Raw genomic sequence first — 55999 nt, 5'->3', positions numbered from 1 at the left:
AGAACGTCGCCGAGTCGCTCCAGCGAGGCATGCGCGTCATCGTGCAGGGCCGGCTGAAGCAGCGGTCCTACGAGGACCGTGAGGGCGTCAAGCGCACGGTCTACGAGCTGGACGTCGAGGAAGTCGGCCCCAGCCTGCGCAACGCCACGGCCAAGGTCACCAAGACCGCCGGTGGCGCTCGCGGTGGCCAGGGTGGTTACGGCGGCGGTGGCGGCCAGCAGGGCGGCGGCTGGGGCGGTGGCCCCGGTGGCGGCCAGCAGGGCGGCGGTGCTCCGGCCGACGACCCGTGGGCGACCGGCGCTCCCGCCGGTGGCAACCAGGGCGGCGGCCAGGCCGGCGGTGGCTGGGGCGGAGGCTCCGGCGGCGGTGGCGGCTACTCGGACGAGCCCCCCTTCTAGGTCCTCGGACCGAGGGTGGGTCGTACCCAAACTTCTTGATCACACAGGAGAAACACCATGGCGAAGCCGCCTGTGCGCAAGCCGAAGAAGAAGGTCTGCGCTTTCTGCAAGGACAAGGTCACGTACGTGGACTACAAGGACACGAACATGCTGCGGAAGTTCATTTCCGACCGCGGCAAGATCCGTGCCCGCCGCGTGACCGGCAACTGCACGCAGCACCAGCGTGACGTCGCCACGGCCGTCAAGAACAGCCGTGAGATGGCGCTGCTGCCCTACACGTCCACCGCGCGCTAAGGGAAGGGTGACCGACTCATGAAGATCATCCTCACCCACGAGGTCTCCGGCCTCGGTGCCGCGGGCGACGTCGTCGACGTCAAGGACGGTTACGCTCGCAACTACCTGATCCCGCGGAAGTTCGCTATCCGCTGGACCAAGGGTGGCGAGAAGGACGTCGAGCAGATCCGTCGCGCTCGCAAGATCCACGAGATCCAGACCATCGAGCAGGCCAACCAGGTGAAGGCCCAGCTCGAGGGCGTCAAGGTCCGTCTGGCCGTCCGCTCCGGCGACTCCGGCCGTCTCTTCGGTTCCGTCACCCCGGCCGACATCGCGTCCGCGATCAAGGCTTCCGGTGGCCCCGAGGTCGACAAGCGCCGCATCGAGCTGACTGCTCCGATCAAGACCCTGGGCGCCCACGAGACGTCCGTGCGTCTGCACCCCGAGGTGGCCGCCAAGGTCAACATCGAGGTCATCGCAGCGTGACGCTGCGCTCGGCTTGAGCAGCTGAGAGAGGGGCCGTCCCTTGCGGGGCGGCCCCTCTTCGCATGGAGTGCCGGACAACGCGGCGCGCAGGTGCTGCATGTTTCACGTGAAACCGCGACCGTGTGACTCTGCCCGTCCGCTCAGCGGGTGGCGCCGGTGACGATCCAGCGACCCGAGCGTGTACGCAGCCACAGGGTCAGCATGCGGATGGCCATCATCAGCGTCATCGCGGCCCACAGCGCGCTGAGACCGCCGCCGAGGGTGGGCACGAGCAGGGCGACCGGAGCGAACACCGCGAGGGTGACGACCATGGCCCCAGCCAGGTACGGCCCGTCGCCGGCGCCCATCAGGACTCCGTCCAGCACGAAGACGATCCCGCAGATGGGTTGCGAGAGAGCCACCATCAGCAGCGCGGGCAGCGCAGCGTCCTTGACCACGGAGTCTCCGGTGAACAGCGGCAGGAACAGCGGACGGGCGGCCACCACGAGAAGACCGAGGGCCACGCCGGTCGCGATGCCCCACTGGACCATGCGACGGCAGGCCTCACGCGCTCCTTGGACGTCGTTCGCCCCGAGATACCGGCCGATGATGGCCTGTCCCGCGATCGCTATCGCGTCGAGAGCGAAAGCCAGCAGACTCCACAGGGACAGGACGATCTGGTGGGCGGCGATTTCGGCGTCGCCCAGATGTGCCGCGACCGCCGTTGCGATCATCAGGATCGCCCGCAGCGACAGGGTGCGGACCAGGAGCGGAACGCCGGCCTGGGCCGAGGCCCGGATTCCGGCGGCGTCCGGGCGAAGCGAAGCCCCGTGCCGACGGGCCCCGCGGACGACCACGGCCAGATAGACGGCCGCCATGCCGCACTGGGTGATGACCGTACCCCAGGCCGAACCGGCGATGCCGAGCCCGGCGCCGTAGACGAGTCCTGCATTGAGGGCGCCGTTGGCGATGAAGCCCGCGACGGCGACACAGAGCGGGGTTCGGGTGTCCTGCAGACCGCGGAGCACGCCCGTCGCAGCGAGGACGATGAGCATGGCGGGGATGCCGAGCGAGGAGATGCGCAGATACGTCGTGGCATAAGGGGCGGCGGTCGTGGAGGCACCGAAGAGGTCCACGATGCCGGGGGCCAGCGGAAGGACGACGGCGATGACGGCGATGCCGAGCAGCAGCGCCAGCCAGATGCCGTCCATGCCCTGGCGGATCGCGGCCTGGAGATCGCCTGCGCCTACGCGCCGGGCCACGGCGGCGGTGGTGGCATAGGCGAGAAAGACGAAGACGCTCACCGCGGTGGTGAGCAGGGCCGAGGCAACACCGAGACCGGCGAGCTGCACGGTCCCGAGATGGCCGACGATGGCACTGTCCGCCATGACGAAGAGAGGCTCGGCGACGAGCGCGCCGAAGGCCGGGACGGCCAGCGCGACGATCTCTCGGTCGTGCCGCCGTCGGGTGGCCTGGGGTATCGCGGGAGCCTGTGTCATGAGCACTAATCTAACCGTCCACAGGTAAGTGATGCAATCACTGAGTGACCCTTACCTCTCCGCTCTGGGCGCGTCCTTTCGCGCACCGTTCGAAGCGAACGTGGCCCGACTGGGGAAGTTTTTCTTCTGCACAGCCGGTGGACGGTAAAGACGCAGGTCAACGCGATCTTGTGAGCGGGAGAGAGGGCTTGTTCACAGGGCTGTCCACCGGGTCGTGCACAGGTTTCGGTGAGTTCTCCACAGCATCCGGGCGCTCGTCCACATGGCCTGTGGATAACCAGATTGGCTGACGGTGCCGACGGGCCTACCGTTGTCCGGCGCCCGCTCCTTCCCTCGGCCCGGAAAGCGCCCTTTCCGCGGTCCGGGAAGCATCGCAAATCCGACGCGTCGGAACCGGAGCCGGGCCTCTCATTTGTCAGTGTCGTGCCGTACAAAAGAGGGCACGGCGAGGTCCGCCGTGCGGACGGGAGGAGGTGGCTCGGTGAGTATTTCCGAGCCCTTGGACGATCCGTGGGCCGATGCCGGACCCAGTGATCGTCTGCCGGCCTCCCGCCGGCGCGGTGACGGCGGCCGGGGTCGTGACGAACAGCACGACCGGGGCCGGGAGAACACCGCCTGGGATGGCGGGGGTTCCTCCTTCGAGCGGGTGCCGCCGCAGGACCTGGACGCCGAACAGTCCGTGCTGGGCGGCATGCTGCTGTCCAAGGACGCCATCGCCGACGTCGTCGAGATCCTCAAAGGCCACGACTTCTACAAGCCCGCACACGAGACGATCTACCAGGCGATCCTCGACGTCTACGCCAAGGGCGAGCCGGCCGACCCGATCACCATCGCCGCCGAACTCACCAAGCGCGGCGAGATCAACAAGGTCGGCGGGGCCGCGTATCTGCACAGCCTCGTCCAGACCGTGCCGACGGCGGCCAACGCCGAGTACTACGCCGAGATCGTCCATGAGCGGGCGGTGCTGCGCCGCCTGGTCGAAGCGGGCACGCGCATCACGCAGATGGGATACGCGGCCGACGGCGACGTGGACGAGATCGTCAACCGCGCCCAGGCCGAGATCTACGCCGTCACCGAGCAGCGCACCAGCGAGGACTATCTGCCGCTCGGCGACATCATGGAAGGCGCCCTCGACGAGATCGAGGCGATCGGCTCGCGCAGCGGCGAGATGACCGGTGTGCCGACCGGCTTCACCGACTTCGACTCGCTGACGAACGGTCTGCACCCGGGCCAGATGATCGTCATCGCCGCCCGACCCGCCATGGGTAAGTCGACGCTGGCGCTGGACTTCGCGCGGGCCGCCTCGATCAAGAACAACTTGCCGAGCGTCATCTTCTCCCTCGAGATGGGCCGCAACGAGATCGCGATGCGCCTGCTGTCCGCCGAGGCCCGGGTCGCGCTGCACCACATGCGGTCCGGCACGATGACCGACGAGGACTGGACCAGGCTCGCCCGCCGTATGCCGGACGTCTCGGCCGCACCGCTCTACATCGACGACTCCCCCAATCTGTCGATGATGGAGATCCGTGCCAAGTGCCGGCGCCTGAAGCAGCGCAACGACCTGAAGCTGGTCGTCATCGACTACCTCCAGCTGATGCAGTCCGGCGGCTCCAAGCGCGCCGAGAGCCGTCAGCAAGAGGTCTCGGACATGTCCCGTAACCTCAAGCTGCTCGCCAAGGAGCTGGAGATCCCGGTCATCGCGCTCTCCCAGCTCAACCGTGGCCCCGAACAGCGCACGGACAAGAAGCCGATGGTCTCGGACCTGCGTGAGTCCGGCTCCATCGAGCAGGACGCCGACATGGTCATCCTGCTGCACCGCGAGGACGCGTACGAGAAGGAGTCCCCGCGCGCGGGCGAGGCCGACCTGATCGTGGCCAAGCACCGTAACGGCCCCACGGCCACCATCACGGTCGCCTTCCAGGGCCACTACTCCCGCTTCGTGGACATGGCCCAGACCTGATCAGGAAGCCGGCCCGCGGGACTGCCTCGGCTCGGGCAAATGAACTCGACGTCCGCCGCCCGAGCAGATGAACTGAGCGCATGACGTCATCTCAGGAAGAGCTGCTCCCCGCAACGCGCCGCGCCCTGCTGCACCGGATCGCCGTCGCCCAGGCCGAAGGGCGAGCGCCGTCGCTGGTCGCGGCCGTGGTGCGGGGCGGACAGGCCGTGTGGCACGGGGCGCGGACCTCGGTGGACGGGCACGGGCCGGACGAGAACGTGCAGTACAGGATCGGGTCCATCACCAAGACCTTCACCGCCGTCCTGGTGATGCGGCTGCGCGAAGAGGGTTTGCTCGACCTCGGTGACCCACTGGAGAAGCATCTGCCCGGCACCGGCGCCGGCGAGGCGACGATCGCCGAACTGCTCGCGCACACCGCGGGGTTGGCGGCCGAGTCGCCCGGGCCCTGGTGGGAGCGGACCCCGGGCACCCTGCGCCCGGAGCTCAGCGATGTGCTCGGCGAGCAGCCCCTTCTGCACCCCGTCGGCCGACGGCACCACTACTCCAACCCCGGCTACACGGTGCTCGGCGCGCTGGTGGAGGAGCTGCGAGGCGCTCCCTGGGAGGAGGTGCTGCGCAGTGAGATCCTCGAGCCGCTCGGACTGCAGCGTACGAGCACCCAGCCGCAGGCTCCGCATGCCGGGGGGTGGGCCGTGCATCCGTGGGCGGATGCGATGCTGCCGGAGCCGCTGGAGGACCTGGGCAGGATGGCACCGGCCGGCCAACTGTGGTCGACCACGGGGGACCTGGCGCGGTTCGCCGCGTTTCTGGCCGTGGGTGACGACCGGGTGCTGAACGCGGAGTCGGTGCGGGAGATGCGCACGCCTGCGGCACCCGCCGAGGCGGCGGACGTGCTGGACGGGGCCACCTACGGACTCGGTCTGCAGATCCAGCGCCGTGACGGCCGGCTCCTGGTCGGCCACTCCGGTTCGCTGCCGGGCTTCCTGGCGAACCTCACCGTCAGCGTCGAGGACGACGTGGCCGCGGTGGTGCTGGCCAACTGCACCAGTGGACCGCAGCTGGGGGCGGTGGGCGCCGACCTGGTGCGGATCGTCGCCGAGGCGGAGCCGCGGATCCCGGAGCCCTGGAGGCCTCTGCGCGAGGTCGACCCGGCGGTCCTGGAGCTGGCGGGACAGTGGTACTGGGGGACCAATGCCTTCGGTCTTCGGGTGACCGCCGACGGCCTTCTCGCGCTCAGTCCACTGACCGGCGGCGGCCGGCGCTCCCGCTTCCGTTCCAACGGTGACGGGAGCTGGACGGGGCTGGAGGGATACTTCGCCGGAGAGCCGCTGCGGCCGGTACGGCGCACGGACGGGGCCGTGAGCCATCTCGACCTTGGCTCATTCGTGTTCACGCGGCTGCCGTACGACCCCGAGGCACCAGTCCCCGGCGGTGTCGACCCTGAGGGATGGCGGGGGATCGGCTAGGTCACCACGGCACAGGGGGGTGTGTTTCACGTGAAACGCACCCCCCTGTGGTGTTCCTGGTCCCGCGGTGCTGTCAGAGCCGCAGCTTGAAGCCTTCGTGTGTGGCGCTGAAGCCGAGCCGTTCGTAGAAGCGGTGGGCGTCGGTGCGTGTCTTGTCGGACGTCAGCTGAACCATCCGGCACTCCAGCCGACGGGCGGTGTCGATGGCCCACTCGATCAGCAGGCTGCCCAGCCCGCTGCCCCGCTCATCCGCGTGGATGCGGACGGCCTCGATGAGCGCGCGGGTCGCTCCCTTGTGGGAGAGCCCCGGAATGATCGTGAGCTGGAGGGTCCCGATCACGCGGCCTTCGCGGACGGCGACGACGAGGTGCTGGTTCGGGTCGGCCTCCAGGCGTCCCAGCGCGGCCCGGTACGGGGTCATGTCGCCGGGGGACTCGCGCTGGGCGCCGAGCGGATCGTCGGCGAGCATCGCGACGATCTCCGCAAGGTCGTTCGCGGTCGCAGGCCGTATTTCAAGATCTCCCATGCGCGCACCCTATGCCGGTACGTTGAGCGACTCCACGACCCGTACCAGCGGGGCCAGTTCGGGGTTCCTGGAGGCCTCGTCCAGAGCCTCGCGCAGGGCGGCGTCATTGGTGGGGCGCGCCTCCTCCAGTAGTCGCAGGCCCGCCTCGGTGACATTGGTGTAGATGCCGCGCCGGTCGGTGGGGCACAGGTAGCGCTCCAGCAGGCCGCGGTCCTCCAGCCGGGTCACCAGGCGTGTGGTGGCGCTCTGGCTGAGGACGACCGCGTCGGCGACCTGCTTCATCTGCAGATGCCCCCCTTCGCCGTCGTGCTGGCGGCTGAGCACATCGAGCAGCGAGTACTCGCGCACGCTCAGGTCGTGCTTCGCCTGCAGGGCGCGCTCGATGTGCGCCTCGATCCTGCCGTGCAGGGCAGAGAGGGCGCACCAGCCCTGCGCGAGAGCGGTGAGTGCGGGGTCCGTCGCTGTCATTGGCGTTCTCCTCCGTCCCGGAGCGGCTGCATCAAGAGTAGAGCAAGCCCGCAATAGTGCGCGGTTGCACTTAGCCCGCGTCTGCAACTATTGTGAACGCACGCAAAGCGCCCCTGCAATCGTCTGGAAGGTGTACCCCTCCATGCCTCTCGCGCTCCTGGCCCTCGCGATCGGGGCCTTCGGAATCGGAACGACCGAGTTCGTGATCATGGGCTTGCTGCCCGAGGTCGCGGGCGACTTCGGGGTCTCCATCCCCACGGCGGGCCTGCTCGTGACGGGCTATGCGCTCGGCGTGGTCATCGGCGCCCCGCTGATGACCGTGCTCGGCACCAAGGTCTCGCGCAAGCGCATGCTGATGCTCCTGATGGGCCTCTTCATCGCCGGAAACCTGCTCTCCGCGGTTGCCCCCGCCTTCTCGATCATGCTGATCGGGCGCGTGGTCGCCTCGCTCGCGCACGGCGCCTTCTTCGGCATCGGCTCCGTCGTGGCGGCCGAGCTGGTGGCGCCCCACAAGAAGGCCGGGGCCATCGCCATGATGTTCACCGGCCTGACCGTCGCCAATGTCATCGGCGTCCCGTTGGGCACGCTCATCGGACAGCACGTCGGCTGGCGCGTCACCTTCGGCATCGTCGCCGCCCTCGGGGTCGTCGGCCTTGCCGGCATCGCCAAGCTGGTACCCGAGCTGCCGAGGCCCGAGGGTGTGCATCTGCGGCACGAGCTGGCCGCTTTCAAGAACGCCCAGGTCCTGCTCGCCATGGCGATGACCGTCCTCGGCTTCGGCGGCGTCTTCGCGGCCATCACCTACATCGCGCCGATGATGACCCGCATCGCGGGTTTCGCCGACGGCTCGGTGACCTGGCTGCTGGTCCTGTTCGGCCTCGGCATGGTCGGCGGCAACCTCATCGGCGGCAAGTTCGCCGACCGCGCCCTGATGCCGATGTTGTACGTCTCCCTGGGCGCCCTGGCCCTCGTCCTGGCGCTCTTCACACTCACCGCGCACAACAAGATCGCGGCGGCCGTGACCATCGCCCTGATCGGCGCCCTGGGCTTCGCGACCGTACCGCCGCTGCAGAAGCGCGTGCTCGACCAGGCACACGGCGCCCCGACGCTGGCGTCGGCCGTGAACATCGGCGCCTTCAACCTGGGCAATGCGCTGTCCGCCTGGCTCGGCGGCATCGTGATCGCGGCCGGCTTCGGCTATACGGCCCCCAACTGGGTCGGTGCCGCCCTCGCCGCGTCAGCCCTGGTCCTCGCCGTTCTGTCGGCGGCGTTGGAGCGCCGCGACGGCGCCCGCAGCACCGTGGTGACCGCCGGAACGCCCGTCGGCCGGCAGACACCGGTCCATCACTGAGTCCCTCGCACCACAGGGGACCTCACCCCGCATCCCCAAGGCCTCCGTGCCGGGGTTCTCATTCCCGGCACGGCAAGCACCCCCTCTCAGCAACACCCGAGGAGAGAAGCTCCATGAGCACCACCGCCGTCGCCCCGCTGTCCATCGAGGATGCCGAACTGCTCGTCGCCACGGCCCGCCGCACGGCTCATGACGCCGGGGTCACCGTCAGCGTCACCGTCCTGGACGCCGGCGGCCACCTGCTCGCCTTCCGCCGGGACGACCGGGCCGTGCTGATCTCCGGCGAGACCAGCACCCGCAAGGCATACACGGCACTCCAGCTCAACACCCCCACCGCCGACCTGGTCGACGCCGTACAGCCGGGCGGCCTCTTCCACACGCTGCCCACCGCCCTCGACCGGCCCCTGCTGTTCATCGCGGGCGGAGTGCCCGTCCACCGGGACGGACGCCTGATCGGCGCGATCGGTGTGGGCGGGGGCGCGCCGGAGCAGGACCACGGTTTCGCCACTGCGGCCGTGCGGGCACTCGTCTGAACCACGCCCCGCGGACAACGCCGGTCCCGCCGCACGACGCGGCGGGACCGCGTTCGTCGCGACGGCTCAGCCCGCGGCGACGGTCAGCGGTGCGAACCGGCGGGTCCAGTCCCCCGGGAGTTCCGTGATGCCGTACGTCATCACGGTATTGAAGGCCACGGAGGCCAGCCCCCGTGCCTTGGCCCATGTCAGCAGTCCCTCATGGCGCACATCGATGTCGGTGCGCAGTGGACGGTCCGTATGGGCCGCCAGCGAGCTGATCAGAGCCTTGGCCGTTTCCGTGTCCCGGGCCACCAGGGGACCGACGACATGGGTGTCCATGTTGGGCCACGCGGCCGCGTAGCCGATGATCCGGCTGTCGTCCGCGGCCACCCGCAACTGGTCGGCGAAGGCTGGCAGGCGGGTGATCAGGGGAGTGCGGTCGGCGCCGAACACCTCCTCGTCGAGACGCAGGATCGCGGTCAGGTCCTCCGCGGTGGCGGCACGGGTGAACACGCCCGGTTCCGGCCCGTCGGCAGTGAAAGGGCCACTGAGCATCTCCGCCCGGCCCGTCACCTTGAAGCCCAGCTCCTCGTACAGGGGACGGCCGTTGGGTGTGGCGTGCAGGGTGAGCGGAGTGGTCCCCATGGCCGACACGACATGACGCATCAAGCGGCGCCCGACACCTTGGCGGGCATGGCGTTGAGCCACCAGGACCATGCCGATGGCCCCAAGATCCGGACGTCCCCATGGCCCGTACTCGGTGACGACGCATGCGGCGACGAGACCACCCTGAGGGTCGTCGATGCCGAAGCCCTTTCCGGCGGTGAGGAGGAATCCCCACTTGTGTTCCTCGCGTGGCCACCCCCGGTCCTCGGACAAGTCGGAGCACGCGGTGAGGTCACGAAGCGTCAGACGGCGGATGGGCAGAGCGGCGAGGGAAGGAGTCGACACGCAGGTCAGGCTGTCCGATCGGGACCCTTGACGTCCACCCGTTTCCATGCGGACACTCGTGCTTTTGGCCATGTCGTGGCCCTATGTACAGCCTAGGGACAGCCGGGAGTGTTTCACGTGAAACATCGGCAGGCGATTAGTCTCGGGGGCCATGGCGAGACTTCACCTCTTCGATCTCGACGGCACATTGCTGCACGGTGGTACGGCTCCGGTGGAGATTTCCCGCCAGTTGGGGCTGGAAGCGGAGACCGTGGCGTTGGACCGGGCGATCGCGGACGGACGGATCGGTCCGCCCGAGTACGCGGCGCAGGTGTACGACCTGTGGTCCGACCTGACCGAGGCGCATGTCAGCGCCGCATTCGAGGCGGCTCCCTGGCTGGCTCGTATCCGGGAGGTGTGGGCAGCGATCAGGGACGCCGGCGAATACTGCGCGGTGGTGTCGCTCTCACCATCCTTCTTCGTGGAACGCCTTCTTGGCTGGGGCGCTCACGCGGCGCATGGGTCCCGCTTCCCGGCCGTTCCGTTCACCGAGCCCGTGGATCCGTCCGGCGTGCTCAGTGCCGCCGCCAAGGTGACCGTCGCAGACCGGCTCTGCGAGGAATTCGGAGTGGCACGGGCGGACTGTGTGGCGTACGGCGACTCACTGTCGGACATGGACCTGTTTGCTGTCGTACCGGTTTCCGTGGCGGTCAATGCCGACGCCCACCTGGCAGGACTCGCGACGCACACCTACACGGGGCGGGATCTGTGGGATGCCTATGGATTGGTTCGTCCTGACCGATAGTTGTCAGGCTTCAAGGTTCGTACCCTTGCTCGATTCATGAGGAATGAATGGGGGAGTTGTGTGCACGGCGACGGGCGGTAGGGTCGACTCCGGTTCACGTCCGGGATGGATTCCACATGTCCCGTGCGGGCCGAGAGCAGGGCCGGCAGCCTGACGGGACGGACGGCAGGTCGCCCAGCGGGGGGAAGCATGCACCTTCTTCGGGAGAAGGTGCGCAGACCGACCGCAAGACGTTCGAGGCGAGGGCACACCATGGATGCTCCGACCACCATGTCGGGGGAGAACGGCATGTCGGGCGGGGGCGGCTGGTTCACGGCGCACACGGCACCGTCGGCTCCGGCGCCGGACGGCCTGGAGCGCGTGCCGGCTCAGCGGCCGGCGTCGGCCGCCCAGGAGCGGTCCGCGGACGCCATGCTCATACGTCGCACGATGGCCGAGATAGGCCCGATCGCCGACACGGTCACCTCTTACTTCTACGCGCTGCTCTTCGTCCGCCACCCCGAGCTGCGGGCGCTGTTCCCGGCCGCGATGGACATCCAGCGGGAGCGCCTGCTGAAGGCACTGCTCACCGCGGCCGAGCACGTGGACAACACCGCGGTGCTCGTCGACTACCTGCAGAACCTGGGCCGTGGACATCGCAAGTACGGCACACGCGCCGAGCATTACCCGGCCGTCGGGGAATGCCTGATCGGCGCGCTGAGCAAGTACGCCGCCACCGTCTGGAGCCCGGAGGCCGAGGCGGCCTGGGTCCGGGCGTACACGACGATGTCCCAGGTCATGATCGATGCCGCGGCGACGGACGAACTGCGGGCTCCGGCCTGGTGGCACGCCGAGATCGTCACCCACGACCTCAGAACCCCCGACGTCGCGATCCTCACCGTCCGGCCCGACCAGCCCTATCCCTTCCTCGCAGGCCAGTACACGAGCGTGGAGACACCGTGGTGGCCACGGGTGTGGCGGCACTACTCGTTCGCTTCCGCGCCGCGTTCGGACGGTCTGCTGACGTTCCATGTGAAAGCCGTACCGGTCGGCTGGGTCTCGCGTGCGCTGGTGCACCGTGCCCGGCCTGGAGACGTCATACGCCTCGGGCCACCGACCGGCTCCATGACCGTCGACCATACGACCGACAGCGGACTGCTCTGTCTGGGCGGCGGCACCGGCATAGCGCCCATCAGGGCCCTGGTCGAGGACGTCGCCCAGCGTGGAGAGCGTCGGCCCGTCGAGGTGTTCTACGGTGCCCGTACCGACCACGACCTCTACGACATCGACACCATGCTCCGGCTCCAGCGGAGCCACCCCTGGCTGTCGGTCCGGGCGGTCATCGACCAGCGGACCCACATCCAGTTCCCCGATGCCCTGCGCGACTACGGCCCCTGGAACGAGTACGACGCCTATCTCTCGGGCCCGCCCGGAATGATCCGCAGTGGCATCGACACGCTCCGGGACGTCGGTGTCCCGTCGAGCCGCATACGGCATGACTCGGTGGAGGAACTGCTCGTCGCCGGGAACTGAGCGCGCTAACCGAGGTCGGGAGCGTGCATGGCGCGCACCCCCTCGATGTTGCCGTCCAGATAGTGGCGCAGCGACAACGGGACCAGGTGGACGGAGGCGATGCCGACGCGGGTGAAGGGGACGCGGACGATCTCGTACTCACCGGCCGGCTCGTCCACTTCGGGGCCGTGCCGGAGGGCGGGGTCCATGGACTCCAGCCGGCAGACGAAAAAGTGCTGCACCTTCACGCCGGTCGCGCCGCCGTCCTCACCGATGTGCTCGACGGTGTCCACGAAGCACGGCACCACATCGGTGATCTTGGCACCGAGTTCCTCGGACACCTCCCGGTGCAGGGCGTCCACGACGGTCGGGTCCCCGGGCTCGACCCCGCCACCGGGAGTGACCCAGTAGGGATCGACACCAGGCTTGGTGCGCTTGATCAGGATCAGGTCGTCACCATCGAGAAGAACGGCACGGGCGGTGCGCTTGACCACGGGTCGGACGGTCATGGGAGAGATGTGGCCCGGCTGGTTCCACGTGAAACATCGCAAAGAGTCACCGTGTGATCGCCGCGCGTGGGCAGTGTGCTGGAGGGGCTCAGCACCAGGCTGTGGCCGCGCGCTGAAGCCACTCATGGGCCCGCGCGACATGGGGCATGGCGAGAGTGCCGGTGCGAACCACCAGGAAGTAGGTGCGCAGCGGTGGCACGGCCGGATCATGCAGCGCCGCGATGGTGCCGTCGGCGAGGGCAGCGGCACACAGGTAGCGGGGCAGCACCGCGAGTCCGGCACCTGCGATCGTGCAGGCGAGCACCGCGCGTAGATCCGGAACGATGACCGTGCCCGAGGTGGCTGGACGTGAATCGAAGACGGAGGCCCAGTAGCGCGAGACGAAGGGCAGCGACTCGTGGACCTCGACGACGGGCAGATCCTCCAGCGCGGGCGCCCCCTTCAGGCGCAGTGCCTCCGCACCGATCCGCTCCACCCAGCGAGGAGCGGCGACCAGCACATGTTCCTCGTCGCAGAGCGGAGTCGCGGTCAGCAGCGCGCCGCGCGGCCGGGCCGTGCTGATGGCCAGATCATGATGCCCGGAAGCCAGCCCCTCCAGCGTCTCCTCCGCCGTCCCGAAGGATGCGCGGAGCGCGAATCCCTGGCCGTCGTCGCCGGTCAGCTCCGTCAGGGCGGGCAGGGCGCGTTCGGCGGTGAACTCGGGCGGGCCGGCGAGGTGCAGGGTTCTGAGCGAGGATTCGTCGTCCAGGCCGCTCTCGGCTATCTCCACCAGGGCGTCGAGGTGGGGAGCGGCCTTGTGCGCGAGTTCGTCGCCGATGGTCGTCGGGGTCACCCCGCGCGCCTGGCGGAGGAAGAGAGGCTTGCCCAGCTGTCGTTCCAGCGTGCGGATCTGCGAGGTGACGGCAGGCTGGGAGAGGCCGAGCAGAGCGGCGGCGCGGGTGAAGGAACCGGCCCGGTGCACCGTGACGAAAGTGCGCAGCAAAGCCAGGTCCATGGCGTCCGCTCCCCTATCCCTGCCTTCCTCCGGCCCCCAGGCAGGCCCCAACTATAAATAAGTCGATAGGTCTCTGTCGCTAGCGTGATTGGACACTGACAGGGAGTCAACTAGCCTTGTTCGCGCGGTTCTTCGCGCAGGAACCGAAGACGGTCCGAGCCACGAGGGGGGAGGCTCGGACCGTCGTGCGCCGTCGGCCGGACGACGACGGGCTCACCCGGCGGACTCGTCCAGGGCCCGCAGCACATCGGCGATCAGGTCCTTGGGGTCCTCGGCGCCGACGGACATGCGGATGAAGCCCTCCGGTACCGCGTCCCCGCCCCAGCGGCGGCGCCGCTCGGCCGTGGAACGCACCCCGCCGAAGCTCGTGGCGTCCTCCACCAGACGCAGGGCCTCGAGGAAACGCTCGGCACGCGCGCGTGTGGGCAGCGTGAACGAGACCACGCAGCCGTAGCGGCGCATCTGTTGCGAGGCGGTCTTGTGCGAGGGGTCGTCGGGCAGTCCGGGATAGCGCAGGCCGGACACCTCGGGCCGCTGTTTCAGCGCCTCGGCGACCGCGAGGGCGGTGGCGTTCTGCCGGTCGACGCGCAACTGGAGCGTGGCGATGGACCGGTGCGCGAGCCAGGCCTCCATGGGCCCGGAGATCGCCCCGACGATCTTGCGCCAGCGCCGTACGGCGGCCATCGCCTCGGCGTCGCGGCCGGCCACATAGCCCAGCAGCACGTCCCCGTGGCCGGTGAGCTGCTTGGTGCCGCTGGCCACGGAGAAGTCGGCGCCCAGCTCCAGCGGGCGCTGCCCGAGCGGAGTGGCGAGGGTGTTGTCCACGGCCACCAGGGCGCCCTGTGCGTGGGCCGCCACCACCAGCCGCCGGATGTCGCACACGTCGAGCCCCGGGTTCGACGGAGACTCGATCCACAGCAGCCGGGCGCCGTCGAGAACCTCCAGCTGGGCGTCGCCGCCGGTGGGGGCAGTGCGCACCTCGACGCCGTACGCCTCCAGCTGGGCGCGGACCAGCGGCAACACCTGATAGCCGTCGGAGGGCAGCACGACCGCGTCACCGGCGCGCAGCTGGGAGAACAGCACGGAGGAGATCGCCGCCATGCCGGAGGCGAAGACCAGCGTCTCGACGTCCTCCCGCCCGGGCGCCTCCAGCTCGCCGATGGCATGCTCCAGCAGCGTCCAGGTCGGGTTCTCGTCACGGCCGTAGAGGTACGGGCCCGTCGCCTCGCCGGGCAGATGGAAGTGCGCCGCGAACACCGGTCCGGGCAGGGTCGGCTCGTGCTTGACCGGTTCGGGCAGTCCGGCGCGTACCGCGCGCGTGCCGTCGCCGGTACGCCCCTGGTCCTTGGGGATGTCGCTCATGCGGCCCGTCCTTCCAACTGCTCGCGTACGGCGGCGAGCAGACCGACGCTCGCCGCCTCCACCATCTCAAGGCACTCCTCGAAGCCGTGCCGGTGCCCGTAGTACGGATCCGGCACGTCGAGCTCGTCACCGGCGGCGGGATCGTAGGAGCGCAGCAGGCGGACCTTGCGCGCGTCCTCCGAGGTGGGCGCGAGGCGGCGCAGGGCCTTGAGATGACCGGCGTCGAGGGCGATCACCAGGTCGAGGCGGGAGAACCACGACGGCTGGAACTGGCGTGCGACGTGATCGCTGTCGTAGGCGTGCTCCTGGAGGACCGCGACGGTCCGCGGGTCGGCGGGCTCGCCCTCGTGCCAGCCGCCGGTGCCGGCGCTGTCGACCTCCACCTGGTCATCGAGCCCGGCCTCCGCCACACGCGCGCGGAAGACGGACTCGGCCATCGGGGAGCGGCAGATGTTGCCGGTGCAGACGAAGCAGACGCGGTAGGTCATGGTGGGCTCAGTCCTCGTCGGGCAGGACGACGTGCAGCGCCCAGGAGACGACGGAGATGATCAGACCGCCGATGACGGCCGTCCAGAAGCCCTGCACATGGAAGCTCAGGTCGAGCTTGCCGCAGACCCAGGAGGTCAGCAGCAGCATCAGCGCGTTCACGACCAGGGTGATCAGGCCCAGGGTCAGGATGAACAGCGGGAAGGTGAGCACCTTCACGATCGGCTTGACCAGCCAGTTCACCAGGCCGAAGATCAGCGCGACGACGATAAGCGTGCCGGCCTTCTTGGCCGTGCTGTCACCCGTCAGAGTGATCTTGTCCAACAGCCACACGGCGACCGCCAGGGCGCCCGCGTTGGCGATCGTCTTGACTACGAAATTCTTCATGTGTCTGATCGTGGCAGACCGGATCGGTACCGAAACAGTGAGGCGAGGGCGACAGCGGCGATGAAGGCATTCCGGCTGGACGATCTGGAGGCGGAGCGCGCCGCCAACGAGGGGGCCTACCTTCAGTTCCTGCGGGAGCGGAACATGTCCGTCGGCCTGTACGCCCTCAACGCGGGCGAGCACGACCCGCAGAAGCCGCACAACCAGGACGAGGTGTACTTCGTCGTCAGCGGCCGCGCGTCCATCACGGTGGGACTGGAGACGACCGAGGTGGCACGGGGCAGTGTGGTCTACGTGCCGGCCGGGGTCGCCCACAAGTTCCACCACATCAGCGAGGACCTGAGGGTTCTCGTCGTCTTCTCTCCACCCGAGGCGTGAGCCCGGACCCTGAGGTTCCCTAGGGGACGGGTCAGGGGAGGACAAGGGGCGCGAGGCCCCCGCGGGACCTCTCGCGGCCCTAGCATCGAGGGCAGAACATCAACGCCGTACGTGAAAAGGCGTACGAGCACTCTGACGTACGAGAACGCAAAGGACGAGGACGATGCGAGAGATCTTCGCGGGACTTCCGTGGTGGGTGAAGTGGGTCGCGGTGCCGGTCATCGCCCTGGTCGTGTTCGGCGGCCTGATAGCGACCGTGGTCGGGATCGTGATCGGCCTGCTGTTCAAGGCGCTGGTCTTCGTCGCTCTGGTCGGCGGACTCATCTACGTCGTGCGCAAGTTCATGTCGAACTCCTCGTCACGCAGCGACTGGTGACGACCCCGGGAACGGGTGACCGACAACAGCATCACCGGTTCCCGGCAAAGCTCATCACCGGTTTCCCTCGCGCGAGGGAAGTTTCCCCGTGAGACCGACTGCGTGCGGCGGCGGACGATTAGAGTCCGGAAATCCCGCGGGGTCCGGCTCCGCGGGCGGCGCAGATCCCCCTCCGTGCTCTACCCCCGCACGGGCTGCCCCCTCGCGCTCCGGGAGTGACCCTTGGCCACGGTTGACACCGCACCAGCAGAGCCGCACGCACCCCCCAGTCCACCGCGTTCCTGCGCACCCCCCGCCCAGCGGCCGCCCTCCGTCGCGGTTCCTGAACAACCGCAGCCCACCGGCGCCTCCGGACCAGCGCACCCGATCGACAGCCCCGGGGCACCCCACCCCACGGACGCCCCCGGGCCGCCGCATCTCGTCGACGCTCCCGGCCCGCCGCACTCCGTCGACGCCGGCCCGCCGGCCGCCGCGACGCTCATCGGATCCGTCCAGCGCGCCATGCGCCTGCTGGAGACCGTCGCCGCGCATGTGTACGGCGCCCCCGCCAAACGGCTCGCCCGCGAGACCGGTCTCGCCCTCCCGACGACGTACCACCTGCTGCGCACCCTGGTGCACGAGGGCTATCTGCGGCGCGAGAAGGGGCTGTTCTTCCTCGGTGAAGCGGCCGAGCGGCTGGGCAGCAGCGGAGCACAGCAGAAACGTCGCAGCGCGGTGGAGGACACGCTGGCGCACTGGCGCGATTCCATCGGTGTGCCGGTGTACTACGCGATGTACCGGGACGGCGAGATCGACGTCATGTGCGTCTCCGACTCCCCCGAGGCGCCGGCGGTCGAGGAGTGGGCCGACTTCCGCGAGACCGGCCACGCGCACGCCATCGGGCAGTGTCTGCTCTCCCAGCTGGACGAGGACGCCCGCCGCGACCATCTCGCGCGCTACCCCGTGCAGTCCATCACCCCGTACACGGTGCGTGACAACGACGCCCTGTTGCGGCGGCTGGCCCGGATGCCGCGCATGGAGCCGGTGGTGGAGCGCCAGGAGTACGCGCTCGGGACGGTGTGCGCGGCGGTCCCGATCACGGTCGGCACCACCGTGGCCACGATGGCCATGTCGCTGCCCGCCCACCAGGCCGACCGGCTGCTGCCCGCGGCACGACGGCTGCAGACGGAGATCGGACGGCATCTGGGAACACTCACCTTCTCTATCAGTATCTGAAAACTTACTCCTTGTGATCTCCCGTGTACGTTCAGCAAGATTTGACCAGGCTAGAGAGATCAATCCCGGCCAGTCGATGTCCATACGACGGGGTAGACGATGCGCGAGTCCGTACAGGCAGAAGTCATGATGAGCTTTCTCGTGTCGGAGGAGCTCTCCTTCCGCATCCCGGTGGAGTTGCGCTACGAGACCAGTGATCCCTATGCCGTCCGGCTCACCTTCCATCTGCCCGGTGACGCCCCGGTGACCTGGGCGTTCGGGCGTGAGCTGCTGATCGACGGTGTCGGCCGGCCGTGCGGGGAAGGGGATGTGCACATCGCTCCCGCCGACTGTGAGGTGCTGGGCGAGGTTCTGATCAGGCTTCAGGTCGGCGGTGACCAGGCCCTGTTCCGCTCCTCCGCGCCGCCGCTCGTGGCCTTCCTGGACCGCACGGACAAACTCGTGCCGCTCGGCCAGGAGGGCGCGCTGGCCGACTTCGACGCCCATCTGGAAGAGGCCCTGGACCGCATCCTGGCCGAAGAGCAGAGCGCCGGCTGAAGCGTTACGGCACGGGGCGCCGTGCGCTCCACCACGCTGCGTGGGATCGTGCAGGAACGCTTCTGCGCGGAGAGTCGAGACGTGGTCCGACTTACCGTGTTCCGGTTGGGCTCACCGCGCCTCGGTCGGGCTCACCGCGCCTCGGCGCCCCCAGGCGGGCTCGCTGCATCCGCGGGTCGGTTTCAGGCGGGCTCGCTTGATTGAGTCGGCTTCAGGTGGGCCTACTGCCGTTCGCGTCGCCGGGCAGGCTCTTACCGCTTTCTGCGGCGCCCCCGGCCGCCGCGTGCGGGGACCGGGGGCGCCCCGGCCGGTTCCGGGGTGCCCTGGCCGGAGCGGTCGGCCGAGACCACCAGGGCAGCGAGCGCGGTGGTGACCGGGACCGAGGCGACCAGACCGATCGAGCCCACCAGCGTGCGCACGATCTCCTCGGCCACCAGTTCGCTGTTGGCCACGGTCCCGACGCTGCTCTGCGCGATCGAGAACAGCAGCAGCAACGGCAGCGCGGCACCGGCGTAGGCGAGGACAAGAGTGTTGACCACGGAGGCGATGTGGTCGCGGCCGATCCGGATGCCCGCCCGGTACAGCCCGCGCCAGCCCATCGTCGGGTTGGCTTCGTGGAGTTCCCAGACGGCTGATGTCTGCGTCACGGTGACGTCGTCCAGGACACCGAGCGAGCCGATGATGACGCCGGCGAGCAGCAGACCGCTCATGTCGATCTTCGGGTACAGGCCGTGGATCAGGCCGGTGCTGTCGTCCGTGTTGCCGGTGAGGGCGGCCCAGCCGATGAACTGTGAGCCGAGGAAGCCGATCAGCAGCAGCGAGACCAGGGTGCCGAGCACCGCCACCGAGGTGCGGGCCGACAGACCGTGGCACATGTACAGGGCGAGCAGCATGATGGCGCTAGATCCGACCACCGCCACGAGCAGTGGATTCGAACCCTGGAGGATCGCGGGCAGGATGAACAGGGTCAGCACCAGGAAGCTGACGGCCAGTGCGACGAGCGCCATCAGGCCGCGCAGTCTGCCGACCCCCACGACGGCGAGCGCGAAGATCCCCGCGAGCAGCGTCATGGGGAACGTCCGGTTCACGTCGGTCACCGAGTACTGAAGGTCCTTCGGCGCCGAGGGCTCGTAGGCGGCCACCACCTTCTCTCCCTGGTGCAGTTGCCGGCTCTGGTCCGGCTGCACGATCTCGGTGAACGTACGGCCCATGTCCTTCCCGGTGTCGACCCGGACGGTCGCCTTCTTGCAGCTTCCCTTCGCCGACTGATCCGCCGAGGTCCCCGTGGTGGTGGCGTCACCGGTCGTGGTGCCACCGGAGGCGTTCACCGACGCGCAGCTCACCTCGACGACCCTGGTGACCGTGGCCTGCTGGGTCTCCCGGTCGAAGCCGACGCCACTGCGTTTGTGGGGCGGGGCTCCTCCGGGCCAGAGCACCACCAGACCGACGACGACCGCCACGGTGAACGGGACCAGGATCGCGGCGATGACCTTGCGCAGGTGCTTGGAGACGGGGGCGGCGGGCCCGTGGCTGTGGCTGTGACCGTGCCCGTGGCCACGGTCTTGCCCATGACGGTGCCTGTGGAGGGGATCCTGTGCCTGCCCGTGGCCGTGACCGCGGTGGTCGTCCCGGCTGCCGTTCCACTCGGGGGCGTGGTCGGCGCCTTGCCCCGTGCTGGGTCGGCGGTGCGGCTCCGTCGGCCGATACGGGTACTGCTCCATCCTGGTCACCGGCAGATCATTGCAACATCGGCAGGGGCCCACTGTTCACCGCGCCACATATGACGCTAGCGTGGAGGCACCTTTGCACACGCGGGAGCTCGGAGCACCGGGCTGAGAGGGCGCTGACCTCCGTACACGCGATGTTTCACGTGGAACAGCCGATGTTCCGCGGAAAACGTCGGCAGACGGAAGCCGCTGCGTCGACCGCCGAACCTGTTACCGGGTAATGCCGGCGTAGGGAGTAGGTCTCATGACCAACAAGGACGCACGCACGCCTGCCTCCGTTCAGGACGAGAAGTCCCAGGAGGCCGGGAAGTCCATCGGCTGGCACAAGGCGTACGTCGAGGGCTCGCGCCCCGACCTGCGCGTGCCGGTCCGCCAGGTGCACCTCACCAACGGGCAGTCGGTCACGCTGTACGACACGTCGGGCCCGTACACCGATCCACTCGTCGACACCGATGTCCGCAGGGGCCTGCCGCCGTTGCGGGAGAACTGGATCATCACCCGCGGTGACACCGAGGAGTACGCGGGTCGTCCCGTCCGTCCCGAGGACGACGGGATCAAGCACACCTCGCCGCGCGGCGGCCTGCGTAACCTGGACGCGGTCTTCCCCGGTCGGCCGCGCCAGCCGCGCCGGGGCCGGTCCGGCGAGGCGGTGACGCAGCTCGCGTACGCCCGCCGGGGCGAGATCACCCCGGAGATGGAGTACGTGGCCATCCGGGAGAACGTGTCTCCCGAGGTGGTCCGCGAGGAGATCGCGGCGGGCCGGGCGGTGCTGCCGGCCAACGTCAACCACCCGGAGATCGAGCCGATGATCATCGGCAAGCGGTTCCTGGTGAAGGTCAACGCCAACATCGGCAACTCCGCGGTGACGTCCTCCATCGAGGAGGAGGTCGAGAAGATGACCTGGGCGACCCGCTGGGGCGCCGACACGGTCATGGACCTGTCCACCGGCCGCAACATCCACACGACCCGTGAGTGGGTGCTGCGCAACTCCCCCGTCCCCATCGGCACGGTGCCGCTCTACCAGGCTCTGGAGAAGGTCGACGGCAAGGCCGAGGAACTGACCTGGGAGATCTACAAGGACACGGTCATCGAGCAGGCCGAGCAGGGCGTGGACTACATGACCGTCCACGCGGGAGTGCGGCTGCCGTACGTGCCGCTCACCGCCAACCGCAAGACGGGAATCGTCTCGCGCGGCGGCTCGATCATGGCCGCGTGGTGCCTGGCACACCACAAGGAGTCGTTCCTGTACGAGAACTTCGAGGAGCTGTGCGAGATCCTCGCCGCCTACGACGTCACGTACTCGCTGGGCGACGGCCTCAGGCCGGGCTCGATCGCGGACGCCAACGACGAGGCACAGTTCGCCGAACTGCGCACGCTCGGGGAACTCAACCAGATCGCCAAGCGTTTCCATGTTCAGACGATGATCGAGGGCCCGGGACACGTCCCGATGCACAAGATCAAGGAGAACATCGACCTTCAGCAGGAGATCTGCGATGAAGCTCCGTTCTATACGCTCGGCCCACTGACCACGGACGTCGCACCGGCCTACGACCACATCACCTCCGGTATCGGCGCCGCGATGATCGCCTGGTGGGGCACGGCGATGCTCTGCTACGTCACACCCAAGGAGCACCTGGGTCTGCCCAACCGTGACGACGTCAAGACCGGCGTCATCACCTACAAGATCGCCGCGCACGCGGCCGACCTCGCCAAGGGGCACCCCGGCGCCCAGGAATGGGACGACGCGCTCTCCGACGCCCGCTTCGAGTTCCGGTGGGAGGACCAGTTCAACCTCGCCCTGGATCCGGACACGGCACGGGAGTTCCACGACGAGACCCTCCCGGCGGAGCCGGCCAAGACGGCCCACTTCTGCTCGATGTGCGGGCCGAAGTTCTGCTCCATGAAGATCTCCCAGGACATCCGCCGCCAACACGGCAGCAACCAGGAGGAGATCGAGGAGGGCATGGCCCAGAAGTCGAAGGAGTTCGCGGAGGCGGGGAACCGGGTGTACCTGCCGATCGCGGACTGACAGCCCGGCGCAAGCGGTCCGCGTTTCCGAGCTGCCGCAAGGCATCACGTGAAGCGCGGACTTTGCCGGCGTCGGCCAGGGCACCGGACGATCTCGCCGCTGGTGCGCTCGGCCTCGACGACACCGGTGTGCCCCGGCGGCTTCGGCCGGCGGGTGGATGCGCTGGACCCCTGCGTGCGCCAGGTCGAGGTTCGTGGGCCGTCTCGGTGGTGAGGCGAGCGGGGGGTTGATGCCGACGGCATGAAGATCTCGCAGGAGACCCGCCGCGAGTACGGCGGCAGCCGGGCCGAGGTCGCGGAGGACAGGGCCCGGAAGGTCCCAAGGAGCGCTCACAGGTGCCAGGCCTCGGCTGCCGCGGCCCCGCGTCGTTGTCAGTCGCGGGCGTTACGGTTCGTTGCAGCGCAGCAACTGGTGAGGTTCGTAGGGGGATTGTGATGGTGGGCGACGGACGCGCCGTACTGGTGTCGTACGCGAAGGGGTCGGGGTCTGTCCTCGTGCAGCGCCGTGGAAGCACTCTGGCGGCCACGCGGAGACACTCGCCGGGTGGCAGGAGGCTGGGACGACGCCGAGCGGGCACTGCGGATCGATGGTGTGCACAGGGCCACGGCGCTGAGCCGGATCAGCGACTGGGCGACGGGTATGGGCGACGCACCGGAGTTCGCCGCGGAGGAACTGCTGGACGGCCCGCTCGAGGTGTTTTGCCATGCCGCCGGTGCCGGTCTGGGCGTCGCGGTCTTCGGCCGCTGGTAGGGAAACGGCATGACGCCGACCGTGCCGTCCGGGTCGGTCGACAGCCGGCTGAGGTCGGCTGACCTGGACGGCGGCACACCGATGGGCCGCCCGGTCGGCCCACGTCGGCCGGGGCGCGAGCCGTGTCCGGGCTGCCGCGGGGCTACTCGGGCTGGTGCTCCGGGCCGCCGAAGTCCGGGCTCGTGTAGTCGGGGCTGGTGAAGCTCGGCCGGCCGGACTGGGTGCCGTCGTCGGGACTGCTGAAACCGGGCCGGTCGTACCCCAGGCGGGGCATGCGACCGCGCGGGGAGGATGGGGCCGTGCGGTGCAGGGAGGCCGGTCCGGGCTCCGCGAGGGCCTCCGTGAGGAACGGCAGGATGCCGCGCTCCAGCAGGGCGTCCCGCCAGGCCTCTCTGGCGCTGTCCAGTTCCCGGTGCGCCGCGTTCAGCGCCTGGGCCTGTGGCGAACTGCCGTTGCGCAGGGCGGTGAGGAGCAGTCCGACGGCGGCGACGAGGATCGTGGCCGCGGTCACCGCGCCGAACACCCACCCGGCGGTGAGCATGGTCTGGGCGAAGGCCTGGCCGGGGCTCAGTGTCTTCAGGATGTAGCCGACGAGCAGGAAGATCGCCGCGGCGGTTCCGGAGAGGACGGGAGCCAGTACGGCGATGACCGCGACGGCGCCCGCGCCGGTGCTCTCGGCCGCCTCGCCGAAGGTGGTGACGAGCCCGTCGGTGGCCGAACTCCGGTCCTCGGGAGCGGAGTCACCGGAGGCCGAAGGGGTCATCGCGGGCTGACGCAGATCCTGGCGGACCTTCACATAGTGCTGGTATTCGGCCGCGGCGGCGGCCGTTATCAGTGCGGTGGCGTTGAGCGCCATGGTGCGCAGTTGTTCGGGATTGAGCCGCTGTCCGACAGCGGCCAGTTCCGGCCGCTGTGGTGCGGAGCGCAGCGCCTCATCGAGGAGCCGCTCGAATTCCTGGCGGTCCTCGCTCTGCAGGTGCTGCGGAACGCTGTTCATGTGCATCCCCCGATGCTCCGTAGGGCTTGGGGCTCGCACGCCGGCGAGCCGTCGGGCAGAAACGGAGGGGAGCCTGCTACGGATAAGCCGATGGTAGAGCCGTGACGGCACACGGTGACAGGGGGTTGCCGGAAATTGCCCTCAGGCCTGCGTGCACGCGTCAGGGGGCGCCTGCCCGCGGAACCGTCAGGTAGTCAGGGGGAGTTGGCGGACCAGCAGCTTTCCGGCCATGGTCACTCCGCCGTCCATCGCGATGGCGAGCCCGTCGGCGTAGACGTGGGGTCCCTCCACGGCCGGGCCGGTGCCCTCTTCGCCGTCCTCGGAGCCGACCTCGCCGAGGAGGTAGGGAATCGGGCTGTGCCCGTGAACGATGCGGGTGCCGCCGTACGTATCGAGGAGGGAGCGTACGGCGTCGGCGCCGCCCTCGTCGCGGAAGGAGAAGCGCTTGGTGAACTTGCGGAACAGGTCCCAGCACTCGTCCGCGTCGTTGCGGGTCAGGGTCTCGCGGACGGTGTCGTTGACCGCCTCGATCGAATCGCCGTAGTCGAGGTAGGCGGTGGTGTCCGAGTGCACGAGCAGATAGCCGTCGACCTCCTCGACGGCGTCGAGGCGGGCCATCCACTGCAGATGGTGGTCCTGGAGGCGGTCCATGTCGGTCTTCTGTCCGCCGTTGAGCAGCCAGGCCGCCTGGAAGGTGGCGGTGCCCGCGCCGGAGTTGACGGGGGTGTCGCCGAACCGTTTGGCGCCGAGCAGCAGCAGCTCATGGTTGCCCATGAGGGCCTTGCAGTAGCCGCCGGCCGCCGCGGCCTCGGCGGACAGCCGCATCACGAGATCGATGACGCCGATGCCGTCGGGCCCGCGGTCGGTGAAGTCGCCGAGGAACCACAGCCGGGTGGTGCCGGCGCACCACTGGCCGGAGGCGTCGATCAGCCCCTGCTCCTGAAGTGCGGCCACCAGTTCGTCGAGGTACCCGTGGACGTCTCCGACGACGAACAGCGGTCCGGGCCCGGTCGCGGGCTGTGCGCCCGGGGCCGCGGGTGCCGTCTCGACGGGGACCTGGAGCGTCTTCGTCGGGTTGACGACGGGAAGGTCGCGCTGGGTGGGCGTGTAGTCGTCGGGGTACGACTCGTCGGCGGGCGGCGCGGTGTCGCCCGGGTGGGTGGTGCGGCCGTACGGACCGGTCTCGTGGACGTACGCAGGTACCCGGAAGTCGCGCAGCGTCGCCGTCCGCTCCACTTCGGGTCCCTGACCGGCCCCCTGAGTCATCAGACCCCTCCACCATCGCGCCGCATCTGCACCGCTTCGGACTGCCTGGTCGCAGCGGTCCGCGGTGTCGTGGGCCCATCATAGGAATGCGCGTCGCGCCGTGTGATGACCCAGGGGTGGTGAATCGGAACAGGACTCCAGTTCACCGCGGCTTTCGCACCGTTTGGGCCGGTGTTCGGCCGGATCCGCCCCGACCGAACACCCGGCCCGCCGGTCGTCGGCCCGCCGAGCCCCCTCCCTCGGCCGGAGCGCGCACGGGGTGAGCGCCCCGCTTTCCGGCCCTATCGCTCGTCCGGCGTCCGCGGCGGGCTGACCGTCGTCCGCGGCGGGCGGCGCTGCGACGAGGTGCGCACGATCAGCTCGGTCGGTATCACCTGCTCGACCGGCTGGTCCGACTCGACGCCCTCGATGGCGTCGATGAGGAGCTGGACGACCGCGGTGCCGATGCGGCGGGGCTTGAGGGAGAGTGTGGTGATGGGCGGCTCGGTGCTGGCGTACACCATGGACTCGCTGCAGCACACGAGCAGCAGGTCGTCGGGGACGCGGAGCCCGTAGCGCCGGGCGGCGGCGAGCAGGTCGGTGCCGTTGGGGTCGAACAGGCCGTAGACCGCGTCGGGCCGGTCGGGGCGGGCGAGCAGCCGGTCGGCGGCGACGGCGCCCGCGCACGGGTCGTGCGCCGGGTAGGCCTCGTAGACCGGGTCCTGGCCGACCCGCTCGCACCAGCGCAGGTAGGCGGTGGTGGACAGATGGGTGTACGTGTCCGTCGTCGTGCCCGTGAGCAGGCCGATGCGGCGGGCGCCGGCGGCGGCGAGGTGGTCGAGGATGCCGAGGACCGCGGCCTCGTGGTCATTGTCCACCCAGGCGGTGACCGGCAGCGAGCCCGCCGGGCGGCCGTCGGACACGACCGGCAGTCCCTGCCGGACGAGTTCCGTCACCACCGGGTCCTGGTCGGACGGGTCGATGACAACGGTGCCGTCGAGCGCGACGTTGGACCACACGTCGTGGCGGGAGGTCGCGGGCAGGATCACGAGGGCGTAGCCGCGGGCGAGCGCTGCCGAGGTGGCGGCCCGTGCCATCTCGGCGAAGTACGCGAACTCCGTGAAGGTGAAAGGTTCATCCCCGTACGTCGTCACGGTCAGGCCGATCAGACCCGACTTGCCGGTACGGAGGGTGCGGGCGGCGGCGGAGGGACGGTATCCCAGCCGGTCGGCGACCTCGCGGACATGGCGCCGGGTGGCGTCCGGGAGCCGGCCCTTCCCGTTGAGGGCGTCGGAGACGGTCGTGATGGAGACTCCGGCGGCGGCGGCCACGTCTCTGATGCCCGCCCGGCCCGGCCGACTGCCTCGACGTGAGGTTTCCGCGCGGCTCACCTGGTGCTTCCCTGCTGCTGTCATGGCGAGCCGATAGTAGGGCTCATGCGGTGGGGTAGTGCGGACGCATATGCACGCGTTGACAGGCACGTTTCTGCATGGTCGTTGGGGATCAACTACCTTAGAAAGACAGTCAGTTGAACGATCCTGCAGCAGGACGTGGCGTGGTGGCGCGTATGAACCTGCCAACTGCTCGATGTCTCGAAGAGGTCTCAACTCACCTGCACGGGTGATGCGCGCCACGGCGCGAGCTACCGGCGCGTAGATATATGTACGGCGCGCCCCCTGAAACGCACGCCTTCGTACGTGATGCCCCGGGATGGCGTCGGGCCGGATGCGGTTCACGTTTTGCCGGGCCGCCACCTGTACGCACCCGGGCCGAATCCTCATAAGGTGAGGAGTATTGGAAGCCGGCGGTGTCGACGGACCGCCGGTGGTCGCGAGGAGGACTGCGGTGAGCGAGACGAGCCCCAAGCTGCGCGCCGAGCTGGAGGGTATCCCCACCTACAAGCCGGGCAAGCCCGCCGCGGCCGGCGGGCCGGTCGCCTACAAGCTGTCCTCCAACGAGAATCCGTACCCGCCGCTGCCCGGCGTGATGGAGAGCGTGACGGCGGCCGCCCGCGACTTCAACCGCTACCCGGACATGGCGTGCACCGGGCTGATGACCGAGCTGTCGGAACGCTTCGGCGTCCCGGTCTCCCACCTGGCCACCGGCACCGGCTCGGTCGGTGTCGCCCAGCAGCTCATCCAGGCCACCAGCGGTCCCGGCGACGAGGTGATCTACGCCTGGCGTTCCTTCGAGGCGTACCCGATCATCACGCAGATCAGCGGCGCCCGGTCGGTGCAGGTGCCGCTCACGTCCGGCGATGTGCACGACCTGGACGCGATGGCGGAGGCGATCACCGACCGGACGCGTCTGATCTTCGTCTGCAACCCCAACAACCCGACCGGCACGGTGGTGCGGCGGGCCGAGCTGGAGCGGTTCCTCGACCGGGTGCCCGGCGATGTCCTGGTGGTGCTGGACGAGGCCTATCGCGAGTTCATCCGCGACCCCGAGGTGCCCGACGGCGTCGAGTTGTACCGGAACCGGCCCAACGTCTGCGTTCTGCGCACCTTCTCCAAGGCCTACGGGCTCGCCGGGCTGCGTGTCGGTTTCGCGATCGCCCATGAGCCGGTCGCGGCGGCACTGCGCAAGACGGCGGTGCCCTTCGGTGTCAGCCAGCTCGCGCAGGAGGCGGCGATCGCCTCGCTGCGGGCCGAGGACGAGCTGCTCGGCCGGGTCGGCTCGCTGGTGTGCGAGCGCACGCGCGTGGTCGACGCACTGCGCGGCCAGGGCTGGACCGTGCCGGAGACGCAGGCGAATTTCGTGTGGCTGCGGCTGGGGGAGCGTACGGTCGCATTCGCTCAGGCCTGTGAACAGCACGGTGTGGTGGTCCGGCCGTTCCCGGGCGAGGGTGTGCGGGTTACGGTCGGAGAGACCGAGGCGAACGACATCTTCCTGAAGGTGACGGAGGCGTTCCGCAAGGAGCTGTAGCCCGGCGCAGGCTCTACTCGTCGATCAGTTCCACACGGATGGGGTCGCCGTCTCGTACGGTCGCCAGCGCTCGGGCGTCCCCGTCCAGGCTTCCGAGGATGTTGCAGGGGCTCGCGAGGCGGCACTCGTCGCCTCGCGAGATCGGGGTCGGGCCGTAGGGGAGGGCGAGCGCGTCGCCGTCCGTCCAGAAGGCCACCGTGCCCGGCTCCACGACCTGCCGGGCGTCCGTTTCACGTGAAACAGCGACACCTGTGTCGAAATACACCTCCTCGCCCCATGTGTGGGCGCTGGAGGTGAATGGCAGCGCCTTGGCGAGGGCCTGTGCCGTCGGTGTGTCGGCGTCGAGGGTCGCGGTGATGTTGCCCGTGGGCCAGGAGATACGTATCTGCATGGCGCGCAATTCAACAAGATGTTGAAGTCGCTGCCAAGGTCTTGACGCGGTGGCGATAGGGCCACCCCGCCCTACTAGGCCGAAAATCAGTGCGTCATAATGGCTTGTGAATGTGAACGCGTTCACAAGCGCGTCCCCGTTCGCCCTGTATGTGCGCGATAAACAGGGCAAACCGCCGCTGTACCACGCCGTAGTAAGGAGAGTGACGACGTGGACCTGGCTCTGGCGCCGGAGACACTGGCGCGCTGGCAGTTCGGCATCACCACCGTCTACCACTTCCTGTTCGTCCCGCTGACCATCTCCCTGGCCGCCCTCACGGCCGGGCTGCAGACGGCCTGGGTGCGCACGGAGAAGGAGAAGTACCTCAGAGCGACGAAGTTCTGGGGCAAGCTCTTCCTGATCAACATCGCCATGGGCGTGGTCACGGGCATCGTGCAGGAGTTCCAGTTCGGCATGAACTGGTCCGACTACTCGCGCTTCGTCGGTGACATCTTCGGTGCGCCGCTCGCCTTCGAGGCGCTGATCGCGTTCTTCTTCGAGTCCACCTTCATCGGCCTGTGGATCTTCGGCTGGGACAAGCTGCCCAAGAAGATCCACCTGGCCTGCATCTGGATGGTCTCGATCGGCACGATCCTGTCGGCGTACTTCATCCTCGCGGCCAACTCCTGGATGCAGCACCCGGTCGGCTACAAGATCGACAAGGCGAAGGGCCGGGCCGAACTGACCGACTTCTGGGCCGTGCTCACCCAGAACACCGCCCTGAGCCAGGCCTTCCACACCCTGTCCGCGGCCTTCCTGACCGGCGGCGCCTTCATGGTGGGCATCGCCGCCTATCACCTGGCCCGCAAGAAGCACATCCGCGAGATGAAGACCTCGCTGCGGCTCGGCCTGGTCACCGTGGTCATCGCCGGTCTGCTCACCGCGGTCAGCGGGGACACCCTCGGCAAGGTCATGTTCAAGCAGCAGCCGATGAAGATGGCGGCGGCCGAGGCGCTGTGGGACGGCCAGAAGCCGGCGCCCTTCTCGATCTTCGCCTACGGCGATGTCGAGAAGGGCCACAACACCGTGGCCATAGAGATCCCCGGCCTGCTGTCCTTCCTCGCCGACGACGACTTCACCTCGTACGTCCCTGGTATCAACGACGTCAACAAGGCCGAGCAGCAGAAGTTCGGTCCGGGCGACTACCGGCCCAACATCCCCGTCGCCTTCTGGGGCTTCCGCTGGATGATCGGGTTCGGCATGGCCTCGTTCGCCATCGGCCTGGCCGGACTGTGGCTGACCCGCAAGAAGTTCATGCTTCCGCAGCATCTGCGCGTCGGCGAGGACGAGGTGCCGCACCTGGTGCTCTTCAAGAACAAGGCACTCAGCCCCAAGCTCACGCCCTGGTTCTGGCGCGTCGCCATCTGGACCCTGGCTTTCCCGCTGATCGCCAACTCCTGGGGCTGGATCTTCACCGAGATGGGCCGCCAGCCGTGGGCCGTCTACGGCGTCCTGCAGACCCGGCACGCGGTCTCCCCCGGTGTCTCCCAGGGAGAGGTCCTCACCTCGATGATCGTCTTCGCCTCGCTGTACGCGATCCTCGCCGTGGTCGAGGTCAAGCTGCTCGCGAAGTACGTCAAGGCCGGCCCGCCCGAGCTGACCGAGGCCGACCTCAACCCGCCCACGAAGATCGGCGGCGACACGCGTGACGCCGACAAGCCGATGGCCTTCTCGTACTAGGCCGGGGGGAACAGTCATGGAACTTCACGACGTCTGGTTCGTCCTGATCGCGGTCCTGTGGACCGGCTACTTCTTCCTGGAGGGGTTCGACTTCGGGGTCGGCATCCTCACCAAGCTGCTGGCCCGCAACCGGCCGGAGCGACGGGTGCTGATCAACACCATCGGACCCGTCTGGGACGGCAACGAGGTGTGGCTGCTCACGGCCGGTGGCGCGACCTTCGCCGCGTTCCCGGAGTGGTACGCCACCCTCTTCTCCGGCTTCTACCTGCCGCTGCTGGTCATCCTGGTCTGCCTGATCGTCCGGGGAGTCGCCTTCGAGTACCGGGCCAAGCGGCCCGAGGAGAACTGGCAGCGCAACTGGGAGACGGCGATCTTCTGGACCTCGCTGATCCCGGCGTTCCTGTGGGGCGTGGCCTTCGGGAACATCGTGCGGGGCGTGAAGATCGACCAGCACTTCGAGTACGTCGGCACCGTCTGGGACCTGCTCAACCCCTATGCCCTCCTCGGCGGTGTGGTGACGCTCACGCTGTTCACCTTCCACGGAGCCGTGTTCACCGCGCTCAAGACCATGGGGGACATCCGGGTACGGGCACGGAAACTGGCTCTGTGGGTCGGTCTCGCCACGGCCGTCGTGGCGCTCGGCTTCCTGCTGTGGACGCAGGCCGACAGCGGTGACGACAAGAGCCTGGTGGCACTCGTCGTGGCGGTCGCCGCGCTGGCCACCGCGCTGGTGGCCAACCAGTTCGGGCGTGAGGGATGGGCGTTCGCGCTGTCCGGCGTCACCATCGTGGCCGCCGTGGCGATGCTCTTCCTCTCGCTCTTCCCGAACGTCATGCCGTCCACGCTCAACGGGGACTGGAGCCTGACAGTCACCAACGCCTCGTCGAGCCCCTACACCCTGAAGATCATGACCTGGCTGGCGGCCATCGCCACGCCGCTCGTCCTGCTCTACCAGGGCTGGACCTACTGGGTCTTCCGCAAGCGGATCGGCACGCAGCACATCGCTCCGGATGCTGCGGCCGGCGCCGCGCACTGAGTCCGTCGGGGTGTGTTGCACGTGAAACACACCCCCTGGGCCGAAGGGCACGTTTCACGTGAAACCAATCGATCCGCGTCTGCTGCGCTACGCCCGCGCCACGCGTCTGTTCCTCGCGGCGGTCGTCGGCCTGGGGGCCGTCGGTGCGGGGCTGGTCATCGCCCAGGCGATGCTCATCGCCGAGGTCGTCGTCGGTGCGTTCCAGCACGGGCAGTCCGTCACTGAACTGCGCACTCCCCTGCTGCTGTTGGCCGCCGTGGCCGTTGGCCGATCGGTTGTCGCGTGGCTCACCGAACTCGCCGCCCATCGAGCGAGCGCGGCGGTGAAGTCGGAACTGCGAGGGCGGCTCCTCGACCGGGCGGCGGCGCTCGGTCCCGGGTGGCTGGCCGGGCAGCGCACCGGTTCGCTGGTGACGCTGGCCACGCGCGGGGTCGACGCCCTGGATGACTATTTCTCGCGGTATCTGCCGCAACTGGGGCTCGCGGTGGTCGTTCCGGTGGCGGTGCTGGCGCGGATCGTCACCGAGGACTGGGTGTCGGCTGCGATCATCGTCGGCACCCTGCCTCTCATCCCGCTCTTCATGATGCTGATCGGCTGGGCCACCCAGTCCCGGATGGATCGTCAGTGGCGGTTGCTGTCCCAGTTGTCGGGGCACTTCCTGGACGTGGTCGCCGGACTGCCCACGCTGAAGGTGTTCGGCCGGGCCAAGGCGCAGGCCGAGTCCATCCGCCGGATCACCGGAGAGTACCGGCAGGCCACCCTGCGGACCCTGCGGATCGCCTTCGTCTCCTCCTTCGCGCTGGAGTTGCTCGCCACACTGTCGGTCGCTCTGGTCGCGGTGACGATCGGCATGCGACTCGTGCACGGTGACATGGATCTGTACATCGGCCTGGTGATCCTCGTGCTGGCGCCCGAGGCGTACCTCCCGTTGCGGCAGGTCGGTGCGCAGTACCACGCGGCGGCGGAGGGGCTGGCTGCCGCGGAGGAGATCTTCAGCGTGCTGCAGACGCCGGTTCCGGCGTCGGGTACGGGTGCGGTGCCGTCGGGCGCCGTGGCCTTCGAGGGGGTCACTGTTCGCTACCCCGGTCGCTCGGTGGACGCCGTGACGGATGTGTCGTTCAGCGTCGAGCCCGGAGAGACGGTCGCGCTGGTGGGGCCCAGCGGGGTGGGCAAGTCGACGCTGCTCAACGTGTTGCTCGGGTTCGTCCTGCCCAGCGAGGGGCGGGTGCGGATCGGGGGAGCGGATCTTGTGGAACTCGATCTGGAGGAGTGGCGGTCGCGGATCGCATGGGTGCCGCAGCGGCCGCATCTGTATGCCGACACCATCGCGGAGAACGTGCGGCTGGCGCGGCCCGACGCGGACGAACGTGCCGTACGGCGGGCGCTGCGGGACGCGGGTGCGCTGGAGTTCGTGGACGCGTTGCCCGAGGGGACGGAGACCGTGCTCGGGGAGGACGGGGCGGGGCTGTCGGCGGGGCAGCGGCAGCGGTTGGCTCTTGCCCGCGCCTTTCTCGCCGACCGGCCCGTGCTGTTGTTGGACGAGCCGACGGCCTCGCTGGACGGGGGGACGGAGGCGGAGGTCGTGGCGGCGGTGCGGCGGTTGGCTGCCGGGCGGACGGTGTTGCTTGTCGTGCATCGGCCGGCGTTGCTGGAGGTTGCCGACAGGGTGGTGCGGCTGGAGAACGGGGCGTTGTCGAGCGCGGTGTCGTCGAGCGCCGAGTTGTCGAGCGCCCGGAGCTGCGGCCGGCCTGCTACGGGGCTCCGACCCCTGGACCCCCGTCCTCGCCCACCCGCCACTCGACTCGGTGGGCTCGATGGCGGCCCCCCGGCGTCCGGGCTCGGTGGGCTGGATGGTGACCCTTCGCTGCAGAGCGGTCCGGCGGGGCCTCTACGCGGGCAGTTGGAAAGTGGCTCGGTCGCGGGAGCTTCGGTGCGGTCGCGGCGGGTGCTTGCGCGGGTTCGTGCGCTGGCCGGGCCGCGGCGGGGGCGGTTGGTGCTGGCGTTGGTGCTGGGCAGCCTGGCGCTCGGTAGTGCCGTCGGGCTGATGGCGACCTCGGGATGGCTCATCTCGCGGGCATCGCAGCAGCCTCCGGTGCTGTATCTGATGGTGGCGGTGACGGCAACGCGGGCCTTCGGGATCGGGCGGGCGGTGTTCCGGTACGCCGAGCGGCTGGTGTCGCACGACGCCGTGCTGCGGATGCTCGCCGATACGCGGGTCGCCGTGTACCGGCGGCTGGAGAGGCTTGCCCCCGCAGGGCTGCGGACCGCCCGGCGCGGCGATCTACTGACCCGGCTGGTCGCGGACGTGGATGAGCTCCAGGACTACTGGCTGCGCTGGCTGCTGCCCGCGTCGGTCGCCGTCGCCGTCTCCGCCGCCTCCGTCGGCTTCACGGCCTGGCTGCTCCCCGAGGCCGGAGCTGCCCTCGCGGCGGGTCTCGTGGCGGCCGGCATCGGTGTCCCGCTCGTCACGGCGAGGGTGGCGCGGCGGACCGAGCGACGGCTGGCCCCGGCCCGGGGCGCCCTCGCCACCCGCGTGACTGATCTGCTCACCGGCACTGCCGAGCTGACCGTCGCCGGCGCGCTGCCCGCCCGTACGGCCGCGGCCCGGCGAGCCGACGGCACCCTCACCCGGATCGCCTCGCGCGCCGCCGCCGTGACCGCGCTCGGCGACGGGCTGACCGCGCTGATCTCCGGCCTGACCGTCACCGCGGCCGCACTCTTCGGCGCCCAGGCGGTGGCCGCGGGCCGGCTCGGCGGTGTGGCGATGGCCGTGGTCGTGCTCACTCCCCTGGCCGCCTTCGAAGCCGTGCTGGGGCTGCCGCTCGCCGTGCGCCACCGGCAGCGGGTACGTCACAGCGCAGAGCGCGTGCATGAGGTGCTGGACGCTCCGGAGCCCGTGCGCGAGCCCGAGCGGCCCCGGCAGTCGCCCGCCTCGCCGTTCCCGGTGGTGGTCAAGGGGCTGGCCGCGCGGTACGAGGGGCAGCGGCGGGACGCCCTGGCCGGCTTCGATCTCACCCTGGAGGAGGGGCGGCGGGTCGCGGTGATCGGCGCGTCCGGTGCCGGCAAGACGACCCTCGCCCAGGTGCTGCTGCGCTTCCTCGACCCGCGGGAGGGCTCGTACACGCTCGCCGGTGTGGACGCGTACGCGCTGGCCGGTGACGGCGTACGGCGGCTCGTCGGGCTGTGTGCGCAGGACGCGCATCTCTTCGACAGCTCGGTGCGCGAGAACCTGCTGCTGGCCAGGAAGGGCGCCACCGAGGCCGAGTTGCGCCGGGCGCTGGACCGGGCCCGGCTGCTGGACTGGGTGGACGGGCTGCCCGACGGCCTGGACACGCTGGTCGGCGAGCACGGGACCCGGCTGTCCGGCGGTCAGCGACAGCGGCTGGCGCTGGCTCGCGCCCTGCTGGCCGACTTCCCCGTCCTGGTCCTCGACGAGCCCGCCGAGCATCTGGACCTGCCGACCGCCGACGCGCTGACCGACGATCTGCTGGCGGCCACCCAGGGCCGTACGACACTGATGATCACGCACCGGCTGGCCGGGCTGGAGGCCGTGGACGAGGTGATCGTGCTCGACGCGGGCCGGGTGGTGCAGCGGGGAACCTATGCGGACCTTCTCGCGGTGGACGGGCCGCTGCGGGCGCTCGCGCGACGGGAGGCGGAGGCGGAGTCGCTGGTCGGAGCGCGGTGACCGGCACTTCGCTCTACGGCTCCTGCCAGTCCCCGGGGTGTTTCGGTAGCGGTCCAGTCCCCGGGTGTTTCAGTAGCGGCCGGCGAGCAGTTGTTCGATCACGACCGCGACGCCGTCCTCGTTGTTGGCGACCGTACGGCCCGACGCGGCGGCGATGACGTCCGGGTGGGCGTTGCCCATCGCGTACGACTGGCCGGCCCAGGTCAGCATCTCGACGTCGTTGGGCATGTCGCCGAACGCGACTACCTCCTCGTGCGAGATGCCGCGCTCGGCGCAGCACAGGGCGAGCGTGCTGGCCTTGGAGACGTCGGGGCCGCTCAGTTCCAGCAGGGCGCTGGGGCTGGAGCGGGTGACGTTGGCGCGGTCGCCGATCGCGAGGCGGGCGAGGGTGAGGAAGGCGTCCGGGTCGAGATCGGGGTGGTAGGCCAGGATCTTGAGCACGGGCTGGTCGGCGTCCGGGCCGTCGGGGGCGAGAAGGCGCTCGGCGGGCAGCAGGTTGTCCGGTATCTCCATGTGCAGCTTGGGATAGTCCGGCTCCTGGTGGAAGCCGTACGTTTGCTCCACCGCGAACACCGTGCCGGGCGCCGCCGCGCGCAGCAGCCGTACCGCGTCCAGGGCATTCTCGCGCGCCAGGTCGCGCACCTTCACGAAGCGGTGGGCGCCGGGGCCGCCGTGCAGGTCGACCACGGCAGCGCCGTTGCCGCAGATCGCCAGGCCGTGGCCGTGGACGTGCTCGCTGACGACGTCCATCCAGCGGGCCGGGCGGCCGGTGACGAAGAAGACCTCGATGCCCGCCTCCTCGGCGGCGGTCAGCGCGGCCACGGTCCGCGGGGAGACCGACTTGTCGTCGCGCAGCAGAGTGCCGTCGAGGTCGGTGGCGATCAGCCGCGGCCGTAGGGCGGCGGCGGACGGAGTCCCGGGTTGTCTGGTCGCTGAGGTCACCGGGTCATTCTCGCGCATATGCCCGCACGGTCGTGCGGAACTCCGCACAGATGAGACACAGATGACGCCCGGCCCCGGCCGCCGCACCGGTCAGTCCAGCTGGGCGGCGGCCTCCATGGCGATCTGCTCGAAGACCTTCTCGTCGGCGGCGAAGTCGGAGTCCGGGATGGGCCAGTGGATCACGATCTCGGTGAAGCCCCGTTGCCGGTGCCGGCCGGCGAAGTCCACGAACGCGTCCAGGGGCTGAAGCGGCCGGGGACGGTCCGGAGTGAAGCCCGTGAGCAGGACCTTGTCCAGGCCGGTCACGTCGCGCCCGGCGTCCGCGCAGGCCTCGGACAGCTTGGCGACCTGGCCGCGCAGGGCCTCGACCAGCTCGGGTGGAGTCCGGTGCGGATGGGGTCCATCCTGGCCGTGTACTGGTTGGCGTCCCTGTCCGGTGCCTTCTTGAGCAAGCGGGCCGCGCTGCCCCGAGTGTTGGAACGCACGCTGGCCGTCGCGCTCTTCGGCACCTGCCTGGGGGTGCTCGCAGCCGCGGCGACGCCCGTTGTGGGCCTGTGGGTCAGCTCAGTGGTCGGGGGCGCGGCCTACGGCTATACCCAGCCACACACCAACGCCCTGCTCATGCGGCGGTGCCCGCCCAGGCTGCGCGCGTTCGCCTTCGGCCTGAAGCAAGCCGCGGTGCCAGCCGCCACCCTGCTGGCAAGTGGAGCGATGCCGCTGCTGGCCGGACCGGTCGGCTGGCGAATGGTGTTCATCGCTGCCGCAGTGCCGTGCAGCATGGGCGGCGTTCTGCTCGCGCGGAAAGGGCTCACAGACGGACCCTCTGTGGTCACCGACCAGAGCCGCGACGTGCCCCTGCGTGCGGACGCCTGTCTGGTAGCTCTGAGCTCCGCCGGATTCTTCGGTGCGATGGTGGGGCAACGGGCTGGGCGGCTTCCTGGTGCTTGCGCTGACAACAGGGGGAGCGTCGCTGTCGGTCGCCAGCGCCGTGGCGACCGCGGGGGCCGCGCTCAACATCATGATCCGTCTCGCCGCGGGCTGGCTTGTCGGCCGGATGCCCTGTGCGGCATGGAGGGCGCTGACGGGTTTGTTCATCGCCGGTGCGGCGGGTACTGCGCTTCTGACCCAACCGGACCTCACGGTGATCACGGTGGGTGCTCTGCTCGCCTATGGCGGCGGCTGGGGCTGGGCGGGCCTACTGCACTACGTCATCGGACTGCCCTACACCGGCTGGGAGCAACGGGCCACGGCATACAGCGAGATGGGGGTCTCTTTGGGAGCCGCGTCCGGGCCACTGGCATGTGGCCTGCTGTTCACCGCCGTGAGCCCCATCGCCTCTTGGTGGGTTCTGACAGCTGCCGGAACAGCCGCTGCTGCCTGCGTACTCTTCGCTCGGAAGGTCATCCCGCCACACCAGCACGGCGCAGCTGCCCACTTGTCGGTGGCGCCGAGGGACACGGTCAAGATGGTCGGTCAGCGCTGACCGGAGCCGACCACGAGACTCGCCACAACCTGCTTCGCACCGGCGACCGCCCGGCGGAACCCCGCAGGGTCTTGATGGGCGCGTGCCAGGACATAGCCGCCCTGGACCGTCGCCATGATCAGTGATGCCATCACGTCCGGGTCGGTTTCGGGCCGAAACTCGCCTGCGCGCACCCCCTCGGCAAGGACCGCGGACAGGCGGTCACCGAGCCAAGTGAAGAAGTCCGCCGTAGTCACACGAAGGCCATCGTCGGCGACGATCTCGTGGTCCTGGGCCAATCGCCCCATGCGACAGCCGGCGAGCGGGTCGCGTTCCAGATCAAGAAAGGCATTGATGCGAGCGACGGCCGACTCCGCCGCGGCCAGTGCATCCTCCGTACGGGAGCGAAGTTGATCGCTCATGTGTGCCATGGCCGCGGCTGCCAGCTCCGCCTTGCCGGAGAAGTGGTGATACATGCTCCCCTGGCCCGCGTGCGCGCGCTCCAAGATCATGGCTGGGCTGGTGCCCGTGTACCCCCGCTCCCACAGCAGCTCGGCAGCAGCGCGGGTCAATGCCTCGCGCCGGAGCTGCGTCACCGGTCGGGCTGACAACCGTCTTGCCGACGCGCTCCAATCCGAGGCGGTCTCCTCCCTGAACGCCCCCGGAGCCTGCCGCCACTGCGGCTCCGTTGGTGATCAGCCCGGCGCGGGAGGGCGTGTGTCGGTTCCATCGAGCGTTGCTGGAGCAGTCTCGCAAGACAGGGGAAGCGAGATCCGATCCACAGCGGGATGGAGCACACGATCTGCGGCCCTCCCGGACTCATCGCGCAGCCACGTAGGCTTCTGAGTCATGAGTCTGCGTCTGAGCACCGTGATCCTCCCCTACCGCCGCTGGCATGAGGGGAGCCGCGAGGCATGGCAGCGCGCTGAACAACTCGGGTTTCACACCGCGTACACCTACGACCATCTGTCCTGGCGCGTTCCGTTCCGTGACGGGCCGTGGTTCGGTGCCGTGCCAACGCTGACTGCCGCTGCCAGTGTCACTGACCGTATGCGATTGGGCACACTCGTCACGTCGCCCAATTTCCGACACCCGGTGACGCTCGCCAAGGAGCTGATCTCCCTGGACGACATCTCCGGGGGCCGGATCACCCTCGGCATCGGCGCTGGCGGTACGGGCTTCGACGCCACCGCGCTCGGCCAGGCGCCGTGGACCCCACGGGAGCGGGCCAGCCGGCTCGCCGAGTTCGTGCCGCTGCTCGACCGGCTACTGACCGAGGAATCGGTGTCGTTCGAGGGCGACTTCTACTCGGCGCACGAGGCGCGAAATATCCCCGGCTGCGTGCAGCGCCCCCGGCTGCCCTTCGCGGTGGCGGCCACCGGTCCACGCGGGCTACGGCTCGCCGCCCGGCACGGACAGGCGTGGGTGACCACCGGCGACCCCAAGCTGTACGAGAACGGCACCTCCGAACAGTCAATTCAAGCCATTCGCGGACAGGCCGAGAAGCTGGCCGACGCCTGCGCCGAGATCGGGCGCGACGTGGCCGCCATGGACAAGATCCTGCTCACCGGTTTCACCCCGGACCGCGGCCGGCCACTGGAGTCGCTCGACGCGTTCGTGGACTTCGCGGGCCGGCACCGGGAACTGGGCTTCACCGAGATCGTGATCCACTGGCCCATCCCCGACACGTACTTCGCCGCCGACGAGAAGGTCTTCGAGCAGATCGCCATGGAAGCCTCGGCCCAGCTGTGCTGAGTCGGCACCTCCTGAGCACTACTCATCGACGGAGGCGACGTCGGCAGGTCGCCGGCGAACCGCCCCGCTGGACGGCAGGGCCCCTTCGCGCGATTGCGTCTGAGCCGCAGGCATCGTTCGGGCTGTTCCCGCCGACAAGTGGGCCGGTCTGTTTTCCCTGGTCAGGATGCGATGGGCGAATAAGGCTTGACTGAGGTCACCAGCGTGCCGAGGCGCAGCCGCTCGGTGGCGGCAGCGACGGCGGTCAGCGTCGCAACCGCGCCGAACCACGGGCCGTCACGGAAGCTGCGCCAGGACAGGTGGTCGTAGGTGTACGCGGTGTGGAAGCCCAGCTGCTCGGCCCGCACCCAGGCCGAACGGCCGCCCTCGCTCCAGCGGCGGTACGGCAGGATCACCGTGCTCAGTCGCAGACTCATGCGTCCGAGAGTGAGCGGCCCCATCGACAACCGGCCAAAACGGTCACCGTACGCGGCTGCTCAGCCACGGAGTGAGCAGGGCCATGGGTACGTACTCCTTGTACGTGCGGTCGCCGGGCAGCGGGACGACCAGGCGGTAGCCGGGCGGGAAGCGGCGCGCCTTGACGTGGGCGAGGCCCTCGAAGACGGAGCGGAGGAAGGCGGGCACGTCGTCGCGCGGGATGTCGGGGCACTCGATGCCCTCGACGGTGATCAGCGCGTCGTCCTCCGGGTAGAGACGGACGCTCACCCGGGGTGCGCCGCCGAACTCGACGTACGCCTCGTGCGGCAGGGAGCCGTCGGGATCGGTGGTCACGCCGATGCCCGCGGTGCTGCGGCGGGAGGTCTGGTCGGCGCCGATGTCGTGGGTCACCTCGATATCGCGCGCGAAGCGGGCGGCGAGGGCGCGCAGCGCGGTGACGGCGGCCTCGGTGGTCGGCAGGTGTTCGGGACGGTGGGGCGAGTGGTCCATACCGGTGATCATGACGGCGGGCCGGTGCCCGTGTCAGCCGGGGTCGGGCGAGCGTGGGCCGGCGTCTTCAGTGCGGCCCCGGGAGTCGCAGGTAGCGCGGGGGTACGGCCTTCGTCAGCCAGACCCCGTTCGCGCTGACGTGGAAGACGTGGCCGTCGCGGTGCATGGCTCCGGCGTCGACGGTGAGCACCACGGGGCGGCCGCGCCGGGCGCCGACCCGGGTGGCGGTCTCGCGGTCGGCGGAGAGGTGGACGTCGTGCCGGTCCATGGGTCTGAGGCCCTCTGCCCGGATCGCGTCCAGGTGGCGGGCGACGGTCCCGTGGTAGAGGTACGGCGGCGGGGTGGCCGGGGGCAGGCCGAGGTCGATCTCGACGCTGTGGCCCTGGCTGGCGCGGATCCGGCTTCCATCGATCGCGAAGCGCTGTTTGTCGTTGGCGGCCACCACGTGGTCCAGTTCCTCGCGCGTGAGCCGGAAGCCGTGGGCGGCGGCCGCGGCGATCAGCGTGTCGATCTCCACCCAGCCGCCCGGTTCCAGTGTGAGCCCGATGCGCTCCGGCTGGTGGCGCAGATGTTTCGAGAGGTACTTCGACACCTTCACGGTGCGTCTTTCGTCCATGGGCCCAGGATGAGGGAGAGGCGTGGATCACGCAGGTTTTTTTGTTCGCAGGTTTGATCCACAACCAACTGGTGTTATCCACAGGCCAATTGACGAATCTGTGGACAAATGGCGGGCAGATTAGGGTGATTCGCGAAGTTCCTTAGATTGACCAGTACATGAGGCCAGAAGGTCCAAGGCATGTGTCTCCAGCTCGCGTTCAGTTGTCGACACGATGGACTTGTGAGCGCGGTCCCGGGCAACTAGCTCTCCGTGCAAGCCGGGTCGCCAACGTTCGTATGTAAAACCGCCAGTTCGCCAGGAATGTCACAACTTCGGCTCCACTCGGGCCAGTCGGCGCAGCGCCCCGGGCAGCACACGCGACAGCAGGTGCGCGCCCCGCGCTTCCGGTGTCACCGGTACCACTGCTCTGTTGCGGGCCACGGCGTCCAGGATGGCCTCGGCGACCTTCTCCGGTGGGTAGTTGCGCAGGCCGTACAGACGAGCCGATTTCTTCTGGCGGCGGCGCTCCTCCGCCTCGTCCGCACCGGCGAAGCGGGCCGTGGAGGTGATGTTGGTGTTGACGATGCCGGGGCAGATCGCGCTCACCCCGATGCCCCGGCCCGCGAGTTCGGCGCGCAGGCACTCGGAGAGCATCAGCACCGCGGCCTTGGAGGTGCTGTAGGCGGGCAGGGCCCGGGAAGGCTGGAACGCCGCCGCGGAGGCGATGTTGACGATGTGACCGCCCTGGCCGCGCTCGGCCATCCGCGCGCCGAAGAGCCGGCAACCATGGATGACGCCCCAGAGATTGACGTCCAGCACCTTGCGCCAGTCCTCGGAGGTGGTGGCGAAGAAGGAGCCCGACAGTCCGATGCCCGCGTTGTTGACCAGCACGTCCAGCACGCCGTAGGCGCGGTGCACCTTCTCCGCGAGCTTCTCCATCGCCTGCTCGTCGGAGACGTCGGCCGTCTCGGCCCAGGCCTCGGGCGCGCCGATCAGCCGGGACAGTTCGGCGGTGCGGGCGGCGGCCTCGGCGTCGCGGTCGACGGCCACCACGCGCGCGCCGGCCTCCGCGAACGCGAACGCCGTGGCTCGGCCGATGCCGCTGCCGGCGCCGGTGATCAGGACCAACTGGCCGCCGAAACGGTCGGCGTGCCGACCGGAGGCCGTGGGCTCGGGGTGGCCGCCGTCCACGGACATGATGAATTCCTCGATCCAGGAAGCAAGTTGGTCAGGACGGGTGCGTGGCACCCAGTGCTTGGCCGGGAGCGTGCGCCGGGTCAGCTGGGGCACCCACCGCTCCAGGTCGTCGTACAGACGCTCCGAGAGAAACGCGTCCCCCTGGGGCGTGATGAGCTGCACGGGCGCGTGCGCGTACGCGTCGGGGCGCGGGTGGAGCAGCCGGGCGCGGACGTTGTCCCGGTACAGCCAGGCGCCGTGCGCCGCGTCGGAGGGGAGGGAGGAGGTCGGGTAGTCGCCGCCGGGGACCTTTTCCACGCGCTGGAGGATCTTCGGCCAGCGCCTGCCGAGCGGGCCGCGCCAGGCCAGTTCCGGCAGGGCCGGGGTGTGCAGCAGGTACACGTACCAGGACTTGGCTCCCTGGCCGAGGAGTTGGCCCACCCGGCGGGGCGTCGGACGCTTCACGCGCGCGTTGATCCAGTGTCCGAAGTGGTCAAGGGACGGGCCGGAGATCGAGGTGAAGGAGGCGATACGGCCCTCCGTGCGGCCGACCGTGACGAACTCCCAGGACTGTACCGAGCCCCAGTCGTGGCCGACCAGGTGCACCGGACGGTCCGGGCTCACGGCGTCCACGACGGCCAGGAAGTCGTCGGTGAGCTTGGGCAGCGTGAAGCCGCCGCGCAGCGGCTTGGGTGCCGTCGAGCGGCCGTGGCCCCGGACGTCGTACAGGACCACGTGGAAGTGGTCGGCGAGGCGGGCGGCGACCTCGGACCAGACCTCCTTGCTGTCCGGGTAGCCGTGCACCAGCACCACCGTGGGCTGCTCCGGATCGCCCAGCTCGGCCACGCACAGCTCGACCCCGCCGGTCGCCACCCGGCGCTCCCGCGCACCCTTCAGCGTCACGTCCGCCGTCACTCCTCCCGGCCTGCCCGCCGTCACTTGTCCTCCGCCCAGCGCCGCACGTGCGGCAGATCGTCGTCCAGCCAGAACGCGCTCTGTTCGGGGTCCTTCGAGTCGGTGACCACGAGGATCTCCTCGAACTTCGCGCCCGTACCCCGGAAGCCGAGGTGGGGTTCGACCGCCCACAGGCCCGGCTGCGGCGGATGGTCGGAGAAGCGGTACGGCGACCACAGGGGCGACCAGCCCTCGCGGTGGCCGTGCAGCGCGTCGGCGGCCAGTCCCTTCAGGGACTGTGTGCCGAACCCGAACAGGTGGGGGGAGAAGCGGCGCTGCTTCACGCGGTCCACCTTGTGGGCGATCACACCGAAGGGATACGCGCGGTGCCGGTTGGCGTAGCCCTGGCGGACCATGAGCCGGTCCACGTCCTCGTAGATCTCGCGCAGCGGGCGCCGCTCGCGCACCTCGCGCAGGATCAGCTCGCGGTGCGCCTCCAGGTCGGCCATCAGCCGGTCCTGCACCGGGTTGACGCCGAGCGAGCCCGAGTAGCCGATGTCCGCCGTGCAGCCCCCGTAGACCGGCGCCATGTCCAGGATGAACGGCATCCCCGGCTCCAGGGCGCGGTCGGTGGGGAAGAACTGCAGGGGTATGCGGAAGTTCACGAACGCCGTGCGGTCGCCGAACCAGGCGAAGGGCAGGTGGAACCAGTCCCGCACCCCGCGCTCGCGCAGCCACTCCCGCTGCATCCGCGCCGCCTCGCGCTCGGTCACGCCCGGCTCCAGCCGCGCCGCGACCGCCTCCGCGCACTCGTAGGCGAGGCGCTGCACCCGCCTGAACCCCCGTAGTTCCACGGAGAGTTCGCTGCTCACTGCCGTCGTCATGCCGCCCCGTCCCGTCGCGCCGTCGACCCGTCCCGTCGATGCGCCGACCCGTCTGTGGACTGCCTACTCGTCCGTAACTTGACCCTGTGAATGTGGCAGTTGTTAGAGGCGGCGTCAATAGGAGGGGTGGCGGCTGTGGAAAACCCGGGGTAACCCTTAGGCGTGGCATCCCCTAGGGTCCCGTAATACTTGGGTCTGACGCGAAGACGGCTCTGAGGTCTGACGACCGGCGTGGCCCGAGTCACTACGGTCGTAGGCGTGACTGTGATCGCGACCGAAAGCCTGAGCAAGCGGTTCCCCCGGGTGACCGCGCTCGACCGGCTGTCCGTGGACATCGGGCCCGGTGTGACCGGACTCGTCGGAGCCAACGGCGCCGGCAAGTCCACCCTGATCAAGATCCTGCTGGGTCTGTCCCCCGCCACGGAGGGCCGCGCCGAGGTGCTCGGCCTCGACGTCGCCACCAAGGGCGGCGCCATCCGCGAGCGCGTCGGCTACATGCCGGAGCACGACTGCCTGCCACCCGACGTCTCGGCCACCGAGTTCGTCGTCCACATGGCGCGCATGTCCGGCCTGCCGCCCACCGCCGCGCGCGAGCGCACCGCGGACACCCTGCGCCACGTCGGTTTGTACGAGGAGCGCTACCGCCCCATCGGCGGCTACTCCACCGGCATGAAACAGCGGGTCAAGCTCGCCCAGGCGCTGGTGCACGACCCGAAGCTGGTGTTCCTGGACGAGCCGACCAACGGCCTCGATCCGGTCGGCCGGGACGAGATGCTCGGCCTGATCCGGCGCATCCACACCGAGTTCGGCATCTCGGTCCTGGTCACCTCCCACCTCCTCGGCGAACTGGAGCGGACCTGCGACCACGTCGTCGTCATCGACGGCGGCAAGCTCCTGCGCTCCAGCTCCACCAACGACTTCACCCAGACCACGACCACCCTCGCGATCGAGGTCACCGACAGCGACACCCACCCCGACGGCACCCGCGCGGTCCGCGACGCGCTCCACGCGCGCGGGGTGGAGACCGACAACGAGGGCGCCGGACTGCCCGGCGCCGGACACATCCTGCTGCTGACCGCCCAGGGCGAGGAGACGTACGACCTGGTCCGGGATGTCGTCGCCGACCTCGGCCTCGGCCTGGTGCGCATGGAGCAGCGCCGGCACCACATCTCCGAGGTGTTCACCAGCAGCGCCGAGCACAGCGGCGAAGAGCAGCGGAAGGAGGCCGTCCGCCATGGCGGTTGAGCACCCCTTGCAGCCCCTGACCCCGGCCGCGGGCGACCAGACCCGCATCCACGACATCGGCTACCGCGGCTACGACGGCCCGCGCCTCGGCCGCGCCTACGCCCGCCGCTCGCTGTACTCGCAGTCGCTGCGCGGCTCCTACGGCCTCGGCCGCTCGGTCAAGTCCAAGGTGCTGCCGATGCTGCTGTTCGCGGTGATGTGCGTGCCCGCCGCCATCATGGTGGCCGTCACGGTCTTCACCAAGGCGCACGACCTGCCGGTGACCTACACCCGCTACGCGATCATGCTGCAGGCCGTGATCAGCCTGTACGTCGCCGCGCAGGCACCCCAGGCCGTCTCTCGCGACCTGCGCTTCAAGACCGTACCGCTGTACTTCTCGCGGCCCATCGAGACTGCCGACTACGTACGCGCCAAGTTCGCCGCGCTCGCCTCGGCGATCTTCGTCCTGACCGCCGCCCCCCTGCTCGTGATGTACGTGGGTGCGCTGCTGTCCAAGCTGGGCTTCGCCCACCAGACGAAGGCATTCGCCGAGGGACTGGTCTCCGTGGCCCTGCTCTCCCTGCTCTTCGCCGGCATCGGCCTGGTCATCGCCGCCGTCACCCCGCGCCGCGGCTTCGGCATCGCCGCCGTGATCGCCGTGATGGTCATCTCCTACGGAGCGGTCAGCACGCTCCAGGCCATCGCCAATGTGCAGAACCACACCTCCGCCATCCCCTGGATCGGCCTGTTCTCGCCCATCACGCTCATCGACGGCGTCCAGTCCGCCTTCCTGGGCGCGACCGCCCGCAACCCCGGCGCGGTCGACCCCTCGGCCGGGCAGGGCGTGGTGTACGTCCTGGTCGTGCTCGCCCTGATCGCCGGCAGCTACGGCCTGCTGATCCGCCGCTACAAGAAGGTGGGGCTGTGACGACCCTCAGCATCGACCACGTCTCCCGCTGGTTCGGCAACGTGGTCGCCGTCAACGACATCACCATGACCATCGGCCCCGGGGTCACCGGCCTGCTCGGCCCCAACGGCGCCGGGAAGTCCACCCTGATCAACATGATGGGCGGCTTCCTCGCCCCCTCCACCGGCACGGTCACCCTCGACGGGCAGCCGGTGTGGCGCAACGAGCAGATCTACCGGCACATCGGCATCGTCCCCGAGCGCGAGGCGATGTACGACTTCCTCACCGGCCGCGAATTCGTCGTCGCCAACGCCGAGTTGCACGGTCTCGGCGCCAGGGCGGCCCAGAAGGCGCTCGCCACGGTCGAGATGGAGTACGCGCAGGACCGGAAGATCTCCACGTACTCCAAGGGCATGCGGCAGCGCGTGAAGATGGCGAGCGCGCTGGTCCACGACCCGTCGCTGCTCCTGCTGGACGAGCCGTTCAACGGCATGGACCCGCGCCAGCGCATGCAACTGATGGACCTGCTGCGGAAGATGGGCGACGAGGGCCGCACGGTGCTGTTCTCCTCGCACATCCTCGAAGAGGTCGAACAGCTCGCCCGGCACATCGAGGTCGTCGTCGCCGGACGGCACGCGGCCAGCGGCGACTTCCGCAAGATCCGCCGACTGATGACCGACCGCCCGCACCGCTACCTGGTCCGCTCCAGCGACGACCGCGCCCTCGCGGCCGCGTTGATCGCCGACCCCTCCACGGCCGGCATCGAGGTCGACCTGGCCGAGGGCGCGCTGCGCATCCAGGCCGTCGACTTCGGCCGCTTCACCGCCCTGCTGCCGAGGGTCGCCCGCGACCACGGCATCCGGCTGCTCACGGTCTCGCCGTCCGACGAGTCCCTGGAGTCCGTCTTCTCGTATCTGGTCGCGGCGTAGGAGGCCGAAGATGTACGACCCCACTGTCGCCCGGCTCACCTACCGCGCCCTGCTCGGCCGCCGCAGGGCCCTCATCCTCGGCGCGCTGCCACTGCTGCTGATCGTGATCTCCGTGGCCGTACGCGGCCTGACCGGAGCCGACGACCAGACCGCCTCCGACGTGCTCGGCGGCTTCGCGATCGCCACGATGGTGCCGCTCATCGGCGTCATCGCGGGCACCGGCGCGATCGGACCGGAGATCGACGACGGATCCGTGGTCTATCTGCTGTCCAAGCCGCTGAAGCGGCCCGCGATCATCTTCACCAAGCTGATCGTCGCCATCGCCGTGACCATGGTCTTCTCGGCGGTGCCCACCCTGATCGCGGGTCTGATCCTCAACGGCAACGGCCAGCAGGTCGCCGTCGCCTACACGGTCGCCGCGCTGGTCTCCTCCATCGCCTACTCGGCGCTGTTCCTGCTGCTCGGCACGGTCTCCCGGCACGCGGTGGTCTTCGGACTCGTCTACGCACTGGTCTGGGAGGCGCTGTTCGGCTCGCTGGTGCCCGGCGCGCGCACGCTCAGCGTCCAGCAGTGGTCGCTGGCCGTCGCCCACAAGGTCGCCGGCGGTGACCTGGTGACCTCGGACGTGGGCCTGCCGACGGCCACGGTGCTGCTGGTCGTGGTGACCGTGCTGGCCACCTGGTACGCCGGGCAGAAACTGCGGACGCTGAAGCTGGCGGGCGAGGAGTAGGCCGTCGGCGGCTTGCGGCTTTGACAGGGACTTCACCCGGGTCCGGGCAGACTGGGCAAAGCGGATGTATGGCTAGGAGGCCGGTCATGGCACAGGAGATGCCGCGAAACGACGGGCGTGGGCGGTCCGAGGAGTCCGGGAGCGACGTCTGGGACGGGCTGGACCTGGACGAGGACTTCATACAGGGCGCCCGGACCTCCGAGCCGTCGGCCCGGGCCCGGATGCTCGCCGCCCGCTGGCGGGCCGGGGAGCCCGAGCCGCAGCCGTGGCGCTCCGACGAGCCGCCGGCGGGCTGGTTCTTCAGCAAGGCGCGCAGGCGCAGGTGGCGCCGCCGGTAATTCGGTCGCGCTCAACTCGGCGGTGGGGCAGAGTGGTTGTGCCCCATCCGCCGGGATCGTCCCGGCGCCGCTTACTGGGAGAGGAGTTGGGCGATGTCCATGCACGGCAGTACGCCCAGCTCCCGACAGGGCAGCCCGAGGCCGGCTCCGGTGTAGTTACCCCACCGTGGAGCTCGAGGAGCTGCCCGGGGCGGCCGCTTCGAGCACGCGATGTCGCTCTCGCGTGGGCCGCCCACCCGGAGGATTGGCCGAGTGGTAAGGCACTGGCTTGCTAAGCCAAGGTCGGGCCTGGAAAGCCCGCGCACGTTCGATCCGTGCATCCTCCGCGAGACGTTGTCACTGGGACTTGGCCGGCTTGCCGGCGGGGGATACCTGGAAGGACGCCCGGTGCTGTGGCCGGGGCGCGGTGGGTCGCTTTCCCGCGCGCGGCCGCGGTGCTTCGAAGGCGCCCGTACGGCAACCCCGTAGGGGCGCGGAGGACTGCGCGACCCCCCACCACTCACCCGCACCCGGCGACGAACCTCAGCCCCATGGCGCGGCCCCGCGGCTAACCCAGCAACCGCTCCAGTACCACCGCGATCCCGTCCTCCTCATTGGAGGAGGTCACTTCGTCGGCCACCGCGCGAAGCTCCTCGTGGGAGTTGGCCATGGCCACCCCCCGGGAGGCCCAGGCGAACATCGGGATGTCGTTGGGCATGTCGCCGAAGGCGATCGTGTCCGCGGCCTTCAGACCGAGACGGCGGGCGGCGAGAGACAGCCCCGTGGCCTTGGACAGGCCCAGCGGGAGGAGTTCCACGATGCCCTCGCCCGCCATGGCCACGGTGACGAAACCGCCGGCGGCCTGCCGGGCGGCGTCCGCCAGTGCGTCGTCGCCCAGCGTCGGATGCTGGATGTAGATCTTGTTGAGCGGGGCCGTCCAGAGGGCGGACGCGTCCGTGAAGGGGGTCGCCGGGAGCTTGCCGGTGACCGCGTAGCCCGGGCCGACCAGCACCTCGCCGTCGAGGCCGTCCCGGCTGGCCGCCAGGAACAGCGGACCCACCTCGGACTCGATCTTGGCCAGGGCCACGCCCGCGAGCTGCCGGTCCAGGGTGACCGACGTCAGCAGGCGGTGCGCCCCGGCGTCGTAGACCTGCGCGCCCTGGGCGCAGACGGCGAGTCCCTCGTAGCCGAGGTCGTCCAGGATGTGCCGGGTCCACGGGGCCGCGCGGCCGGTGACGACGATATGGGCCGCGCCCGCCGCGGTGGCCGCGGCGAGCGCGTCCCGGGTGCGCTGCGAGACCGACTCGTCGGAGCGCAGGAGCGTTCCGTCGAGGTCGGTCGCGATCAGCCGGTAGGGGAAGTCGGTCACTTGGCGACCGGCTCCAGGACCTCCCGGCCGCCCAGGTACGGGCGCAGCACCTCGGGGACCCGGACGGAGCCGTCGGCCTGCTGGTGGTTCTCGAGGATCGCCACGATCGTGCGCGGGACGGCGCACAGCGTGCCGTTGAGGGTGGCGAGCGGCTTGACCTGCTTGCCGTCGCGGACGCGGATCGACAGGCGGCGGGACTGGAACTCGGTGCAGTCCGAGGTCGAGGTCAGCTCGCGGTACTTGCCCTGGGTCGGGATCCACGCCTCGCAGTCGAACTTTCGGGCGGCCGAGGCGCCGAGGTCACCGGTGGCGACGTCGATGACGCGGAACGGCAGCTCGAGCGAGGTCAGCCACTGCTTCTCCCACTCCAGCAGCCGCTGGTGCTCGGCCTGGGAGTCCTCGGGGGCGACGTACGAGAACATCTCGACCTTGTCGAACTGGTGCACACGGAAGATGCCCCGTGTGTCCTTGCCGTGCGAGCCGGCCTCGCGGCGGAAGCAGGGCGAGAAGCCCGCGTACCGCATCGGCAGCTTGTCGGCGTCGATGATCTCGTCCATGTGGTAGGCCGCGAGCGGGACCTCGGAGGTGCCGACCAGGTACAGGTCGTCCTTGTCGAGGTGGTAGACGTCCTGGGCGGCCTGGCCGAGGAAGCCGGTGCCGGCCATGGACTGCGGGCGGACCAGCGCCGGGGTGAGCATCGGGGTGAAGCCGGCCGCGGTGGCCTGCGCGATCGCCGCGTTCACCAGGGCCAGTTCCAGCAGGGCGCCGACACCGGTGAGGAAGTAGAAGCGGGAGCCGGAGACCTTGGCGCCGCGCTCCACATCGATGGCGCCGAGCAGCTGGCCGAGCTCCAGGTGGTCCTTGGGCTCGAAGCCCTCGGCACCGAAGTCCCGGATCGTGCCGTGCGTCTCCAGCGTGGCGAAGTCCTCCTCGCCGCCGACGGGCACGTCGGGGTGGACGAGGTTGCCGAGCTGGAGCAGCAGCTCCTGGGTCTCGGCGTCGGCGGCGTCGCGCTCGGCGTCGGCGGCCTTGACGTCGGCGGCGAGCTGGCTCGCCCGCTTCAGCAGCTCGGCCTTCTCGTCGCCGGTGGCCTTGGGGATGAGCTTGCCGAGCTGCTTCTGCTCGGCGCGCAGCTCGTCGAAGCGGACGCCGGAGGACCTGCGCCGCTCGTCGGCAGACAGGAGGGAGTCGACGAGCGCGACGTCCTCTCCACGGGCGCGCTGGGAAGCGCGCACACGGTCGGGGTCCTCACGGAGCAGGCGAAGGTCAATCACGAGGCCAAGGCTACCGGTGCGGGCTTGCCGCTCACGAATCACTATTCCACGGAGTTCGGTTTCGCCACTTTTTGTCGCTTACGTTCCGTTAATCACGAATTGCGCACCGTGTCGACATGTGTCCGCGTGCGCCGGTACGCGCGGGAACGCGGATCGCGTCAAGGGAGAGTGTCTCACTCCCTGGGACGGGGCAGTGCTCCGGCGCCGGATTGACCGGACTTCCTTATGGAGAACCGGACTTCGTGAGCCCGCTGTCCACAGCGATCCACACCGCCCCGAAGAGTTATCCACAGGCTGTGTGGAAGGTCTGTGGATTTCGGAATTGATCACTCCGGTACATCGCGCCGGACTGGAGAATTCCCAGGGCAAACCCGGTTCACACCCACTTTTGAGTGGAAAGGGGTCCCTCCAAAAGATGAATCAATGGAAACGAGTGGACGAAGGGTGAGGTGCGGGATAGTGGCCGCATCGGGGGCGTGAGGGGCGATTTGTCGACCGACTCATCCACCCTTGTCGACTTGTCCCCAGGTCGAGAAGCGGACCTGTGGATAACTTCTGTGGATAACGAAGATATGCAGGTAGTACCGGCCGGAAGGAGTCTACGGACGCCTCAGAACCGGCCGTCCTGGCAGCGGGCCACCCAGTCCGCCGCAGCCATGAACTCCTCGTCCGACGTCCCCGGCCGGGTCGCCGGGGCCTCGGCCGGCCCGATGTCCGCACGTGGATAGGAGCCGAGGAAACGCACCTGCAGACAGATCCGCTTCAGACCCATCAGCGCCTCCGCCATCCGCCGGTCGGAGATATGGCCCTCGGCGTCGATGCAGAAGCAGTAGTTGCCGATGCCGGCGCCGGTCGGCCGCGACTGCAGCAGCATGAGGTTGATGCCGCGCGAGGCGAACTCGCCGAGCAGGTCGCGCAGCGCACCGGGGTGGTCGTCGCGCTGCCACAGCACCACCGAGGTCTTGTCGGCGCCGGTCGGCGCGGCGGGCCGGGCCGGGCGGCCGACCAGCACGAACCGGGTCTGCGCGGTCTCCGGGAAGTCGTGGATCCCGGTCTCCAGCGCCTCGAGGCCGTACCGCGAGGCGGCGAACTCGCCCGCGAAGGCGGCGTCGTACCGGCCCTCCTGGACCAGGCGGGCGGCGTCCGCGTTGGAGGCGGCCGACTCCCAGTGCGCGTCCGGGAGGTGCTTGCGCATCCAGTTGCGCACCTGCGGCTGGGCCGCCGGGTGGGCGGAGACCGTCTTGATGTCCGTGATCTCGGTGCCGGGCCGCACCAGCAGCGCGAAGGTGATCGACAGCAGCACCTCGCGGTAGATCGTCAGTGGTGCGCCCGCGACCAGCTCGTCCAGGGTGGTGGTGATGCCGCCCTCGACGGAGTTCTCGATCGGCACGAACGCGGCCTCGGCCTCGCCGGCCCGCACCGCGTCCAGCGCGGACTGCACCGACACGTACGGGACGAGCTCCCGGGTGGCCGCTTCCGGGAGGGTCCGCAGGGCGACTTCGGTGAAGGTGCCCTCGGGGCCGAGATACGCATAGCTCGCTGGCATGTCCTCACCCTAATGGCCGCAGGCCGCCCGGGCTCGCGTGTCTCACCACAGCCACTCGACCGGGTGGTTTGAGCCCGGAAAGCCCGCAAAACGCGTAACCCCGGCAGACGCCTGACCCGCTCGAACGCCTACCGCCGTCACATCCCGGTCTACCCCTCCAGCAGCCGCTGCCCCACGTACTCGCCCTTCGCCGCTCCGCCCGGCACCGCGAACAGCCCGCTCGCCTCGTGCCGGATGAACTGCGACAGCGCGTCGCCCCGGTCGAGCTTGCGCTGCACCGGTACGAAGCCGCGCAGCGGGTCGGCCTGCCAGCAGACGAAGAGCAGACCGGCGTCGGGCGTGCCGTCCGCGTCGAAGCCGTCGTGGTAGGAGAAGGGACGTCGCAGCATGGCCGCGCCGCCGTTCTTGTCCGGCCGGGTGATCCGGGCGTGGGCGTTGAGGGGAACGACGTACTCGCCCTTGGCGTCGGTCTTCTCCAGGTCCATCGGGGTCGTCTCGCCGCCCCCGGACAGCGGCGCCCCGTTGGACTTCCGGCGCCCGATGACCGCCTCCTGGGCCGGTACCGGCAGCTTCTCCCAGTCGTCGAGGAGCATGCGGATACGGCGTACGACGGCGTAGGAGCCGTTCGCCATCCAGGCCGGCTCGCCCGAGGCGGGCACGAAGATGCGCCGGTCGAAGTCGGCGTCGGCCGGTTTCGGATTGCGGGTGCCGTCCAGCTGGCCCATGAGGTTGCGGGCGGTCATGGGATGCGCGGTGGCGCCCGGGGTGCGGTTGAAGCCGTTCATCTGCCAGCGCAGCCGGGCCGCGCCGCCCGCGTCCTTCTGGATCGCGCGCAGGGCGTGGAAGGCGACCAGGGCGTCGTTCGCGCCGATCTGCACCCAGAGATCGCCGTCGCTGCGCGCTTTGTCGAGATGGTCGGAGGAGAAGTCGGGCAGCGGGTCCAGCGCGCTCGGCCGCTGCTTCTCCAGACCGGCCTTGCCGAAGAAGCCGTGCCCGAAGCCGAAGGTGATCGTCAGCGAGGACGGCCCGGCGTCGCGGGCCACATCCGTGTCGTCGTGCGGTGCCGCCTCGCCCGCCATCAGCCGCTCGGCCGTCGTCGACCAGCGGCGCAGCAGGGCCGCGACCTCCTTGCGGCCGGCGCCCGCCACCAGGTCGAAGGCGACGAGATGACCGCGCGCCTGGAGGCCCTCGGTGATGCCGGGCTGATGTTTCCCGTGAAACATCGCCCGGTCGGAGCCCACGGACGTCAGCGGGGTGGCCGGGGCGGGCGCGGCGGAGTAGCCCACGGCACCGCCGGCCGCGCCGAGCACGAGCCCGGTGGCGCCCGCGGTGCCGAGCAGGGCGCGCCGGGAGATGCCGTGGCCGCCCGCGGACTCGGACGGCTCGGACACCTCGATGGAGGTACGGGCCTGAGGGAGGGACTGGTCGGGCATGGTGTCGTTCAGCCGATCTGCGCGTTCTTGGAGACGGTCACCTGGTCGATGTCGGAGGTCCGCACAGTGACGGCGATCTTCCAGTCGCCGGCCATGGGAATCTGCACTCCGCTCGCCGACCAGTGGCCGGTGGTGATGTGGTCGGGAGTCACGGGAAGCGGGCCGATCTTCTTCGCCTCCAGGGTGAATTCGACCTTCACCTCGGGGATGTCGAAGGCCCGGCCGTTGGGCCGCTGGACGTACACATGCATCTCGTTGCCGCCCACGCGCGCGGGGTCGAGGTCGATGCTGACGACCCCCTTGCCGTCGGTGCCGCCGGTGTCGAAGGGCATGTCCAGGGTCAGTGCGCCGTTCGAGGGTGCCGTGGCCGAACTGGAGGAGGACGAGGAGGCGGCCTTGGCGTCCAGTTCGGTGCGTCCGGGCTCGGTCTGGGTCAGCCAGGTGGTGACAGCGAGCAGCACGACCGCGACGCCCGCCTCCGCGAGCACCGTACGGCGCAGCCCGAAGCGGTTCGCGTCGCCGTCCCGCAACCGCTTCTGCCGGGCTGCGTCCACCGCGGCCCGCTGCCGGGCGAGCTGGGCGGCACGCTCCGAGTCCCCGGAGCCGGTGCTCTTCCCGGCCGCCTTCGCCGCGGAGACGCGCTGGTGCTCGGGCTGCTCGGCCTCCCCTGTGGCGACCGTGTCGGCGTCGTCGGCGAGCCGCCCCGTCCACCGTCGCGATATCGAGGCGATGCCGACCAGCAGCGCCACCAGCCCGATCTTGACCAGCAGCAACTGCCCGTACCGGGTGTCGGTGAACGCCGACCAGGAGCCCAGCTGCCGCCAGGACTGGTAGACACCCGTGGCGACGAGGACCACGACGGAGGCGAAGGCCGACCGGGAGAAGCGGCGGACGGCGGCGGCCTGCACCGGTGTCTCGACGGGCGCCCGGTACAGGGCGACCAGCAGCGCGGTGAGCCCGCCCAGCCAGGTGGCGACGGCGAGCAGATGGACGACGTCGACGGGCATGGCGATGCCCGGCTGGAGCCCGACCGAGGCATGCTCGGCCATCGCCCAACTGCTTGCGAGCCCCGCCGCCACGACCACTCCGCCGATGGCGAGCCCGAAGGTCAGATCGCGCTTCTCCTGGCCCTCTTCGCGCTTGGTGTAGGCGCCGAAGAGGACGGCGATGAACAGCGCGGCGGCGGCGAGCAGCAGCAGCCGGGAGACGAGTGCCGCGCCGGTCTTGGTCTGCAGCACCTGGCCCAGCAGACCGAGGTCGAAGACATCCGCGAGTTTCCCCGAGGTGGTGTAGGAGCCGCGCAGGAGCAGCAGCCACAGGGTGGCCGCGGTGAGCGTGAGCCAGCCGCCGACCACCAGCCGCTGCAGGGCCCGTACGCCCGCGCCGCGCCGCCAGCAGCCGAGCACGAAGGCCGCGCCGCCGGCGAGCACGATGAACCCGGCGTACGAGGCGTACCGGCCGATGGCGTACAGCGCGCCCACGGCTCCGCCGCCCGCGACCGGCCCGGTGCCGGAGACCACGGTCTGCGAGGGCGCCCCGATGGAGAAGGTGTAGGCGCCGGAGACGGGGTGGCTGTCGGCCGAGACGACCTGGTAGGTGACCGTGTAGGTGCCCTTGCCCAGCCCGCTCCTGAGCTTCACCGCGTACGTGGTCCCGCTCACGTTGGCGGGTGTGCCGGTCTGGACCGGCTTGCCCCGGGGGTCGAGGACGCGCAGGGAGTCGTCGTTCATCGCCACCTTCTCGGAGAAGGTGAGCGACACCTGGCTGGGCGCCTGCTTGACCACCACCCCCTGCGCGGGGTCGCTGCCGGTCAGCGCCGCGTGTGCGGAGGCCGGTCCGGCGCCCGCGAGCAGCGCGCCCATGGCGGCGAGGAGCAGCAGCACCAGGGTGCGCAGGCTGCCCCGGTGTCCCGTGGGGGTGATGGTCCGCGTCACGGTGGTGGGTCCCTCCCTCAGTGGCCGGTCGACGGGTTGTACGTGGCGGACTTCACCGGCATCTCGACGGTGAGGAGCCCCGACTTGGCAAAGGTGAGCTTCACGGTGACCGTCTGGCCCTGCTTCGGCTTGCGCTTCAGCTTCTCGAACATCAGATGGTTGCCACCGCTTTTGAACACGAGTTGACCGCGGGCGGGTATGGCGAAGGAGCTCTTCTCCTGCATGGCGCCGCCCATGTTGCTGTGCATGGTGACCTGGCCGGCGGCGTCACTGGTCACCGCGGTCAGCTCGTCCGCGGCGGCGCCGTGGTTGATGACCGTCAGAAAGCCGGCGGCCATGTCGGCGGAGACCGGCTGCGGCATGTACGGCCCGCTCACCGACAGTTCGGCCTTCGAGGAGCCGGAGCCCGACGACCCCGAGCCCGAGCAGCCGGCGAGGGCCAGGGCGCCGGCGAGCGCGGCGGCCGCGGTCACGACGGAGGGGCGGCGCGTCACGGCTTCGCCCCCTTGACGAGCTTGGGCAGGTCCTTGGTGTAGTCGTCGACCGTGGCGTCCTCGCCGTAGAGGACGTAACCGCCGTTCGTCTTCGGGGAGAAGACGATGACCTGGGTGCCGTGGACGGAGACGAGCTTGCCGTTCTTGTCCTTCGTGGTGGGTTCCACGGAGATGCCGACGGAGCGGGCACCGGCCTGGATGGTGGCGAAGTCGCCGGTCAGGCCGATGAACTGCGGGTCGATGCCCTTGAGCCACTTGCCCAGCTCGGCCGGGGTGTCACGGCCGGGGTCGGTGGTGACGAACACC

The 55999-nt window shown here is 69.8% G+C and carries 53 protein-coding genes, 1 tRNA gene, 3 pseudogenes and 1 riboswitch (2 of these 58 cut by a window edge); of the genes and pseudogenes, 28 read left to right on the top strand and 29 right to left on the bottom strand.

Going from position 1 to position 55999, the window contains the following annotated elements; genetic code table 11:
* The 3 genes in view from SRB17_RS18985 to rplI are tightly spaced (at most 57 nt apart) and all read left to right on the top strand, a layout consistent with a single transcriptional unit that may run on beyond the window.
* On the top strand, positions 1–398 hold the 3' portion of the coding sequence (locus SRB17_RS18985) for a single-stranded DNA-binding protein (protein WP_153540258.1). Its footprint begins 193 nt before the window's first position; the window shows 398 of its 591 coding nt (coding positions 194–591); its start codon lies beyond the left edge, outside the window; its stop codon occupies positions 396–398.
* Positions 399–455: 57 nt separating this feature from the next.
* The gene (rpsR, locus tag SRB17_RS18980; RefSeq protein ID WP_003949403.1) at positions 456–692 is read left to right on the top strand and encodes a 30S ribosomal protein S18; all 237 of its coding nucleotides are present in this window, start codon (positions 456–458) and stop codon (positions 690–692) included.
* Between the two features lie 18 nt (positions 693–710).
* Complete coding sequence (rplI, locus tag SRB17_RS18975; RefSeq protein ID WP_153540256.1) at positions 711–1157, top strand: 50S ribosomal protein L9; 447 nt, start codon at positions 711–713, stop codon at positions 1155–1157.
* Between the two features lie 140 nt (positions 1158–1297).
* On the opposite strand, the gene SRB17_RS18970 is transcribed toward rplI, so the two are convergent.
* Positions 1298–2635, bottom strand: coding sequence for an MATE family efflux transporter (locus SRB17_RS18970; RefSeq protein ID WP_153540254.1), 1338 nt, complete (start codon positions 2633–2635; stop codon positions 1298–1300).
* A 481-nt stretch (positions 2636–3116) separates the two neighbouring features.
* Between SRB17_RS18970 and dnaB the strand changes: the two genes are divergently transcribed.
* Together dnaB and SRB17_RS18960 are read left to right on the top strand one after the other, a co-directional pair.
* The gene (gene dnaB / locus SRB17_RS18965) at positions 3117–4595 is read left to right on the top strand and encodes a replicative DNA helicase (RefSeq protein WP_323375895.1); all 1479 of its coding nucleotides are present in this window, start codon (positions 3117–3119) and stop codon (positions 4593–4595) included.
* Between the two features lie 80 nt (positions 4596–4675).
* Entirely contained in the window at positions 4676–6061 is a 1386-nt protein-coding gene (locus SRB17_RS18960) for a serine hydrolase domain-containing protein (protein WP_153540252.1), read from the top strand.
* A 73-nt stretch (positions 6062–6134) separates the two neighbouring features.
* On the opposite strand, the gene SRB17_RS18955 is transcribed toward SRB17_RS18960, so the two are convergent.
* Both SRB17_RS18955 and SRB17_RS18950 read right to left on the bottom strand, forming a co-directional pair.
* Positions 6135–6587: a GNAT family N-acetyltransferase gene (locus SRB17_RS18955; RefSeq protein WP_153540250.1), complete on the bottom strand. Its 453-nt coding sequence runs from the start codon at positions 6585–6587 to the stop codon at positions 6135–6137.
* Positions 6588–6596: 9 nt separating this feature from the next.
* Positions 6597–7055 carry a MarR family winged helix-turn-helix transcriptional regulator gene (locus SRB17_RS18950; protein WP_153540248.1) on the bottom strand — a complete coding sequence of 153 codons (459 nt, stop codon included), beginning with the start codon at positions 7053–7055 and terminating at the stop codon, positions 6597–6599.
* Positions 7056–7197: 142 nt separating this feature from the next.
* Between SRB17_RS18950 and SRB17_RS18945 the strand changes: the two genes are divergently transcribed.
* Both SRB17_RS18945 and SRB17_RS18940 read left to right on the top strand, forming a co-directional pair.
* A complete protein-coding gene (locus tag SRB17_RS18945) occupies positions 7198–8406 on the top strand; it encodes an MFS transporter (RefSeq protein WP_153540246.1) in 1209 nt (402 codons plus the stop codon).
* 113 nt (positions 8407–8519) lie between these two features.
* Positions 8520–8939, top strand: coding sequence for a GlcG/HbpS family heme-binding protein (locus SRB17_RS18940; RefSeq protein WP_153540244.1), 420 nt, complete (start codon positions 8520–8522; stop codon positions 8937–8939).
* Between the two features lie 66 nt (positions 8940–9005).
* Here the strand turns inward: SRB17_RS18940 and SRB17_RS18935 are convergent, their stop codons facing one another.
* Complete coding sequence (locus SRB17_RS18935) at positions 9006–9872, bottom strand: GNAT family N-acetyltransferase (RefSeq protein ID WP_323375893.1); 867 nt, start codon at positions 9870–9872, stop codon at positions 9006–9008.
* Positions 9873–10023: 151 nt separating this feature from the next.
* Between SRB17_RS18935 and SRB17_RS18930 the strand changes: the two genes are divergently transcribed.
* Together SRB17_RS18930 and SRB17_RS18925 are read left to right on the top strand one after the other, a co-directional pair.
* Positions 10024–10656: an HAD family hydrolase gene (locus SRB17_RS18930; RefSeq protein ID WP_153540240.1), complete on the top strand. Its 633-nt coding sequence runs from the start codon at positions 10024–10026 to the stop codon at positions 10654–10656.
* Between the two features lie 252 nt (positions 10657–10908).
* Complete coding sequence (locus SRB17_RS18925) at positions 10909–12168, top strand: globin domain-containing protein (protein WP_194294055.1); 1260 nt, start codon at positions 10909–10911, stop codon at positions 12166–12168.
* 5 nt (positions 12169–12173) lie between these two features.
* On the opposite strand, the gene SRB17_RS18920 is transcribed toward SRB17_RS18925, so the two are convergent.
* The 5 genes from SRB17_RS18920 to SRB17_RS18900 all read right to left on the bottom strand — a co-directional run bounded on the left by SRB17_RS18920 (position 12174) and on the right by SRB17_RS18900 (position 15885).
* Positions 12174–12656 carry an NUDIX domain-containing protein gene (locus SRB17_RS18920; protein WP_076089889.1) on the bottom strand — a complete coding sequence of 161 codons (483 nt, stop codon included), beginning with the start codon at positions 12654–12656 and terminating at the stop codon, positions 12174–12176.
* Positions 12657–12744: 88 nt separating this feature from the next.
* Positions 12745–13650, bottom strand: coding sequence for a LysR family transcriptional regulator (locus SRB17_RS18915; protein WP_153540238.1), 906 nt, complete (start codon positions 13648–13650; stop codon positions 12745–12747).
* A gap of 213 nt (positions 13651–13863) precedes the next feature.
* Positions 13864–15012, bottom strand: coding sequence for a cystathionine gamma-lyase (locus SRB17_RS18910; RefSeq protein ID WP_153540236.1), 1149 nt, complete (start codon positions 15010–15012; stop codon positions 13864–13866).
* A complete protein-coding gene (locus tag SRB17_RS18905) occupies positions 15009–15500 on the bottom strand; it encodes a low molecular weight protein-tyrosine-phosphatase (protein WP_153540234.1) in 492 nt (163 codons plus the stop codon). The genes SRB17_RS18910 and SRB17_RS18905 overlap by 4 nt, the downstream gene beginning before the upstream one ends.
* 7 nt (positions 15501–15507) lie before the next feature.
* Positions 15508–15885: a phage holin family protein gene (locus tag SRB17_RS18900; protein ID WP_153540232.1), complete on the bottom strand. Its 378-nt coding sequence runs from the start codon at positions 15883–15885 to the stop codon at positions 15508–15510.
* A gap of 60 nt (positions 15886–15945) precedes the next feature.
* Between SRB17_RS18900 and SRB17_RS18895 the strand changes: the two genes are divergently transcribed.
* From SRB17_RS18895 to SRB17_RS18875, 4 genes are all read left to right on the top strand, one after another.
* A complete protein-coding gene (locus SRB17_RS18895; protein ID WP_153540230.1) occupies positions 15946–16263 on the top strand; it encodes a cupin domain-containing protein in 318 nt (105 codons plus the stop codon).
* A gap of 163 nt (positions 16264–16426) precedes the next feature.
* Positions 16427–16639 carry a DUF5326 family protein gene (locus SRB17_RS18890; protein WP_153540228.1) on the top strand — a complete coding sequence of 71 codons (213 nt, stop codon included), beginning with the start codon at positions 16427–16429 and terminating at the stop codon, positions 16637–16639.
* A gap of 222 nt (positions 16640–16861) precedes the next feature.
* Positions 16862–17854: an IclR family transcriptional regulator gene (locus SRB17_RS18880; RefSeq protein ID WP_228396135.1), complete on the top strand. Its 993-nt coding sequence runs from the start codon at positions 16862–16864 to the stop codon at positions 17852–17854.
* Positions 17855–17953: 99 nt separating this feature from the next.
* A complete protein-coding gene (locus tag SRB17_RS18875; protein ID WP_153540226.1) occupies positions 17954–18391 on the top strand; it encodes an SsgA family sporulation/cell division regulator in 438 nt (145 codons plus the stop codon).
* Between the two features lie 251 nt (positions 18392–18642).
* On the opposite strand, the gene SRB17_RS18870 is transcribed toward SRB17_RS18875, so the two are convergent.
* Positions 18643–20112, bottom strand: coding sequence for a YibE/F family protein (locus SRB17_RS18870; protein ID WP_153541134.1), 1470 nt, complete (start codon positions 20110–20112; stop codon positions 18643–18645).
* A gap of 80 nt (positions 20113–20192) precedes the next feature.
* Positions 20193–20370: riboswitch (TPP riboswitch) on the top strand.
* On the opposite strand from SRB17_RS18870, the gene thiC reads away from it, so the two are divergent.
* Both thiC and SRB17_RS18860 read left to right on the top strand, forming a co-directional pair.
* Complete coding sequence (gene thiC / locus SRB17_RS18865; RefSeq protein ID WP_153540224.1) at positions 20363–22147, top strand: phosphomethylpyrimidine synthase ThiC; 1785 nt, start codon at positions 20363–20365, stop codon at positions 22145–22147. (Overlaps the previous riboswitch by 8 nt.)
* A gap of 543 nt (positions 22148–22690) precedes the next feature.
* A complete protein-coding gene (locus SRB17_RS18860; protein ID WP_153540222.1) occupies positions 22691–22897 on the top strand; it encodes a hypothetical protein in 207 nt (68 codons plus the stop codon).
* Positions 22898–23039: 142 nt separating this feature from the next.
* Here the strand turns inward: SRB17_RS18860 and SRB17_RS18855 are convergent, their stop codons facing one another.
* From SRB17_RS18855 to SRB17_RS18845, 3 genes are all read right to left on the bottom strand, one after another.
* On the bottom strand, positions 23040–23900 hold the full coding sequence (locus tag SRB17_RS18855) for a hypothetical protein (protein ID WP_153540220.1): 861 nt from the start codon (positions 23898–23900) through the stop codon (positions 23040–23042).
* Between the two features lie 180 nt (positions 23901–24080).
* Positions 24081–25160 carry a metallophosphoesterase gene (locus SRB17_RS18850; RefSeq protein WP_153540218.1) on the bottom strand — a complete coding sequence of 360 codons (1080 nt, stop codon included), beginning with the start codon at positions 25158–25160 and terminating at the stop codon, positions 24081–24083.
* 281 nt (positions 25161–25441) lie between these two features.
* Positions 25442–26554, bottom strand: coding sequence for a LacI family DNA-binding transcriptional regulator (locus SRB17_RS18845; protein ID WP_153540216.1), 1113 nt, complete (start codon positions 26552–26554; stop codon positions 25442–25444).
* Positions 26555–26984: 430 nt separating this feature from the next.
* On the opposite strand from SRB17_RS18845, the gene hisC reads away from it, so the two are divergent.
* On the top strand, positions 26985–28064 hold the full coding sequence (hisC, locus tag SRB17_RS18840) for a histidinol-phosphate transaminase (RefSeq protein WP_323375891.1): 1080 nt from the start codon (positions 26985–26987) through the stop codon (positions 28062–28064).
* A gap of 13 nt (positions 28065–28077) precedes the next feature.
* On the opposite strand, the gene SRB17_RS18835 is transcribed toward hisC, so the two are convergent.
* Positions 28078–28455: a cyclophilin-like fold protein gene (locus SRB17_RS18835; RefSeq protein ID WP_153540212.1), complete on the bottom strand. Its 378-nt coding sequence runs from the start codon at positions 28453–28455 to the stop codon at positions 28078–28080.
* A gap of 210 nt (positions 28456–28665) precedes the next feature.
* On the opposite strand from SRB17_RS18835, the gene SRB17_RS18830 reads away from it, so the two are divergent.
* The 3 genes from SRB17_RS18830 to cydD are packed head-to-tail and all read left to right on the top strand — an operon-like array spanning position 28666 to position 34898.
* Positions 28666–30174, top strand: coding sequence for a cytochrome ubiquinol oxidase subunit I (locus SRB17_RS18830; RefSeq protein WP_323375889.1), 1509 nt, complete (start codon positions 28666–28668; stop codon positions 30172–30174).
* Positions 30175–30190: 16 nt separating this feature from the next.
* Positions 30191–31210, top strand: coding sequence for a cytochrome d ubiquinol oxidase subunit II (gene cydB / locus SRB17_RS18825; protein ID WP_153540210.1), 1020 nt, complete (start codon positions 30191–30193; stop codon positions 31208–31210).
* Positions 31211–31268: 58 nt separating this feature from the next.
* Positions 31269–34898, top strand: coding sequence for a thiol reductant ABC exporter subunit CydD (gene cydD / locus SRB17_RS18820; RefSeq protein ID WP_323375888.1), 3630 nt, complete (start codon positions 31269–31271; stop codon positions 34896–34898).
* A gap of 69 nt (positions 34899–34967) precedes the next feature.
* Here the strand turns inward: cydD and SRB17_RS18815 are convergent, their stop codons facing one another.
* Positions 34968–35858: a Cof-type HAD-IIB family hydrolase gene (locus SRB17_RS18815; RefSeq protein WP_153540208.1), complete on the bottom strand. Its 891-nt coding sequence runs from the start codon at positions 35856–35858 to the stop codon at positions 34968–34970.
* Between the two features lie 72 nt (positions 35859–35930).
* Positions 35931–36209 (bottom strand): annotated as a pseudogene (locus tag SRB17_RS18810) (LLM class flavin-dependent oxidoreductase); the annotation flags it as partial.
* A 24-nt stretch (positions 36210–36233) separates the two neighbouring features.
* Here SRB17_RS18810 and SRB17_RS48500 point away from each other — a divergent pair.
* Both SRB17_RS48500 and SRB17_RS45440 read left to right on the top strand, forming a co-directional pair.
* Positions 36234–36605, top strand: a pseudogene (locus SRB17_RS48500) (MFS transporter); the annotation flags it as partial.
* Positions 36606–36744: 139 nt separating this feature from the next.
* Entirely contained in the window at positions 36745–37323 is a 579-nt protein-coding gene (locus SRB17_RS45440; protein ID WP_194294094.1) for a hypothetical protein, read from the top strand.
* Here the strand turns inward: SRB17_RS45440 and SRB17_RS18800 are convergent.
* Positions 37314–37898: a TetR/AcrR family transcriptional regulator gene (locus SRB17_RS18800; protein ID WP_323375887.1), complete on the bottom strand. Its 585-nt coding sequence runs from the start codon at positions 37896–37898 to the stop codon at positions 37314–37316. The genes SRB17_RS45440 and SRB17_RS18800 overlap by 10 nt on opposite strands.
* Positions 37899–38151: 253 nt before the next feature.
* Here SRB17_RS18800 and SRB17_RS18795 point away from each other — a divergent pair, with 253 nt between their 5' ends.
* On the top strand, positions 38152–39057 hold the full coding sequence (locus tag SRB17_RS18795) for an LLM class flavin-dependent oxidoreductase (protein ID WP_153540204.1): 906 nt from the start codon (positions 38152–38154) through the stop codon (positions 39055–39057).
* Positions 39058–39227: 170 nt separating this feature from the next.
* Here SRB17_RS18795 and SRB17_RS18790 read toward each other — a convergent pair.
* The 5 genes and pseudogenes from SRB17_RS18790 to SRB17_RS18770 all read right to left on the bottom strand — a co-directional run.
* Positions 39228–39473 (bottom strand): annotated as a pseudogene (locus SRB17_RS18790) (LLM class flavin-dependent oxidoreductase); the annotation flags it as partial.
* Positions 39474–39516: 43 nt separating this feature from the next.
* Positions 39517–39996, bottom strand: coding sequence for a hypothetical protein (locus tag SRB17_RS18785; RefSeq protein WP_416237067.1), 480 nt, complete (start codon positions 39994–39996; stop codon positions 39517–39519).
* A gap of 55 nt (positions 39997–40051) precedes the next feature.
* Positions 40052–40600, bottom strand: coding sequence for an RNA 2'-phosphotransferase (locus tag SRB17_RS18780; RefSeq protein ID WP_153540199.1), 549 nt, complete (start codon positions 40598–40600; stop codon positions 40052–40054).
* Between the two features lie 306 nt (positions 40601–40906).
* Positions 40907–42661, bottom strand: coding sequence for an SDR family oxidoreductase (locus SRB17_RS18775; protein ID WP_323375886.1), 1755 nt, complete (start codon positions 42659–42661; stop codon positions 40907–40909).
* A 32-nt stretch (positions 42662–42693) separates the two neighbouring features.
* On the bottom strand, positions 42694–43536 hold the full coding sequence (locus tag SRB17_RS18770; protein WP_153540197.1) for a M24 family metallopeptidase: 843 nt from the start codon (positions 43534–43536) through the stop codon (positions 42694–42696).
* A gap of 264 nt (positions 43537–43800) precedes the next feature.
* Between SRB17_RS18770 and SRB17_RS18765 the strand changes: the two genes are divergently transcribed.
* The 6 genes from SRB17_RS18765 to SRB17_RS18740 all read left to right on the top strand — a co-directional run bounded on the left by SRB17_RS18765 (position 43801) and on the right by SRB17_RS18740 (position 47990).
* Positions 43801–44781 (top strand): ABC transporter ATP-binding protein, encoded by a 981-nt coding sequence (locus SRB17_RS18765; RefSeq protein WP_323376039.1) that lies wholly within the window; start codon positions 43801–43803, stop codon positions 44779–44781.
* Positions 44771–45688: an ABC transporter permease gene (locus tag SRB17_RS18760; protein WP_153540193.1), complete on the top strand. Its 918-nt coding sequence runs from the start codon at positions 44771–44773 to the stop codon at positions 45686–45688. The genes SRB17_RS18765 and SRB17_RS18760 overlap by 11 nt, the downstream gene beginning before the upstream one ends.
* Positions 45685–46596, top strand: a complete 912-nt coding sequence (locus tag SRB17_RS18755) for an ABC transporter ATP-binding protein (RefSeq protein ID WP_323375885.1) — start codon at positions 45685–45687, stop codon at positions 46594–46596. Before SRB17_RS18760 ends, SRB17_RS18755 begins: the two co-directional genes overlap by 4 nt.
* A 10-nt stretch (positions 46597–46606) precedes the next feature.
* Positions 46607–47326, top strand: coding sequence for an ABC transporter permease (locus SRB17_RS18750; RefSeq protein ID WP_153540191.1), 720 nt, complete (start codon positions 46607–46609; stop codon positions 47324–47326).
* An 86-nt stretch (positions 47327–47412) separates the two neighbouring features.
* A complete protein-coding gene (locus SRB17_RS18745; RefSeq protein WP_153540189.1) occupies positions 47413–47664 on the top strand; it encodes a hypothetical protein in 252 nt (83 codons plus the stop codon).
* Positions 47665–47902: 238 nt separating this feature from the next.
* Positions 47903–47990 (top strand) — tRNA-Ser (locus tag SRB17_RS18740).
* Between the two features lie 221 nt (positions 47991–48211).
* Here the strand turns inward: SRB17_RS18740 and SRB17_RS18735 are convergent.
* From SRB17_RS18735 to SRB17_RS18705, 7 genes are all read right to left on the bottom strand, one after another.
* Entirely contained in the window at positions 48212–49012 is an 801-nt protein-coding gene (locus tag SRB17_RS18735; protein ID WP_323375884.1) for an HAD family hydrolase, read from the bottom strand.
* Positions 49009–50286, bottom strand: a complete 1278-nt coding sequence (gene serS, locus SRB17_RS18730) for a serine--tRNA ligase (RefSeq protein WP_323375883.1) — start codon at positions 50284–50286, stop codon at positions 49009–49011. The genes SRB17_RS18735 and serS overlap by 4 nt, the downstream gene beginning before the upstream one ends.
* A gap of 610 nt (positions 50287–50896) precedes the next feature.
* Positions 50897–51832, bottom strand: coding sequence for a prephenate dehydratase (pheA, locus tag SRB17_RS18725; protein WP_153540187.1), 936 nt, complete (start codon positions 51830–51832; stop codon positions 50897–50899).
* A 149-nt stretch (positions 51833–51981) separates the two neighbouring features.
* On the bottom strand, positions 51982–53265 hold the full coding sequence (efeB, locus tag SRB17_RS18720; RefSeq protein ID WP_153540185.1) for an iron uptake transporter deferrochelatase/peroxidase subunit: 1284 nt from the start codon (positions 53263–53265) through the stop codon (positions 51982–51984).
* An 8-nt stretch (positions 53266–53273) separates the two neighbouring features.
* The gene (locus SRB17_RS18715; RefSeq protein WP_416237066.1) at positions 53274–55199 is read right to left on the bottom strand and encodes a copper resistance CopC/CopD family protein; all 1926 of its coding nucleotides are present in this window, start codon (positions 55197–55199) and stop codon (positions 53274–53276) included.
* Between the two features lie 17 nt (positions 55200–55216).
* Positions 55217–55693, bottom strand: coding sequence for a copper chaperone PCu(A)C (locus tag SRB17_RS18710; protein WP_323375881.1), 477 nt, complete (start codon positions 55691–55693; stop codon positions 55217–55219).
* On the bottom strand, positions 55690–55999 hold the end of the coding sequence (locus SRB17_RS18705; protein WP_153540183.1) for an SCO family protein. The gene runs 344 nt beyond the window's last position; the window shows 310 of its 654 coding nt (coding positions 345–654); its start codon lies off the right edge, out of view; its stop codon occupies positions 55690–55692. The genes SRB17_RS18710 and SRB17_RS18705 overlap by 4 nt, the downstream gene beginning before the upstream one ends.

Origin of the sequence: Streptomyces sp. RB17 (assembly GCF_009604455.1) — a bacterium.
GTDB lineage: Bacteria > Actinomycetota > Actinomycetes > Streptomycetales > Streptomycetaceae > Streptomyces.
The sequence above is the reverse complement of the archived record's forward strand: the minus strand, read 5'-3'. Positions and strand labels throughout refer to the sequence as shown.

Bases quoted from the DNA above. Each gene is read 5' to 3' on its own strand.
- rpsR (WP_003949403.1), top strand. From the start codon at position 456: ATGGCGAAGCCGCCTGTGCGCAAGCCGAAGAAGAAGGTCTGCGCTTTC.
- rplI (WP_153540256.1), top strand. From the start codon at position 711: ATGAAGATCATCCTCACCCACGAGGTCTCCGGCCTCGGTGCCGCGGGC.
- SRB17_RS18970 (WP_153540254.1), bottom strand. From the start codon at position 2,635: ATGACACAGGCTCCCGCGATACCCCAGGCCACCCGACGGCGGCACGAC.
- SRB17_RS18960 (WP_153540252.1), top strand. From the start codon at position 4,676: ATGACGTCATCTCAGGAAGAGCTGCTCCCCGCAACGCGCCGCGCCCTG.
- SRB17_RS18955 (WP_153540250.1), bottom strand. From the start codon at position 6,587: ATGGGAGATCTTGAAATACGGCCTGCGACCGCGAACGACCTTGCGGAG.
- SRB17_RS18950 (WP_153540248.1), bottom strand. From the start codon at position 7,055: ATGACAGCGACGGACCCCGCACTCACCGCTCTCGCGCAGGGCTGGTGC.
- SRB17_RS18945 (WP_153540246.1), top strand. From the start codon at position 7,198: ATGCCTCTCGCGCTCCTGGCCCTCGCGATCGGGGCCTTCGGAATCGGA.
- SRB17_RS18940 (WP_153540244.1), top strand. From the start codon at position 8,520: ATGAGCACCACCGCCGTCGCCCCGCTGTCCATCGAGGATGCCGAACTG.
- SRB17_RS18930 (WP_153540240.1), top strand. From the start codon at position 10,024: ATGGCGAGACTTCACCTCTTCGATCTCGACGGCACATTGCTGCACGGT.
- SRB17_RS18925 (WP_194294055.1), top strand. From the start codon at position 10,909: ATGGATGCTCCGACCACCATGTCGGGGGAGAACGGCATGTCGGGCGGG.
- SRB17_RS18920 (WP_076089889.1), bottom strand. From the start codon at position 12,656: ATGACCGTCCGACCCGTGGTCAAGCGCACCGCCCGTGCCGTTCTTCTC.
- SRB17_RS18915 (WP_153540238.1), bottom strand. From the start codon at position 13,650: ATGGACCTGGCTTTGCTGCGCACTTTCGTCACGGTGCACCGGGCCGGT.
- SRB17_RS18910 (WP_153540236.1), bottom strand. From the start codon at position 15,012: ATGAGCGACATCCCCAAGGACCAGGGGCGTACCGGCGACGGCACGCGC.
- SRB17_RS18905 (WP_153540234.1), bottom strand. From the start codon at position 15,500: ATGACCTACCGCGTCTGCTTCGTCTGCACCGGCAACATCTGCCGCTCC.
- SRB17_RS18900 (WP_153540232.1), bottom strand. From the start codon at position 15,885: ATGAAGAATTTCGTAGTCAAGACGATCGCCAACGCGGGCGCCCTGGCG.
- SRB17_RS18895 (WP_153540230.1), top strand. From the start codon at position 15,946: ATGAAGGCATTCCGGCTGGACGATCTGGAGGCGGAGCGCGCCGCCAAC.
- SRB17_RS18890 (WP_153540228.1), top strand. From the start codon at position 16,427: ATGCGAGAGATCTTCGCGGGACTTCCGTGGTGGGTGAAGTGGGTCGCG.
- SRB17_RS18875 (WP_153540226.1), top strand. From the start codon at position 17,954: ATGCGCGAGTCCGTACAGGCAGAAGTCATGATGAGCTTTCTCGTGTCG.
- SRB17_RS18870 (WP_153541134.1), bottom strand. From the start codon at position 20,112: ATGGAGCAGTACCCGTATCGGCCGACGGAGCCGCACCGCCGACCCAGC.
- thiC (WP_153540224.1), top strand. From the start codon at position 20,363: ATGACCAACAAGGACGCACGCACGCCTGCCTCCGTTCAGGACGAGAAG.
- SRB17_RS18855 (WP_153540220.1), bottom strand. From the start codon at position 23,900: ATGCACATGAACAGCGTTCCGCAGCACCTGCAGAGCGAGGACCGCCAG.
- SRB17_RS18850 (WP_153540218.1), bottom strand. From the start codon at position 25,160: ATGACTCAGGGGGCCGGTCAGGGACCCGAAGTGGAGCGGACGGCGACG.
- SRB17_RS18845 (WP_153540216.1), bottom strand. From the start codon at position 26,554: ATGACAGCAGCAGGGAAGCACCAGGTGAGCCGCGCGGAAACCTCACGT.
- SRB17_RS18835 (WP_153540212.1), bottom strand. From the start codon at position 28,455: ATGCAGATACGTATCTCCTGGCCCACGGGCAACATCACCGCGACCCTC.
- cydB (WP_153540210.1), top strand. From the start codon at position 30,191: ATGGAACTTCACGACGTCTGGTTCGTCCTGATCGCGGTCCTGTGGACC.
- SRB17_RS18815 (WP_153540208.1), bottom strand. From the start codon at position 35,858: ATGCGCGAGAATGACCCGGTGACCTCAGCGACCAGACAACCCGGGACT.
- SRB17_RS18795 (WP_153540204.1), top strand. From the start codon at position 38,152: ATGAGTCTGCGTCTGAGCACCGTGATCCTCCCCTACCGCCGCTGGCAT.
- SRB17_RS18785 (WP_416237067.1), bottom strand. From the start codon at position 39,996: ATGATCACCGGTATGGACCACTCGCCCCACCGTCCCGAACACCTGCCG.
- SRB17_RS18780 (WP_153540199.1), bottom strand. From the start codon at position 40,600: ATGGACGAAAGACGCACCGTGAAGGTGTCGAAGTACCTCTCGAAACAT.
- SRB17_RS18770 (WP_153540197.1), bottom strand. From the start codon at position 43,536: ATGACGACGGCAGTGAGCAGCGAACTCTCCGTGGAACTACGGGGGTTC.
- SRB17_RS18760 (WP_153540193.1), top strand. From the start codon at position 44,771: ATGGCGGTTGAGCACCCCTTGCAGCCCCTGACCCCGGCCGCGGGCGAC.
- SRB17_RS18750 (WP_153540191.1), top strand. From the start codon at position 46,607: ATGTACGACCCCACTGTCGCCCGGCTCACCTACCGCGCCCTGCTCGGC.
- SRB17_RS18745 (WP_153540189.1), top strand. From the start codon at position 47,413: ATGGCACAGGAGATGCCGCGAAACGACGGGCGTGGGCGGTCCGAGGAG.
- pheA (WP_153540187.1), bottom strand. From the start codon at position 51,832: ATGCCAGCGAGCTATGCGTATCTCGGCCCCGAGGGCACCTTCACCGAA.
- efeB (WP_153540185.1), bottom strand. From the start codon at position 53,265: ATGCCCGACCAGTCCCTCCCTCAGGCCCGTACCTCCATCGAGGTGTCC.